The 55,607-nt window shown below is 68.4% G+C and carries 47 protein-coding genes, 1 pseudogene and 1 riboswitch; of the genes and pseudogenes, 20 read left to right on the forward strand and 28 right to left on the reverse strand.

The window, feature by feature from the left end; translation table 11 throughout:
- Positions 1-111: 111 nt before the first annotated feature.
- Positions 112-1,341, reverse strand: coding sequence for a septum formation family protein (locus ACJH6I_RS27780; RefSeq protein ID WP_406784920.1), 1,230 nt, complete (start codon positions 1,339-1,341; stop codon positions 112-114).
- 89 nt (positions 1,342-1,430) lie between these two features.
- The gene (locus tag ACJH6I_RS27785) at positions 1,431-3,590 is read right to left on the reverse strand and encodes an acyl-CoA dehydrogenase (RefSeq protein WP_406784921.1); all 2,160 of its coding nucleotides are present in this window, start codon (positions 3,588-3,590) and stop codon (positions 1,431-1,433) included.
- Positions 3,591-3,734: 144 nt separating this feature from the next.
- Here ACJH6I_RS27785 and ACJH6I_RS27790 point away from each other — a divergent pair, with 144 nt between their 5' ends.
- Positions 3,735-4,958 carry an alpha/beta hydrolase fold domain-containing protein gene (locus ACJH6I_RS27790; RefSeq protein ID WP_406784922.1) on the forward strand — a complete coding sequence of 408 codons (1,224 nt, stop codon included), beginning with the start codon at positions 3,735-3,737 and terminating at the stop codon, positions 4,956-4,958.
- 47 nt (positions 4,959-5,005) lie between these two features.
- Positions 5,006-6,424 carry a wax ester/triacylglycerol synthase family O-acyltransferase gene (locus ACJH6I_RS27795; RefSeq protein ID WP_212807955.1) on the forward strand — a complete coding sequence of 473 codons (1,419 nt, stop codon included), beginning with the start codon at positions 5,006-5,008 and terminating at the stop codon, positions 6,422-6,424.
- 19 nt (positions 6,425-6,443) lie between these two features.
- Here ACJH6I_RS27795 and ACJH6I_RS27800 read toward each other — a convergent pair whose 3' ends face one another.
- The 4 genes from ACJH6I_RS27800 to ACJH6I_RS27815 form a co-directional block, all read right to left on the reverse strand.
- Entirely contained in the window at positions 6,444-6,809 is a 366-nt protein-coding gene (locus tag ACJH6I_RS27800; RefSeq protein WP_212807956.1) for a hypothetical protein, read from the reverse strand.
- Between the two features lie 234 nt (positions 6,810-7,043).
- Positions 7,044-8,276 (reverse strand): alpha/beta hydrolase, encoded by a 1,233-nt coding sequence (locus ACJH6I_RS27805; protein WP_212807957.1) that lies wholly within the window; start codon positions 8,274-8,276, stop codon positions 7,044-7,046.
- Positions 8,266-9,837: an acyl-CoA ligase FadD12 gene (gene fadD12 / locus ACJH6I_RS27810; RefSeq protein ID WP_244872893.1), complete on the reverse strand. Its 1,572-nt coding sequence runs from the start codon at positions 9,835-9,837 to the stop codon at positions 8,266-8,268. The genes ACJH6I_RS27805 and fadD12 overlap by 11 nt, the downstream gene beginning before the upstream one ends.
- A 54-nt stretch (positions 9,838-9,891) precedes the next feature.
- On the reverse strand, positions 9,892-10,644 hold the full coding sequence (locus tag ACJH6I_RS27815; protein WP_244872892.1) for a lysophospholipid acyltransferase family protein: 753 nt from the start codon (positions 10,642-10,644) through the stop codon (positions 9,892-9,894).
- 147 nt (positions 10,645-10,791) lie between these two features.
- On the opposite strand from ACJH6I_RS27815, the gene ACJH6I_RS27820 reads away from it, so the two are divergent.
- Positions 10,792-11,577, forward strand: coding sequence for a crotonase/enoyl-CoA hydratase family protein (locus ACJH6I_RS27820; RefSeq protein ID WP_212814458.1), 786 nt, complete (start codon positions 10,792-10,794; stop codon positions 11,575-11,577).
- Between the two features lie 30 nt (positions 11,578-11,607).
- Here the strand turns inward: ACJH6I_RS27820 and ACJH6I_RS27825 are convergent, their stop codons facing one another.
- From ACJH6I_RS27825 to ACJH6I_RS27840, 4 genes and pseudogenes are all read right to left on the reverse strand, one after another.
- On the reverse strand, positions 11,608-12,075 hold the full coding sequence (locus ACJH6I_RS27825; protein WP_318984790.1) for a hypothetical protein: 468 nt from the start codon (positions 12,073-12,075) through the stop codon (positions 11,608-11,610).
- Between the two features lie 42 nt (positions 12,076-12,117).
- Positions 12,118-12,603: a hypothetical protein gene (locus ACJH6I_RS27830; protein WP_406784923.1), complete on the reverse strand. Its 486-nt coding sequence runs from the start codon at positions 12,601-12,603 to the stop codon at positions 12,118-12,120.
- 89 nt (positions 12,604-12,692) lie between these two features.
- Positions 12,693-13,502, reverse strand: a complete 810-nt coding sequence (locus tag ACJH6I_RS27835; RefSeq protein ID WP_406784933.1) for an acyl-CoA dehydrogenase family protein — start codon at positions 13,500-13,502, stop codon at positions 12,693-12,695.
- Between the two features lie 204 nt (positions 13,503-13,706).
- Positions 13,707-14,825 (reverse strand): annotated as a pseudogene (locus ACJH6I_RS27840) (acyl-CoA dehydrogenase family protein); the annotation flags it as partial.
- A 58-nt stretch (positions 14,826-14,883) separates the two neighbouring features.
- Here ACJH6I_RS27840 and ACJH6I_RS27845 point away from each other — a divergent pair.
- Complete coding sequence (locus tag ACJH6I_RS27845) at positions 14,884-15,411, forward strand: dihydrofolate reductase family protein (RefSeq protein WP_406784924.1); 528 nt, start codon at positions 14,884-14,886, stop codon at positions 15,409-15,411.
- On the opposite strand, the gene ACJH6I_RS27850 is transcribed toward ACJH6I_RS27845, so the two are convergent.
- The 5 genes from ACJH6I_RS27850 to ACJH6I_RS27870 form a co-directional block, all read right to left on the reverse strand.
- On the reverse strand, positions 15,408-15,983 hold the full coding sequence (locus ACJH6I_RS27850; RefSeq protein ID WP_406784934.1) for a TetR/AcrR family transcriptional regulator: 576 nt from the start codon (positions 15,981-15,983) through the stop codon (positions 15,408-15,410). The two genes, ACJH6I_RS27845 and ACJH6I_RS27850, sit on opposite strands and share 4 nt — an antisense overlap.
- Positions 15,984-16,039: 56 nt before the next feature.
- Positions 16,040-16,174, reverse strand: coding sequence for a hypothetical protein (locus tag ACJH6I_RS27855; protein ID WP_267320492.1), 135 nt, complete (start codon positions 16,172-16,174; stop codon positions 16,040-16,042).
- Between the two features lie 440 nt (positions 16,175-16,614).
- Entirely contained in the window at positions 16,615-16,836 is a 222-nt protein-coding gene (locus tag ACJH6I_RS27860) for a hypothetical protein (protein ID WP_073694599.1), read from the reverse strand.
- Between the two features lie 175 nt (positions 16,837-17,011).
- Positions 17,012-18,484, reverse strand: a complete 1,473-nt coding sequence (locus ACJH6I_RS27865) for an aldehyde dehydrogenase (RefSeq protein ID WP_406784925.1) — start codon at positions 18,482-18,484, stop codon at positions 17,012-17,014.
- Positions 18,485-18,539: 55 nt separating this feature from the next.
- On the reverse strand, positions 18,540-19,298 hold the full coding sequence (locus tag ACJH6I_RS27870; protein WP_406784935.1) for a class I SAM-dependent methyltransferase: 759 nt from the start codon (positions 19,296-19,298) through the stop codon (positions 18,540-18,542).
- A gap of 57 nt (positions 19,299-19,355) precedes the next feature.
- Here ACJH6I_RS27870 and ACJH6I_RS27875 point away from each other — a divergent pair, with 57 nt between their 5' ends.
- A complete protein-coding gene (locus tag ACJH6I_RS27875) occupies positions 19,356-20,543 on the forward strand; it encodes a glycosyltransferase family 4 protein (protein WP_318984787.1) in 1,188 nt (395 codons plus the stop codon).
- Between the two features lie 316 nt (positions 20,544-20,859).
- A complete protein-coding gene (locus ACJH6I_RS27880; protein ID WP_406784926.1) occupies positions 20,860-22,329 on the forward strand; it encodes a sugar transferase in 1,470 nt (489 codons plus the stop codon).
- Here the strand turns inward: ACJH6I_RS27880 and ACJH6I_RS27885 are convergent.
- The gene (locus ACJH6I_RS27885; protein WP_209841330.1) at positions 22,295-23,950 is read right to left on the reverse strand and encodes a hypothetical protein; all 1,656 of its coding nucleotides are present in this window, start codon (positions 23,948-23,950) and stop codon (positions 22,295-22,297) included. The two genes, ACJH6I_RS27880 and ACJH6I_RS27885, sit on opposite strands and share 35 nt — an antisense overlap.
- Before the next feature lie 17 nt (positions 23,951-23,967).
- Complete coding sequence (locus ACJH6I_RS27890; RefSeq protein WP_064861093.1) at positions 23,968-25,164, reverse strand: DUF3068 domain-containing protein; 1,197 nt, start codon at positions 25,162-25,164, stop codon at positions 23,968-23,970.
- 217 nt (positions 25,165-25,381) lie between these two features.
- Here ACJH6I_RS27890 and ACJH6I_RS27895 point away from each other — a divergent pair, with 217 nt between their 5' ends.
- A complete protein-coding gene (locus ACJH6I_RS27895) occupies positions 25,382-26,491 on the forward strand; it encodes an acyltransferase family protein (RefSeq protein WP_406784936.1) in 1,110 nt (369 codons plus the stop codon).
- Here ACJH6I_RS27895 and ACJH6I_RS27900 read toward each other — a convergent pair.
- Together ACJH6I_RS27900 and ACJH6I_RS27905 are read right to left on the reverse strand one after the other, a co-directional pair.
- Positions 26,457-30,701, reverse strand: a complete 4,245-nt coding sequence (locus tag ACJH6I_RS27900; RefSeq protein WP_406784937.1) for an alpha-(1->3)-arabinofuranosyltransferase — start codon at positions 30,699-30,701, stop codon at positions 26,457-26,459. The two genes, ACJH6I_RS27895 and ACJH6I_RS27900, sit on opposite strands and share 35 nt — an antisense overlap.
- Complete coding sequence (locus ACJH6I_RS27905; protein WP_020103457.1) at positions 30,652-30,825, reverse strand: DUF2613 domain-containing protein; 174 nt, start codon at positions 30,823-30,825, stop codon at positions 30,652-30,654. The genes ACJH6I_RS27900 and ACJH6I_RS27905 overlap by 50 nt, the downstream gene beginning before the upstream one ends.
- Positions 30,826-30,924: 99 nt before the next feature.
- Here ACJH6I_RS27905 and ACJH6I_RS27910 point away from each other — a divergent pair, with 99 nt between their 5' ends.
- The 5 genes from ACJH6I_RS27910 (at position 30,925) to ACJH6I_RS27930 (ending at position 35,909) form a co-directional block, all read left to right on the forward strand.
- Positions 30,925-32,112: a glycoside hydrolase family 3 N-terminal domain-containing protein gene (locus ACJH6I_RS27910; protein ID WP_406784927.1), complete on the forward strand. Its 1,188-nt coding sequence runs from the start codon at positions 30,925-30,927 to the stop codon at positions 32,110-32,112.
- 25 nt (positions 32,113-32,137) lie between these two features.
- Complete coding sequence (locus ACJH6I_RS27915; protein WP_020103459.1) at positions 32,138-32,737, forward strand: TetR/AcrR family transcriptional regulator; 600 nt, start codon at positions 32,138-32,140, stop codon at positions 32,735-32,737.
- Positions 32,738-32,873: 136 nt separating this feature from the next.
- Positions 32,874-33,060: riboswitch (cobalamin riboswitch) on the forward strand.
- A 67-nt stretch (positions 33,061-33,127) separates the two neighbouring features.
- Positions 33,128-34,135 carry an ABC transporter substrate-binding protein gene (locus ACJH6I_RS27920; RefSeq protein WP_212807975.1) on the forward strand — a complete coding sequence of 336 codons (1,008 nt, stop codon included), beginning with the start codon at positions 33,128-33,130 and terminating at the stop codon, positions 34,133-34,135.
- A 20-nt stretch (positions 34,136-34,155) separates the two neighbouring features.
- Positions 34,156-35,145 carry a FecCD family ABC transporter permease gene (locus tag ACJH6I_RS27925; protein WP_406784938.1) on the forward strand — a complete coding sequence of 330 codons (990 nt, stop codon included), beginning with the start codon at positions 34,156-34,158 and terminating at the stop codon, positions 35,143-35,145.
- Positions 35,142-35,909, forward strand: coding sequence for an ABC transporter ATP-binding protein (locus ACJH6I_RS27930; RefSeq protein ID WP_406784928.1), 768 nt, complete (start codon positions 35,142-35,144; stop codon positions 35,907-35,909). Before ACJH6I_RS27925 ends, ACJH6I_RS27930 begins: the two co-directional genes overlap by 4 nt.
- Before the next feature lie 91 nt (positions 35,910-36,000).
- On the opposite strand, the gene ACJH6I_RS27935 is transcribed toward ACJH6I_RS27930, so the two are convergent.
- Together ACJH6I_RS27935 and ACJH6I_RS27940 are read right to left on the reverse strand one after the other, a co-directional pair.
- On the reverse strand, positions 36,001-36,843 hold the full coding sequence (locus tag ACJH6I_RS27935; protein ID WP_135357725.1) for a MaoC/PaaZ C-terminal domain-containing protein: 843 nt from the start codon (positions 36,841-36,843) through the stop codon (positions 36,001-36,003).
- 1 nt (position 36,844) lies between these two features.
- Positions 36,845-38,194 (reverse strand): 3-oxoacyl-ACP reductase, encoded by a 1,350-nt coding sequence (locus tag ACJH6I_RS27940; protein ID WP_406784929.1) that lies wholly within the window; start codon positions 38,192-38,194, stop codon positions 36,845-36,847.
- A gap of 147 nt (positions 38,195-38,341) precedes the next feature.
- On the opposite strand from ACJH6I_RS27940, the gene ACJH6I_RS27945 reads away from it, so the two are divergent.
- From ACJH6I_RS27945 to ACJH6I_RS27955, 3 genes are all read left to right on the forward strand, one after another.
- Positions 38,342-39,643 (forward strand): acetyl-CoA C-acetyltransferase, encoded by a 1,302-nt coding sequence (locus ACJH6I_RS27945; RefSeq protein WP_212807980.1) that lies wholly within the window; start codon positions 38,342-38,344, stop codon positions 39,641-39,643.
- A gap of 269 nt (positions 39,644-39,912) precedes the next feature.
- Positions 39,913-40,785, forward strand: coding sequence for an SDR family oxidoreductase (locus tag ACJH6I_RS27950; protein WP_212807981.1), 873 nt, complete (start codon positions 39,913-39,915; stop codon positions 40,783-40,785).
- Positions 40,786-40,793: 8 nt separating this feature from the next.
- Entirely contained in the window at positions 40,794-41,270 is a 477-nt protein-coding gene (locus ACJH6I_RS27955) for a MerR family transcriptional regulator (RefSeq protein WP_212807982.1), read from the forward strand.
- A gap of 6 nt (positions 41,271-41,276) precedes the next feature.
- Here ACJH6I_RS27955 and ACJH6I_RS27960 read toward each other — a convergent pair whose 3' ends face one another.
- Together ACJH6I_RS27960 and ACJH6I_RS27965 are read right to left on the reverse strand one after the other, a co-directional pair.
- Positions 41,277-41,600: a DUF488 domain-containing protein gene (locus tag ACJH6I_RS27960; protein WP_212807983.1), complete on the reverse strand. Its 324-nt coding sequence runs from the start codon at positions 41,598-41,600 to the stop codon at positions 41,277-41,279.
- A complete protein-coding gene (locus ACJH6I_RS27965; protein ID WP_020103470.1) occupies positions 41,597-42,712 on the reverse strand; it encodes a TDT family transporter in 1,116 nt (371 codons plus the stop codon). The genes ACJH6I_RS27960 and ACJH6I_RS27965 overlap by 4 nt, the downstream gene beginning before the upstream one ends.
- Here ACJH6I_RS27965 and ACJH6I_RS27970 point away from each other — a divergent pair.
- Positions 42,711-43,676 carry a TIGR03564 family F420-dependent LLM class oxidoreductase gene (locus ACJH6I_RS27970; protein ID WP_212807984.1) on the forward strand — a complete coding sequence of 322 codons (966 nt, stop codon included), beginning with the start codon at positions 42,711-42,713 and terminating at the stop codon, positions 43,674-43,676. The genes ACJH6I_RS27965 and ACJH6I_RS27970 overlap by 2 nt on opposite strands.
- Before the next feature lie 61 nt (positions 43,677-43,737).
- Complete coding sequence (locus ACJH6I_RS27975; protein WP_212807985.1) at positions 43,738-44,451, forward strand: VIT family protein; 714 nt, start codon at positions 43,738-43,740, stop codon at positions 44,449-44,451.
- Between the two features lie 76 nt (positions 44,452-44,527).
- Here the strand turns inward: ACJH6I_RS27975 and phaZ are convergent, their stop codons facing one another.
- From phaZ to ACJH6I_RS27990, 3 genes are read right to left on the reverse strand one after another with little or no spacing between them, the layout of a single operon-like run.
- Positions 44,528-45,343 (reverse strand): poly(3-hydroxyalkanoate) depolymerase, encoded by an 816-nt coding sequence (gene phaZ / locus ACJH6I_RS27980; RefSeq protein WP_212807987.1) that lies wholly within the window; start codon positions 45,341-45,343, stop codon positions 44,528-44,530.
- Positions 45,340-47,025 (reverse strand): PHA/PHB synthase family protein, encoded by a 1,686-nt coding sequence (locus tag ACJH6I_RS27985; RefSeq protein ID WP_406784930.1) that lies wholly within the window; start codon positions 47,023-47,025, stop codon positions 45,340-45,342. Before ACJH6I_RS27985 ends, phaZ begins: the two co-directional genes overlap by 4 nt.
- Position 47,026: 1 nt before the next feature.
- Positions 47,027-48,529 (reverse strand): long-chain fatty acid--CoA ligase, encoded by a 1,503-nt coding sequence (locus ACJH6I_RS27990; RefSeq protein ID WP_212807989.1) that lies wholly within the window; start codon positions 48,527-48,529, stop codon positions 47,027-47,029.
- A gap of 108 nt (positions 48,530-48,637) precedes the next feature.
- On the opposite strand from ACJH6I_RS27990, the gene ACJH6I_RS27995 reads away from it, so the two are divergent.
- A complete protein-coding gene (locus ACJH6I_RS27995; RefSeq protein WP_212807990.1) occupies positions 48,638-49,816 on the forward strand; it encodes a CdaR family transcriptional regulator in 1,179 nt (392 codons plus the stop codon).
- Between the two features lie 232 nt (positions 49,817-50,048).
- On the opposite strand, the gene ACJH6I_RS28000 is transcribed toward ACJH6I_RS27995, so the two are convergent.
- Together ACJH6I_RS28000 and ACJH6I_RS28005 are read right to left on the reverse strand one after the other, a co-directional pair.
- Complete coding sequence (locus ACJH6I_RS28000; protein ID WP_406784931.1) at positions 50,049-51,884, reverse strand: acyl-CoA dehydrogenase; 1,836 nt, start codon at positions 51,882-51,884, stop codon at positions 50,049-50,051.
- Positions 51,885-52,390: 506 nt separating this feature from the next.
- Positions 52,391-52,609, reverse strand: a complete 219-nt coding sequence (locus ACJH6I_RS28005) for a hypothetical protein (protein WP_135357714.1) — start codon at positions 52,607-52,609, stop codon at positions 52,391-52,393.
- A 548-nt stretch (positions 52,610-53,157) separates the two neighbouring features.
- Here ACJH6I_RS28005 and gmd point away from each other — a divergent pair.
- Entirely contained in the window at positions 53,158-54,192 is a 1,035-nt protein-coding gene (gene gmd / locus ACJH6I_RS28010) for a GDP-mannose 4,6-dehydratase (RefSeq protein WP_406784932.1), read from the forward strand.
- Entirely contained in the window at positions 54,189-55,157 is a 969-nt protein-coding gene (locus ACJH6I_RS28015; RefSeq protein WP_135357712.1) for a GDP-L-fucose synthase, read from the forward strand. Before gmd ends, ACJH6I_RS28015 begins: the two co-directional genes overlap by 4 nt.
- Positions 55,158-55,607 lie beyond the last annotated feature (450 nt).

Consider the following 55,607-nt stretch of genomic DNA (forward strand, 5'->3'; position numbering starts at 1 on the left):
CGAATGCGGATACCCACTGGGCACGACAACCTCCCAAATCAATGGATGTTGTCTTGACCGTATGAATCTGCCGGGGATTTCTCGCCATCAAGTTCACGTTCGGCGCGCGCCTTACAGCGGCGGCGGCGCCCAGGGCAGGGTGATCGGGGCCAGACCCGGGATCTCGAGCACGTGCGACGGCGGTGCCGGCTCGGCGGGAGCTGCCGGCTCGGCCGGGGCCAGCGGCGGATGCGCCGGGTTGTCGACGGGCGAGGCCGGCGGCGCCGGCGGCACGGTCGTGTCGGTGACCGCCGGACTCGGTGCCTCGGCGGTATGGGTCACCGCCGACGAGGACGACGACGAGGACGACGACGAAGACGACGACGGCGCCACCGCTTCGGCACTCGGCGCGACCGCCGGAGCCGCGGCGGTGGTCGGGGTGTTGCTCGTCGGGGCGACGGTCGTGGCGGTGGTGACGGGCGCCTGTGCCACCGGGTGCGGGGCCACCGGAGCCGGTACCGCCGTCGCGCCGCCGGGGGCCTTGATGCTGCCGGTCATCGGCGCGGGTGTCCGCGGTGCCAGCGTGCAGAGCACCTGGTGGCTGCCGGCGGACCAGCTGGCCGGTCCGATGGGCCGGTGGTTGACGGTCAATGCGCTGGCGGACAAGGTCTTTGGTGCCAGATATGCGGCGGCCATCGTGAGGCAGGCGGGCCGCAGTACATCCTCCTGGTCGGCGTCCGAGGGCGGCGGGCCGTCGTGGAAGTGCGCGCCGAGATCGATGGGCCCGACGACCTCGACCGAGTGCGGCTCGGCGCAGTCCACGGGTACGAGGCCCGTCTGACCGCCCTTCATGTCGGCGCCCAGGCAGGTGCCCGGCGGCCACACCCGGGACTGGTCCTGCTCGGCGACCAGCCCGCGGAACGGCAGCTGCTCGCCATTCGGGCCGGGCAGCTGCAATCCGCACAAGGAGATGTGTGATCCGGAACCCTCGGCACCCACCGAGCGCAGCAGGCCGTACGCGAACCGGCCGTTGGGGTCGTAGCGCGGTCCGAGGTACCGGCGGCCCGACACGGCGCAGGATTCCTGGTCGCCGTCGCCCTGGACCGAGTTGACGACCTCGAACAGGTGCGGGCTGCTGCACTGGACGAAGGCGGGGCGCTGTGGCGGCTCCGGTTGCCAGGTCAGGCAGCTGCCGGCATGCGCGCTGCGGAAGACGGCGTCGGTATGGTCGGCTTCGGTCGCGCCGCCGGCGGACGGGCCGACAGCGGCCACGGTGACCACGCTGGCGATCAGCTGGGCGCACAGCAAAGCCGCTAGCAAAGCGCGGCGTGGCGCCCAGAACTTGACCGATAGCACACTCATCGGTGCCTAGCGTGACATATTCGGCCGATCTACGCAGCTTGGCGGATCGATCTCCACCGAGTCTCTACCGTCTCGTGACGGGCGGAGGACTACTTGAGCAAAGGGTCGCGGGGCAGTCCGAGAATGCGGTCGGCGATGGTGTTCCGGGTGATCTCCGAGGTACCGCCGGCGATGGTCATGGCGCGGTAGCCCAGGTAGGCCTGGGTGAGTGTGGGAGTTTGCCCGGTCACGGCCGCGGGACCGGCCAGCTTCATGCCCAGCTCCGTCTGCCGCTGGCCCTGTTCCGCGACCACCAGTTTGGTGACATTGCCCTCGGGTCCCGGACCGGTGCCGGCGATCGCTCGGCTGATCCGTCGCAGATTCAGCAGCCGCAGGGTGTGTCCCTCGGCGATCACCGCGCCGGCGCGGTCGCGGAGCCCGGCCGCCTGCTCCGGCGGTGCCGCGTCCAACAGGGCGATCAGGTCGTCCGCACTGAAGCCGGATTGCGCGCCGGAGCCGCCGCCGATCGACAGGCGCTCGTTCCCCAGCGTGGCTCGCGCCACCAGCCAGCCCTTGTTGACGTCACCGATGACGTCGGCGTCCGGGACGAACACCTCGTCGAAGAACACCTCGTTGAAGTGGGCGTTGCCGGTCAGGCCCTTGAGGGGGTTGACGGTCACGCCGGGCGCCTTCATGTCGATCGCCATCATCGTGACGCCGGCGTGCTTGGGGGCATCGGGATCGGTGCGCACCGTGGCCAGACCCCACTGGCAGTACTGGGCCAGGCTGGTCCATACCTTCTGGCCGGTCACCAGCCAGCCGCCGTCGACCTTCTTGGCGCTGGTGCGCACGGCGGCCGCGTCCGAGCCGGCCTCGGGCTCGGAGAACAGCTGGCACCACATGATCTCGCCGCGCAGTACCGGGTACACCCAGCGCTCACGCTGGTCGTCGGTGCCGGCCTGGGCGATGGTCAGCGTCACCCAGCCGGTGATGCCGAGGTCGGGCCGCTCGACGTCGCGGAACTCCTCCTCGATGGCCAGCTGCTCCAGCACGCCCGCGTCCCGGCCCCACGGCTTGGGCCAGTGCGGCACCAGATAGCCGGAATCGACAAGGAAGTCCCGCTGCTCGTCCTCGGGCAGCGACCGCAGCGTGGCGACGGCATCGCGGGCGGCGGTGCGGTATTCGGCCGCTTCCTCGGGGAGGGCGAACGACGCGCCGTGGGCCCGGCCGGTGCGTTGTCCGTCGACCACATCGGCCAGCGGGTCGGCGCCGTCCGCGGTCAGCGCGGACAGCGTGAGGGCACGGCGCAGATACAGGTGTGCGTCGTGTTCCCAGGTGAAGCCGATGCCGCCGTGCAGCTGAATGTTGTTCTCGGCGTTGAAGACCTGGCTGTGGATCGCCTGGGTGGCGGCCACCGCGGCGCCGAACCAGGCGTCGTCCAGATCGTCGGCGCGGGCCGCATCCCACGCTGCGGCGGTGGTGAGTTCGGCCGCCACCAGCATGTTGGCGGCGTGGTGCTTGACGGCCTGGAAGGTGCCGATGGTGCGGCCGAACTGCTCCCGCACCTTGGCGTATTCGACGGCCATTTCCAGTGCCGCCCAACTGATCCCGACGGCCTCGGCAGCGGCCAGGATGCGAAAAGCGGTGTGCGCCTTGGTCGCCGCATCGCGGATGACGGCGATCGCCTCGGCCTGGTCCAGCGTCACCGAGCCGATGCTGCGCGTGGTGTCCGTGCTGTCGAGAGGGCTGACGGTGACGCCGGTGGCCTGCGCGTCGACGACCACCACGTCGTCACCGGCGACCAGGACCAGCAGCGCGGCATCAGGGGCGCCGAGCACCGTCGGGCTCTCGCCGAACACGGTGTGGGCAGTGCTGTGAACGTGGCCCGACAATCCCAGCGCGGCCACGGTGCTGCCATCGGCCATCCCGGGCAGCAGCGCGGCGCGCAGTTCGTCGGTTCCGCACCGGTCGATGACGACGGCGGCGGCGACGGTCGGCAGGAACGGCCCAGGACAGAGGTCGCGGCCTTGCGCCTCGAGTACGACCGCCAGCTCGGGCAGCCCGAACCCGGACCCGCCGAACTCCTCGGGGATGGCCAGGCCCTGCCAGCCCAGATCGGCGGCGGCTGTCCAGAAACCGGCCGGATGCGACGGTCCGCCCTCGAGCGTGGCGCGGGCGGCGGCCCGGCTGCCGAGCCGCCGCAGCAGTCCCGTCGCCGAGTCCGCGAGGTCGTTGTGGTCGTCGGTGATCGCCAGCGCAGAGGCACCCATGGCTCGACTGTAAGCACGACGGTACGGCTTCGAATAGGTCCTGACCAGCTGTGATGCACTTCACAAACGAACAGTCGCCGAACTGTGACCGCGAATGTGCTGTGGCCCCGAAACCCCGTGGTCAGGCCGGTGTACGCTCGCGAAATGACGGCTCGACCGAACAATGATGTTCACAGCCCTTCCTTGGCCACCCGGCTGCGCTGGTTCATGGCTGCCAAGCCCTCCGATCACCTGTTGGCGATGGCCACGGCCGCCGCGTCGCTGCCCGTGATCGGCAAGAGCCTCGAGCCGCTCGGCGGCGCCACTGCGATGACCCTCTGGGGCATGCGGCACGTGCCCAGCTTCTGGGCGTCCACGTCGAAGGCTCTGTTCACTCCCAGCGTTGCCGAGATCCGCCGCGCCGAGCGGGACTGCACCAACGAGGTCGTCCGGGCCGCGCTGACGGGCGTCCTGCCCCCGGCCGAACTCGACATCGAGTGGCCGGCGCCGGAGCGCACGCCGCCGTTCTGGCGGGCACGCGAACACCGGCGCCAGGTGCACCGCACCTCGGTGCGCTACGGCGACAGCCCGTCGCAGCTGCTGGATGTCTGGCGCGCCGACGACCTGCCCGCCGAGCCGGCCCCGGTTCTGATCTACCTGCCCGGCGGGGCCTGGGTGCACGGCAGCCGGCTGCTGCAGGGCTACGCCCTGATGAGCCATCTGGCCCAGCAGGGCTGGGTCTGTCTGTCCATCGACTACCGCGTGGCCCCGAATCACCGTTGGCCGCAACACATCACCGACGTCAAGACCGCGATCGCCTGGGCCCGGGCCAACGTCGACAAGTTCGGCGGCGACCGCAATTTCATCGCGATCTCCGGCGGCTCGGCCGGTGGGCACCTCGCCGCGCTGGCCGGCCTGACCGCCAACGACCCCGAACTGCAGACCGAGCTGCCCGAGGGCGCCGACACCTCGGTCGACGCCGTCGTCGGTATCTACGGCCGATACGACTGGGAGGACCGGTCGACCAAGGAACGCGAGGAATTCGTCGACTTCCTGGAGCGCGTCGTGGTCCGGCGCCGCATCGACAAGCATCCCGAGATCTACCGGCAGGCTTCGCCGATCGCGCGCGTGCACCGCGACGCACCGCCGTTCCTGGTCATTCACGGCAGCGGCGACAGCGTCATTCCGGTGGCGCAGGCGCGGGACTTCGTACACGAGCTGCGCGCGGTGTCCGCTTCGACGGTCAGCTATATCGAATTGCCCGGTGCCGGACACGGTTTCGACATGACGGACGGTGCCCGCACGGGATCGATGGCCACTGCCATAGGGTTGTTCCTCGATGAGGTTCGCCGGAACCAGAACCAGCACTGCGTCGAAGAGGTCGTCTAGACCGATCGACCGGCCGAGGTTCTGACCCGAAGCGCAGGAGAGGTCGAGTGAAACGACTGAGTGGGTGGGACGCGTTCCTGCTGTATTCGGAAACGCCCAACGTGCACATGCACACCCTCAAGATTGCCGTCATCGACCTCGCCGGCCTGGGCGACCGCACGTTCGGCATCGACGAGTTCCGCCGCGTGCTCCGCGAACGCCTGCACAAGCTGGAGCCTTTCGGCTATCAACTCGTCGACATCCCGTTCAAGTTCCACCACCCCATGTGGCGGGAGCATGCCGAGGTCGACCTCGAGTATCACGTCCGGCCGTGGCGGGTGGCCGCCCCCGGTGGCCGCCGTGAACTCGACGAGGCGATCGGCGAAATCGCCAGTACCCCACTGGATCGCAGCCGTCCGCTGTGGGAGATGTACCTCGTCGAAGGCCTGGCCAACGGGCGGGTCGCCGTGGTCGGCAAGATCCATCACGCATTGGCCGACGGGGTGGCCTCGGCCAACCTGCTGGCGCTCGGCATGGACATCACCGAGGGTCCGCAGCGGGACAACGATCTGTACGTGACGGATCCGGCACCGTCGCGCGGCCAGCTCGTCCGGTCCGCGTTCGCGGATCACCTCCGGCAGATCGCGCGGTTCCCCGGCGTCGTGAAGTACACCGCCGACGGCATGGCGCGGGTACGCAAGAGCAGCCGCAAGCTGTCGCCCGAACTGACCCGGCCGTTCACGCCGCCCCCGAGCTTCATGAACCACGTCATCACACCCCAACGGCGTTTCGCCACAGCGACTTTGGCGCTCGCGGACGTCAAGGAGACCAGCAAGAAGCTCGGTGTCACCATCAACGACCTGGTGCTGGCGATGTCGTCGGGGGCGCTGCGCGAGCTGCTGCTGAAATACGACGGCAAGGCCGACCACGCGCTGCTGGCGTCGGTGCCGATGAGCTACGATTTTTCACCGGATCGTATCTCCGGCAACCGATTCAGTGGTGTGCTGATCGCGTTGCCCGTCGACGTCGACGATGCCGCGCAGCGCGTCCAGCAGGCCCGCGAGGCCGCCTTGCTGGCCAAGGAGAGTCATCAGCTGGTCGGCCCGGAGCTGGTCGCCCGGTGGGCGGCCTACATGCCGCCGGCGCCGATGGAATCGATGTTCCGCCGCCTGTCCAACAAGGACGGGCAGAACAAGGTGCTGAACCTCAACATCTCCAACGTGCCGGGGCCCCGCGAACGCGGCAAGGTCGGCGGCGCGACCGTCACCGAGATCTACTCTGTCGGACCGCTCACCGCGGGCAGCGGGCTGAACATCACGGTGTGGAGCTACGTCGACCAGCTCAACATCTCGGTGCTCGCCGACGGTGCCACCACCGACGATCCGCATGAGGTGACGGCCGGCATGGTCGCCGACTTCAAGCAGATCCGCAGGGCCGCAGGGCTTTCCGAGGAGCTGACGGTCGTCGAGACCGCCATGGCGCAGTAGATTTGCGCCCGGTGGTGCGTCAGTCCGCCGGGCGGTTGCGGAATCGTTTGTGGAGCACCTGGCGTGACACGCCCATGATCCGACCGATCTCGGCCCAGGTCCATCCGTTGGCGCGGGCCTGGCGGACGGCCTGCTCGTATTGCGTTTTGGCGCTGACGAGGTCGTCGCGAGCCTGAGCCAGCGCTCGTCGGCTGATGCCGCCGAATACATCCGCGGCTATTGGATCGGGTTCTGCGGGTTCGTCATCAAATGACCAATCGTCGTCGTCATCATCGACGTCAAGGCCATGTGCTTTTCGGAAGGCATCGCCGGCGGCATCGATCTCTTCGCGCGTCGGACGGCGTTGTTGTGGTTCCCACCAGGGCCGCTCGGTTGGGTAGGTCATGGCTGTACCTTCCGGGGTCGATCACTGGGGAAAGTATGTGCCGACGGACCGACACGTTTCGTGTGACCGAGACCGGTGCGACCCGTCTCCAAGTGTGTTCGGGCTGGGAGCCGTCACCTTGGGCTGACAGTGTCAACCCAAGGTGACGATGTCAGCCGTTGGTGACGGATCCAGATCGGACATGTCCATGACAGCGGCGCGGTCACGTACCGCGCCGGCCGGCCGGACCGCCCGCTAGCCGACACTCTCGGAGTCGGCGACCTTCGCCTTCTCCGCCCGCACCCACTCCAGGAACCGCGTGATCGCCTCGGCGGTGTAGCGGCCGTGCGCCGAGCCGAAGACGTCGAATGCGTGCTGCGCGTTGGGGATCTCGGCGTACGCCACCGGCGCCGGTGACTGCTCGCGCAGCGCTGCGACGAAGTCCCGTCCCTCCTGGACGTCGATCAACGTGTCGTTGGTGCCGTGCAGCACGAAGAACGGTGGCGCGTCGGGTCCGATCCGCTTGATGGGCGAAGCGTCGAGGAACACCTGCGAGTCGTTGGCGTACCGCTTCTTGATGATCAGCTGCTCGAGGGCACGCATCATCTCGGCGCGGCCGGGGCCTTCGAAGCCGAACCAGTCGTACCGGCCGTACACCGGGACTGCGGCCACCACCGAGGTGTCGGCATCTTCGAAACCGGGCTGCCACTGGGGATCTCCGGGAGTCAGGGCTGCGAGCGAGGACAGGTGACCGCCCGCCGAGCCGCCACTGATCGCGACGAAATCCGGATCGCCGCCGTACTCGGCGATGTGCTCCTTGACCCAGGCCAGGGCCTGCTTCACGTCGATGATGTGCGCCGGCCACTGATGTTTCGGGCTGACGCGGTAGCCGATGGACACGCAGATCCAGCCGCGGTCGGCCAGGGCGCCCATCAGTGGGTACGCCTGCGGCCGGCGATCGCCGAGCATCCAGCCACCACCCGGAACCTGAAGCAGCACAGGGGCTTTACCGTCACGCGGCAGGTCCGGGCGGCGCCAGATGTCGGCCAGGTTGGCGCGGTGCGGGCCGTACTTGACGGTGTCCTTGTTGTACTTGCGGCGCGACAGCATGGTGCGCCCGATGCCGGGCAGGCGCGGGACGCCGGGATCGGCCGGGTTGCGCGGACCGATCACGTCATCCAGCGGCTCCTCGAACGCGGGCCGCGAGCTCCGGCTGCGGGTGAGGATGTAACCCAGGATGGCCCAGGTGATCGCGTTGATGGCCAACGCGATTCGGCCGCTGGTGCCCGAGAAGGCGCCATGCCGGCCCCGGCGGATCGCGGACAGTATTGAGGAACTGAGCACGAAGCCGGCTGCTTCACTGGACGGCCAGCCGTACGCGAACGCGACGATGCCGGGGTTCCCGGACCGGGCCAGCGGGCTGGCCGCGTTGGTGGCGTTGACGAGACCGAGGACAGCCCGTAGCAGGGTCACCGTTTTACGCGCCATCGGCCAGCGCCTTCAGCTCGCGGCGGTCGATCTTGCCGGTACTGTTGCGCGGCAGCTCCGTGAGCACCGTGATCGACCGTGGCACTTTGTAATTGGCGAGGTTGTCGCGCACGTGCTGCTTGAGGACGTCCTCGGTGGCCGTTGCCCCGTCGGCCAGCACGACGAACGCGGCCAGGCGCTGGCCGTACTGCTCGTCGTCGACGCCCAGTACCGTGGCCTCGGCGACGTCCGGGTGGGTGGACAGCGTCTTCTCCACCTCGATGGGGTAGACGTTCTCGCCGCCCGACACGATCATCTCGTCGTCGCGGCCCACCACGAACAGGCGGCCCGCGGCATCGAGATAGCCGACGTCACCCGAGGACATGTAGTCCTGGTGGAAATCCTTTGTGGCGCCGGAGGTATAGCCGTCGAACTGGGTCGAGTTGCGCACGTAGATGGTGCCCACCTCGCCTGTCGGCAACTCGTTGAAGTCGGCGTCCAGGATCTTGATCTCGGTGCCCTCGGCCGGGCGGCCGGCGGTGTCGGGGGCGGCGCGCAGGTCGGCCGGCGTCGCGGTGGCGATCATGCCGGCCTCGGTGGCGTTGTAGTTGTTGTAGATGACGTCACCGAACTGGTCCATGAACGAGGTGACGACGTCGGGGCGCATCCGTGAGCCGGAGGCCGCGGCGAACCGCAGCGAGCGGCCGCTGTAGCGGTTGCGGATGTGGTCGGGCAGTTCCATGATGCGGTCGAACATCACTGGGACGACGCACAATCCGGTTGCCTGGTACTTGTCGACCAACGCCAGCGTGGCCTGTGGGTCGAACTTGCGGCGCGTGACGACGGTGCAGGCCATCGATGCCGCGAAAACCAGTTGCGAGAAGCCCCAGGCGTGGAACATCGGTGCGACGACGACGGTCGTCTCCTCCGTGCGCCACGGCGTCCGATCCAGGATGGCCTTCAGTGCGTCCAGCCCACCGCCGGAATGCTTGGCGCCCTTGGGAGTTCCGGTGGTTCCGGAGGTCAGCAGGATCACCCGGCTCTTCTCGCCGGTGCGTCGCGGCTGCAGCCCCAGGTGGTCGATGATGAGCGACTCGACGGTCAGCGGGTGGTCGTCGGTATCGGTCCACGCCACGATTCGCGTGGTGCCGGTCCGGCCCTCGAGCGCACGATCGACCGTCGCCGTGAACTCTTCGTCGTAGATGATGACGTCGACGTTCTCGCGGGCCACGACCTCGGCCATCGCCGGGCCGGCGAAGGAAGTGTTGAGCAGCAACACATCTGCGCCGATGCGGTTGGCCGCGATCAGGGAGTCGACGAAGCCGCGGTGGTTGCGTGCCATGATGCCCACGACCTTGGCCGAGGGCAGCGTCTGCAGGGCGGCGGCGAAGGCGTCGCCGCGCTTGTCGAGCTCACTGAAGGTCAGCGTGCCCAGCTCGTCGATGAGGCCGGGGCGGTTCCCGCAGCGTTGCGCGGAACTCGCGAAACCCGAAGTGACGCTCATGTTTTCGCGCGCCATGGCACCGGCGATCCGCACGTACTTGTCCGGGCGGAGCGGGGCGATGACACCGGCCCGCACCATGGTGTTGACCAGGCCCGCTGTCGCGGTCAGCTTGTCGGTGATTCCCACGGCCGGTCAGCCTATTACCGGGAAGCGGCGCTCTTCGGCGAGTTCGTCGAGAGCGTCCTGCATGACCTTGCGGACGTGCGCGTCGACGGCATCGACGTCGGGCTCATCGCCGGAGGCGAAGGCGATCGCCGTGGGATCGACGGGCGGCAGCACCTGCATGACGATCTTCGACGGAAGCGGCAGGTTCAGCGGCAGCACGGCGGACAGCCCGAACGGCAGCCCGATGGACAGCGGCACCACCTTGGCGCGCGCGGCGCGGGCGATGGGACCGAGCGCCTTGGCGATCTTCTCGCCGCGGGTCAGGAACAGCTGGGTCTCCTGGCCGCCGATGCCGACCATCGGCACGATCGGGACGCCGGCGTTGATCGCGGCCTTCACGTAACCCTTGCGGCCGTCGAAGTCGATCTTGTTGGCGTCGGTCGACGGCCGGTAGACGTCGTAGTCCCCGCCGGGGAACACGACGACGAGGCCGCCGGAGCGCAGTGCCTCGTCGGCGTTCTCGTGGCTCGCCAGGATGTAGCCGGTCTTCTTGAAGAAGTCCGCGGTCGGGCCGACCATCAGCATGGCGTGGCTGAGAGTGTAGACGGGGCGGTCGTAGCCGTATTTCTCGTAGAAGTGCGACGAGAAGATCGGCACGTCCATGGGCAGCATGCCGCCCGAGTGGTTGCTCACCACCAGTGCGCCGCCGAGGGGAATGTTCTCCAATCCGCGGACCTCGGATCGGTGATAGACCTTCAGCAGCGGTCGGAGAATCCCCATGACCTTCTCGGTCAGCTCCGGGTCGAATTTGGTGATTTCGGGCAGCTTGGCCACGGTTTCTCCTCTGACTGCGGCAAAAACTAGAACATGTTCTAATTTTCGATTATTCACTGGTTGACCGCCGGACGCCAATCCCCTGTGGCTAGCATCACCGTCGTGACCGAAGAAGCCACCAGCGAAGATGCTGTCCTCGTCGAACAGCGCGACCGCATACTGATCATCACCATCAATCGGCCCCAGGCCAAGAACGCTGTCAACTCAGCGGTCAGCAAGGGCCTGGCCGCCGCCGCGGACCGCCTCGACGAAGACCCGGGACTGTCCGTCGCGGTGCTGACGGGAGCCGGCGGCTCGTTCTGTGCGGGCATGGATCTGAAGGCCTTCGCCAAAGGCGAGAACATCCTCTCGGATCGCGGCCTCGGCTTCACCCAGCGTCCGCCGGCCAAGCCGCTGATCGCTGCTGTCGAGGGCTACGCCCTGGCGGGTGGCACCGAGCTGGCGCTGTCGGCCGACCTGATCGTCGCGTCCAACGCGGCGGCCTTCGGCATCCCCGAGGTCAAGCGCGGCCTGGTCGCCGGCGCCGGCGGGTTGCTGCGGCTGCCGCAGCGCATCCCGTACGCCATCGCGATGGAACTCGCCCTCACCGGTGACAACCTGACCGCGACGCGGGCGCACGAACTGGGCCTGGTCAACGAGCTGACCGAGCCCGGTGGCGCACTCGATGCCGCGCTCGCGCTGGCTGAGCGGATCACCGCGAACGGGCCGCTCGCGGTCGCCGCGACCAAGCGCATCATCGTCGAGTCGTCCGACTGGTCCGACGCCGAGAAGTGGGAGAAGCAGGGCGCCATTCTGGGGCCGGTCTTCATGTCGAAGGATGCGCGCGAGGGCGCGGTGGCCTTCGCCGAAAAGCGCGCGCCGCAGTGGACCGGTAGCTGAGGCTGCCGACCATCGGCTCAGCCGATGCTGCTACCTCGGTTTCTTTTCCGGCTGCTGCACGGGGCACTGCTGCTCAACCCAGTTGTTGAGCGTGCGGCTGAACTGGCTGCGGTCGGGATCGCTGCTGTGCAGGCCGTTGGTCTTGACGAAATGCGTCACGGCGGCCTGCACATCGGCCGGCGGGTGGAAACCGTTGATGGTGTCCCCGGCTGCCTTCGAGTCCTCGGGGGACGCGCCGGACATCAGGTTCACCACCGCGCCGGTGAGTTGCAGGCACGTCCCGCCGTCGAGCTGACGGCTGGTGGGTGACGGCGGCGCTTCCGCCGCGGGCGTGCTCGGGGCGGCCGAGGAACTCTGCGCCGGAGCGCTCGACGTCGAGGAGGTCGGCTGCGCCGGCTGCTTGTCACCCGAACATCCGGCCAGCAGCAGGGCGGCTGCCAGCACGGCGGTCTGACCGCCGATGAGTCGCCGCGACGTCATGTTCTCCCGGTAGCGCATGTGTTTGTTCTACCGGGAGACGGCTGTCGTCGGCCAGTGGGGTCAGACCGAGGCGACGAAGTCGCTGCTGTAGAACTCGGCCGGGCTCTGCGAATGCGGCTGGGGCAGATCGACCGCGACCCAGACGCCGGTGGTGCCGGGGGCGACGGGCAGCTGGACGGTGGCGCTGCCGTTGCCCCAGCCGTCGGTGCTCAGCGGGGCGGTGCCGATGCTCGGGTCGCCCGGCAGGCAGCCGAGGGTGGCATGCGGTGCCGGGATCACGCGGACCGTGTACTGCGCGTTGCGCGCGCCGTCGAGCATCTCGATGTGGGCGGTGGCGGTGCGCCCATCGGAGGTGATCTCCGCCGTCGGGACTGCCGGGAAGCGGAACTTCATGTAGTTGATCGGCTGCCGATCGCAGGTGTAGGCCCGCGACATCAGGGTCTGACGGGCCGTGCCGGCGGCCTGGGCGGGCGCCGCGACGACGGTCGCGGCGGGCAGGGCGGCACAGACGGCCAACGCGGCGAAAGCGCCACTCTTCTTGGACATGTGTCGAGTTTTTACCGAGACCGCCGGTAGCGCAGTGGTGGCCGTCACAAGCGGACGGAACGCACTTTCCGCGCGGATATTGACTTAGGTCACAACGGGTTTCCGGTGCGGCCCACCGTCACATCCCAGGCGTCCGTCGTCGCCGTGCGGTCGGCCAGTCTCCGGGCGTGCCGACCGGTGCTACCGAACTCATCGGCCCAACTGCGAGCGCGCAGGGTGGCGCGCCACAGCGGATGTTCCGCCGTGGTGCCGATGGCGCCGTGCAGCTGATGGGCGATGGTCGTCACCGGGGCGACGGCCCGGCCGACGGCGACCTTGGCCACCGTGGTGGCGTAGGCGGTGCGGTCGTCGCCGAAGCCGTACCGAGCGGCGGCGGTGATCGCCAGAACGGTTGCCGCTCTGGCGCGCTCGATCTCCCCGAGCATCGTGGCCAGCGAGTGTTGCACGGCCTGGAACGCCGCGAGCGGGCGGCCGAACTGTATGCGCGTCTCGGTATGCGCGACGGTCAGTTGTGCGGCCGCATCGAAGGCGCCGACGATCTGCACGCAGCGACACCAGGCGCCGCGGATGGTCAGCTCGTCGGCGACCGCGAGTGGAAGCTGGACGACATCGGCTGCCGCGGTGTCGAATTCGACGATGGCGCGGAGCTCGCCGGCGAGATTGTGTCCGTCGTCGACGAGTGTCGGTGCGTCGCGCAGCGCGACGTACAGGGCGTCGGCACCTCGGGTGGCCACCACGACGGGCCCGCATTGTGGCCAGGTGGCGACGCCGTCCACCGCCAGTGTGAGCGGCCCCGATTCCGGTATCGGCAGTCCGGCTTCGGCGGCCAACCATGTTGCCAGCACGTCGGTTTCGGCGATCGGTACCGCGGCCCCGTGGCGGGCCAGAGCGCCCAGCACTACGGCCGTGGCGGCGGGCCCGGCGTCGGCGTCACTGCTCAGCCGGGTCAGCCCTGAACCCTCGGCGGTGCGCCACAACGCGTCGTCGAACGTCAGCGGCAATGCCCGCGCGGGCGCGGCCGTCCGGCCGATCTGCTCGGCCAGTTCGCGCAATTCCGCATACTCGTCCGAATGCTGTTCGGCAGCAACCTGTTTGGTCCAGTTCTTGGCGACGATGCCGCGCAGGACCTCATTCGTGCCGCCGCGCAGCGTGAACAGCGGTGCGTGCACGCGGGCGGTGTCCAGCATCGTCTGCAGCCGCCGGCGGTCGGGGCCCTCGTACTGGTCCAGCAGCTCCGCGGCGATCTCGACGGAATCCTGTTCGAAGCGGGTGCCGAGGTCCTTCACCAGTGCGGCGGACACCGCGGCGTCCTGGCCGGCCGTCAGCGCCCTGGCGACCGATATCGAGAGTTGGCGCACCGAGATCATCCGTGCCATCAGGTCGCCGACGTCGGCGCGGGGTTCGTCCCGTAGTGCCTCGACGAGGGCGAAAAGCAGTGTGGCCGTGGACAGGAAGCGCTCCGGCCCGCTGCGCTCGAAACCCAGTTCGGAGGTCACCTGATGCCAGCCGGCACCGACCGTGCCCAGCAGGTCGGCGTCGGTCAGCGCGACGTCGTCGAACAGCACCTCGTTGAAATGGTGCTCACCGTTCATCTGGACGATGGGCTCGATGGTGACGCCCGGAGCGTCGGTGGGGACGATGAACTGACTGAACCCCGCGTGCCGATGTTTCGGGTCCAGGGGGCTGGTGCGGGCGAGCACCACGATCTGGTGGGCCAGATGCGCACCGCTGGTCCAGACCTTGCTGCCGCTCAGCAGCCAGCCGCCGTCGGTGCGGGTGGCCCTGGTGGTGACGGCGGCCAGGTCGGAACCCGCCTCGTGCTCACTCATGCCGATGGCCGAATACAAAGTGCCGGAAGCTATTCGGGGTAGGAGCCGGCGCCGTTGCTCCTCGCTGCCGTAGCTCAGGAGGGCGGGCGCCACCTGTCGGTCGGCGATCCAGTGCGCGGCCACCGGGGCGCCGTGGGCCAGGAGTTCCTCGGTGACGACGTACCGGTGCATGTGGCTGCGCCCGCGGCCGCCGTACTCGACGGGGATCGTCAGCCCGACGAAGCCGGCCGCCGCCAGCCGCTTGCTGAAGTCGGCGTCCCACTTCGACAGCCAGCAGTCGACACCGGGCTGCCAGCCGAACTGCGCCGCGTCCTCGGCCAGGAACCGGCGCACGTCGTTGCGCAGTTCCGCCAGGTCACCGTCGTCGGCGCGGAGCGCGTCGAAATCGTCCATCGGGCAACAGTAATCATGGCGCCGCAGATTGTCGGTGGGTCACGGCATACTCGGCGAGATGGCGACCATCTACTACACCGCATCCAGCTTGGACGGCTTCATCGTCGATTCCGCGGGCAGCCTGGACTGGCTGCTCTCGCGTGACATCGACGTCGAAGGGCCGTTCGGCTACAAGGCGTTCGAGAAGTCCGTCGGTGCCCTCGTCCTGGGGTCGACGACGTACCAGTGGGTCGTCGAGCACGAGCCGGGCGACTGGCCGTACCCCCAGCCGACGTGGGTGCTCACGTCCCGGCCCGGCATCGTCGTCGACGGCCATCCGGTGCAGGCGGTGAGCGGTGATGTGGCGCAACTGCATCCGACGCTGGTCGAGGCGGCGGGCGACCGCGACGTGTGGATCCTCGGAGGCGGGGACGTTGCGGCGCAGTTCGTGACGGCCGGCCTGGTCGATGAACTGGTGGTGTCGTACGCGCCGTGCTCGCTGGGCGAGGGCGCGCCGGTGCTGCCGGTGCGCTCGGAGTGGCGGCTGGTGGAATCCGCCGTCAACAGGGACTTCGTGTGTGCGCGCTGGGCTCGCGCGGAAGGCTAACTGCCGGCGGTCGGCAGGCCGTTGTTCTTGACGAAAGCCTTTGCCTTGATCAGGAATTCGAGCTGAGTGGCAACATCGTGCAACGGCTCGACGCTGCGTGACGAGCGGCTCAGGATCACGGCGCCCTCGAGCGCGGCCAGGCAGGTGACGGCCAGGGTTGACGCGTCGGTGTCGCTGAAGCCTTCGGCGGCGAAGGCGTGTCCGAGCGCGGTGCGCCACCGGTCGAAGATCTCGGCGGCGATGGGGGTCAGGGTCGGCGCTTCGTCGCCCGACCCGACCGCCGCGGCGACCACCGGACACCCGGCGGTGAAGTCACTGTCGGCGAGGATGCGATCCCAGAACGTGACGAATCCGCGGACGAGGGCGATGCCGCCGTAGGCGGCGGAACCGTCGATATGGGCGGCAATCGCATCGCCGGCGAACTGCAGGGCCTCGATCAGCAGCTGGCTGCGGCCCTCGGGAAAGTGATGGTAGACCGAGCCGCGCGGGGCACCGCTACGGACCAGCACCTCGTCGATGGTCAGGCCCGCGGCGCCGCGTTCACGTAGCACGGCGGCGGCACTGCGCACCATCCGTTCCCGCGTGGCGCCCCGCTTGTTGACCGTCTTGGTGACGGGCTCAGCTGACGTCAATGCGTGACCCGGTTCCGCAGCTGCGTCATCCGATCCTGCACGCCCCGCGCCGCTTCACGCAGCCGCGCGTTGGCACCCAGGACGGTGTGCGTGAAGCGATGGCCCTTCACGTTGACCTCGACGACCCACATGGCGCCCTCCTTGATATGGGTCTCAGCATAAAACGTCGGACACATCGGGCCAAAGAATGTATTCCAGGTCACTAATGGGCGGCCACGGCGGCCAAATGTCGGCAAAATTATGGCTGGCTACATAATTCTGTGATCAGGAGTTCACTCCTGGGAATGACGCCCGAACTCGATGTGCAGACCGTCACCAGGGGTCTTCCGCGGGGGCGTTGTGGCTCCACCTCCGAGCGTGCGCTCAGATCGGGGATCTGGCCTGCAGGACGATCTGTCCGCACATTGGCGAAGATGTACGGCCGCGTTGATCACGAGCGTGCAGCCAGATCGAAGATCGGGCGAGAGGTGCGATCTGAGTGCACCCTCGTGGCGGGCAACGAGACGAGCAGACACAAAACTGCCCCCACTCCGAGGAGTAGGGGCAGTTTTGTTTCTGCTCGCGGAGAAAATTAGCCGGCGTTCTCCAGCGCGACGAGCGCGGCAGCGACGGCGAAGTACTTGTTGGAGCCGAGCTGGCGCACGGTCTTGATGTTGAATGCCGCGGCGAGGTGCTCGGCGTCGGAGTCACTGACCCCGGCCAGCGCGGCGGGCGATGCGTCGAGGATGTCCTTGAGGGACTTGTCCTCATATGCCTTGTCGAGCGACTTCTCGAGATCCACAGAGACAGCCATACGTTTCCTCCCAGATTGTTTGCCAGACCTTCGGACGGGCGTGACGCTATCAGCGTTCGCTGGGTGCCGCCTGGGATAAAACACCGGTGCTGAAAAGCCGAATGGCCACCCGGCCGGGTCCCCCGAGGGGCGAAGGACAAGGCGCGGATGGCCATCCGGACGAAGGCAGTACTGCTTACTCCGGGGTGTAGCCGAACGGCATGAGCACGCTCTTGGCCTGGCAGTAGGCCTCGATGCCCTCGGGGCCGTTCTCGCGGCCGATGCCCGAGTTCTTGTAGCCGCCGAACGGCGCGCCCGGATCGAAGGCGTACATGTTGACGGCGTAGGTGCCGGTGCGAATCTGCGAGGCGATCTTCATGGCCCGCGGGATGTCGGTGGTGTAGACGCTGCCGGCCAGGCCGTAGTCCGAGTCGTTGGCGATCCGGATGGCGTCCTCTTCGGTGTCGAAGGGGATGATCGCCAGCACCGGGCCGAAGATCTCCTCCTGGGCGATGGTCATCGAGTTGTCGACATCGGCGAACACCGTCGGCTGCACGAACCAGCCGGAGTCCAGGCCCTCGGGACGGCCGCCGCCGGTGGCGATGCGGGCGCCTTCCTCGACACCCTTCTTGATGTAGCTCTCGACGCGCTCGCGCTGCTTCTCGCTGATCAGCGGACCGATCATGGCGGCCGGGTTGTCCGGCAGACCGACCTGCATGGCGGCCGCGCCGGCGGCCACCTTCTCGACGACCTCGTCGTACCGCGACCGCGGGGCCAGGATGCGGGTCTGTCCGACGCAGGCCTGGCCGGTGTTCATCAGGCCCGAGAACAGCAGCATCGGGAGGGTGGAGTCCAGGTCGGCGTCTTCGAGGATGATCGCCGCGGACTTGCCGCCGAGTTCCAGGGTGCAGGGCTTGAGCCGCTCGGCGGCGACCTTGCCGATCTCCTTGCCGACGGCCGAGCTGCCGGTGAAGGTGAACTTGTCGATCTCGGGGTTGGCGGTCAGCGCGCGGCCGGTCTCGGGGCCGCCGGGCACGATCGACAGCACGCCCTCGGGCAGGCCGGCGTCGGCGAAGGCCTGCGCCATGGCGAAGACCGACAGCGGCGTCTCGGCGGCGGGCTTGAGGACGACGGTGCAGCCGGCCAGCAGGGCCGGGCCCAGCTTGTTGGCGGCCAGGAAGAACGGCACGTTCCACGCGGCGACGGCGGCGACGACGCCGATGGGCTCACGGGTCACCAGGGTCTGGCCGTAGATGCCATCGCGGATGTCGCTCCACTGGAACTTGTCCGCGGCACCTGCGTAGTAGTTGAACGACGACATGGCCGCGCCGTACTGCATCATGTCGACGATGCTCGGCGGCTGGCCGGTCTCGGCGGAGAGCAGGAACTTCAGCTCGTCGGCGCGCTCGGTCATGATGCGCGACGCCTCGGCGATCACCGCGGCGCGCTCGGCCGGGGACATCTTGGGCCACGGGCCCTCGTCGAACGCCTTGCGTGCGGCGGCGCAGGCGGCATCCACGTCGGCCTTCGAGGCCAGTGGCACCTTGCCGACGAGCTCGCCGGTGGCCGGGGAGTGCACCTCGATGACGTCCGACGTCGCGGGTGCGGTCCACTGACCGCCGATGAACAGCTGATCCCACTCGGTTTTGAATGCCGTGCTCTGTGTCATGGCCGTCACACTACCCAGTTTTCGGCCAAACGAGAACATGTTCCAATTAGGTCATTCAGCTGGGCCGGAGCACCAACACCAGGTTGCTCGTCAAGAACTCCTGTAACACCGGTACAGAAGTCGCACGCCAGGCCCATCGCGGGTGGTAGCGAGGGAATGCGGCGACCAGCGCCCCCGTGCTGCGCGCCCACTCCAGGCCAGCCGCGGCCGATACCGCGAACAACGACGATCCGTAGTCGTTCTTCGGCCGGTGGCCGTGTTTGCGGGTGTACATCTCGGCGGCCCGCCGGCCGCCGAGGTAGTGCGTCAGCCCCATCTCGTGGCCGCCGAAGGGACCCAGCCACACCGTGTACGACAGGATCACCAGCCCGCCCGGCCGGGTCACCCGCAACATCTCCCGGCCCATCAGCCACGGTTCGCGGACATGCTCGGCGACGTTCGACGACAGGCAGACGTCGACGCTGCCGTCGGCGAACGGCAGGGCCATGCCCGAGGCCCGCACGAAGGTGCCGGCGCCGTCGGGTTGGGCGGCCGGGCCGGCATGCATCTCCCGGGGGTCGGGTTCGACACCGATGTATGTCATTCCGGCGCTGGAGAATTCGGTGGCGAAGTAGCCGGGGCCGCCGCCGACGTCGAGCACCGTGGCGCCGTCGGGTGCGGCTCCGTTGAGGTCGCGCCAAAGGCCGTCCACCAGGGCGACGGTGTCCCGGGCGAGGCCGCCGTAGAAGCGGGCCGGGTCACTCTGCTCGAAACGGAACTCGCTGAGCAGGCGGATCGAGCGGGCGAGGGTGGCCCGCTCACGCGTGATGACCAGTCGTTTGGCTGCCCAGCGATTCACTCCGCAACCCTACTGACCGGTACCCTTCATTCGATGCCAGACCACCCCCAGCAACCCGCTGGATCTCCTGACGAGATCCGGTCGGTGCTGCTGCTCTGCTGGCGGGACACCGGCCATCCCCAGGGCGGTGGCAGCGAGACGTATCTGCAGCGCATCGGCGCGCAGCTGGCCGAGTCCGGGGTGCGGGTGACGCTGCGGACGGCGCGCTATCGCGGGGCGTCGCGCACCGAGGTCGTCGACGGCATTCGGATCAGTCGCGGCGGCGGCCGGCTGTCGGTCTACATCTGGGCCGGGCTGGCCATGGTGCTGGCCCGTGTCGGGCTGGGTCCGCTGCGCGGCGTCCGGCCGGATGTGGTGATCGATTCGCAGAACGGCATCCCCTTCCTGGCTCGCTTGGCCTACGGCCGGCGCGCGATGGTGCTGGTGCATCACTGCCACCGCGACCAGTGGCCGGTAGCTGGGCGGTTCATGAGCAAGTTCGGCTGGTTCGTGGAGTCGCGGCTCTCGCCCCGGCTGCACCGCAACAACCAGTACGTGACGGTGTCACTGCCGTCGGCCCGGGACCTGGTGGACCTGGGTGTCGACGCTTCGCGGATCGCCGTCGTCCGCAACGGGGTCGACCTCGCTCCGGCGGCGTCCCTCGCGCTGCCCCGCGCGGCCGAGCCGCGCATCGTGGTGCTGTCGAGACTGGTGCCGCACAAGCAGATCGAGGACGTGCTCGACGCCGTCGCGCTGCTGGCGCCGGTGGTGCCGGGACTGCGCCTGGACGTCGTCGGCGGCGGCTGGTGGGACGAGCGGCTGGTCGCCCACGCTCGCCGGCTCGGTATCAGCTCGGCGGTCACGTTCCACGGCCACGTCGACGAGGCCACCAAACACGAAGTGCTGCAACAGGCTTGGGTCCACGCGCTGCCGTCGCGCAAGGAAGGCTGGGCGCTGGCCGTCATCGAGGCCGCCCAGCACGGTGTGCCGACGGTCGGCTACCGGTCCTCGGGCGGCCTGACCGACTCGATCGTCGATGGGGTGACGGGCCTGCTGGTCGATGACCATCGCGGTCTGGTCACGGCGCTCGAGACTCTGCTGACCGACGCCGTCCTGCGCGACGAGCTGGGTGCCAAGGCGCAGGTGCGGGCGGCTGAATTCTCGTGGCCGCAAAGCGCTTCCGCGATGCGGACCGTTGCCGAAGCGGTCCGGGACGGCAAGTTCGTCAACGGGATCGTCTGACGTCGCATCCGGGCCGCGCAGTACTGCCGCCGGGCGTCCACGCCCACCCCGGAAATTCTGCGTGACGGCCAGCCAAATCTGCCGTTTTGCTGTTGGACACCGCCGGGCCGCATAAACTGACGGCCAAGTCAAATTTAATAGCAATGAGGGCCGCCTGCGGGTTCCGGCTTTCGTGGTGTCCCTCGAATTTTGCGGATCCAGGCAACTGGGCCCGGTGATGCAGTGCGTTCGAACTCCGTTCTCATTCAATGTAATTGGATATACCGCTCCATCGAAGTACCACCGGGTCTGAGGAGTTGAGCATGTGGAGTTGCCGATGACGCTTTCGACGTTCGGGCTCACGCGGCTGGCGAGTTCACGCACGGTCTGGCAGCCGCATTACGCGCGTCGTGTGCTGCTCACCGACGCCGCGACCATCGTCCTCGCGATGCTGTTCGCACAATGGGTCCGATTCGGCGGAGTGGGCTACGGCCCGTCGGCCTCCATGCTCTATACCGGGTACTCGCTGGTGCTGGCCTGCCTGTGGCTGGGCGTGCTGACGCTTCATCACGCCCGATCGGCGTCGATCCTCGGCTGCGGCATCGAGGAATATCGCCGCGTCGTCGCCGCCTCCTTCTGGACGTTCGGGGTCATCGCGATCGTGGCTCTGCTGGCCCGCCTCGAGATCGCGCGTGGCTACCTGGCCCTCGCGTTCCCGTTGGGCACCATCGGACTGCTCATCGGACGCAAGCTGTGGCGGCGGCGGGTGCGGGCGCGCCGACAGGCGGGCGAATGCCTGACATCCGTTCTCGCCATTGGTGATCGGGACGCCATCGCCGTCCTGGCAACCGAACTCATGAACGATCCCGGCGACGGTTATGTAGTGGTAGGGGCCGGCATCCCGGGAGACCCTGGCGCGCGCGGCGACGTCATCAGGGTCGGTGACCGGATGATCCCGATCTTCGGCGACGAGAACGACGCCCTCGGCGCGCTCGGCGACCGCTGCGCCGCCGACACCGTGGCGCTGACCGACGCCGAGCACTTCGGGGTCGCCGGAATCCAGCGGCTCACCTGGCGCCTCGAGGCCTCCGACGTCGACCTGGTGGTGTCGCCCGGCCTGCTCGACGTGGCCGGCGCGCGACTCGCGATGCGGCCGGTGGCCGGCATGCCGCTGCTGCACGTGGAGAAGCCGCAGTACCACGGTGCCAAGAGCTTCCTGAAGAAGGCGTTCGACTTCGGCTTCGCGCTGGCGGCGCTGATCGGGACGGCGCCGCTGCTGGTGCTCGCGGCCATCGCCATCAAGATGACGAGTCGCGGCCCGGTGTTCTACCGGTCGGAGCGCATCGGGCTGGACGGTGAGCCGTTCACGATGATCAAGTTCCGCAGCATGGTGGTCGACGCGGAGGAGCGCCTCGAAGACCTGCTGCCGTCGAACGAGATGGCCGGCGGCGTCATGTTCAAGATGCGCGACGACCCGCGGGTGACGATGGTCGGAAAGGTGTTGCGCCGCTACAGCATCGACGAGCTGCCGCAGTTCATCAACGTGCTCAAGCAGGACATGAGCGTCGTGGGCCCCCGGCCACCGCTGCGCCGGGAGGTCGAGACCTACAACGGCGATATCAGGCGCAAGCTGCTCGTCAAACCGGGTGTGACGGGGTTGTGGCAGATCAGCGGACGGTCCGACCTCACGTGGGACAAGGCTGTGCGCCTTGATCTTTCGTACGTCGACAACTGGTCGATGCTCACCGATGTGGGGATCATCCTGAAGACCATCAGCGTGGTGGCACGCGGCGACGGGGCGTACTGAGGCCCCGCCACCGCTGAACGGCCATCGCGGCGGGGGCGCCGATCAGCATGCCCAGCCACACCACGTGTGCGGCGATGAGCAGCGCGCGTCCCGATGCCGCGGGCGTCGTCCCACCGACGCGGTACAACGCAATGTCGTTGTCCCGATAGGCAATCGGCAGGGACAGCGGGGGAGCCGCGCCCTCCACCACCACCCAGCCGACCCCGGCCGCGGCCAACTGATGCACGTCGGCGCCCCGCAGCAGCAGGTCCTGCACCCGCCGGGCCCGCACGCCTTCACCGGGCACGGTCCGGCCGCCGATCACCAGGTCTCCGGTTGCCAGCACGTCGGCGGAAACCCACCGGGGCAGCGGGTCCAGTACTGCTGAGGGGCCGACCCAGGGGAACTGCCGGATGACGTCGGGCGGCAGCACCGCGACGGGCTTCGGGTCGGAATTGATCTGGGCTGCAACCGAATACCAGCCGGCCGGGTATTGCACCGCCCGCAGCTGGCCGCCGACGCCCCAGGCAAGGTCGGGCAGCGCCGCCAGCACCACCACACAGCAGCCCGCCGCCGCGAAAGCCGTTGGCAGCCAGCGCCGCAGCACCGCCACCGCGGCGGCCCCGGCCAGGGCATAGCCCGGCATCGCCAGCGCCACCCACTTCTGCCCGTCGCGCAGTACACCGGTGCTGGGCACGGTCCGGATCAGCCAGTCGAGGAACGCGGACCCGGCATCGGTCGCCAGCAGCGCGGGCACCACCACGGCGACGACCGCGAGCACCAGCAGCGGCCGCGCCGCGGCGACGGACCATGCCTTCCGGGCACCGCAGGCCACCACGGCCAGCAGCACCACCGTCCCGACCAGCGCCCACAGCGTCGTGCGGGACGCCGGTACCGCAGATGCGTTCCAGATGCCGCCGAGCCCGGCCAGGCTGCCCAGCGTCCCGAGTCCCGGCTCCGCCCGCGCCGCGAACGCCGGCACACCCGCGCTCGCCACCGGCAGTACCGCGCGCGCCACCACCGTCGCCACCAGCCACGGCAGCGCGGCTCCGACGGCGGCAGCCAGCGTCACCCAGACGCCGCGCCAGGTCCGCGAACACACCAGCGCCACCACCAGCGCGAGCAGCAGACCCGTCGGCGTCAGCCCGGCCAGAGCGATCCAGAACACCAGGCTCCAGCGATTTGTGCACGATTGTTCGCGCTCACCGCGGAAAATCGTGCACAAATCACTCGAGAGGGCGACCCAGGGCAGGCAGCCGTACCCGACGAGCAGGCTCCAGTGCCCCTGCAGCAGCCGCTCGGCGACGTAGGGATTCCACACCGCGACGGTGACGGCCACCAGCTGCCCGCCGAGACCGGCGTCCAGAATGGCAGCGGCCAGCTTCGCCGCGCCCCAGCCGGCGAACCATAGCCCCAGGATCAGCAGTGCCTTGACCAGCAACCCGCCGTCGACGACGGGCGAGAGCACGGCCAGGAAGAAGTCCTGCGGCAGAGCCCGGGGCGCGGCCTCGGACAGGCCCAGGGCCGCGTCGGACAGGTAGGACCGCGGCGTCGAGACCGCGTCACGCAGCAGCAGATAACCGGGCGCCAGCAGCGGCGCGGTGACAGCGAGCGTCAGCCCCAGCGCGTACAGCGCCGGCAGGGCACGACGAAAAGCGATCAGATCCGGTCCGGTGGCAGATCGGTCGGCCGCTGGGTGGGCAGCTTCTCGGTCATGGCCTCAGCGGCGGGCATCGGTCCGGAATCGGTGTCGCGCCGGCCGAAGAAGCCATGCCCGGCGGCGTCGAGGCCCGGATCGATCAGCGCGGCCTGCGACCGCAGGCTGTAGCCGGCGAGCAGCACGCCACCGACGAGGAACACCAGGCCCAGGCCACCGAACGTGATGGGCAGGATGCGGTCCCACAGGGCCAGCTTGTCGCGCTCGTCGTGGGCCGCGGCGACCTGCGACTCGACCGTCTGCTCGTTGGAGGTGACGGTGAAGTCGGCGAACGTCACCTCAGGCTTGAGGGCGTCACGCGAGTAGTAGTGGAAGCCGCGGTCCTTCTCTTTGACTATGGTGCCGGAGACCGGGTCCACCCAGAAGGTGCGCGCAGCGGCGTAGTAGCGCTGCATGGTGATCGGGTCGGTCGGCTCGGCCGACGGCACGCCCCACAGTTCGGCGCGCGCGGTCACCGAACCGTCTTCGTCCTTGTCATACAGCGACGAGAACTTGATCGGCTCGACCAGCTTGCCGTCGGCGTCGAAGCCGACGTTCTGGGTGAACTTGTAGACCGAGAGGCCGTTGACGTCTTCTTCGCCCTCGTAGTTGGCGTCGTACGCCTTCTGCGCGATCGGGTCGAACACCTGGTAGGTCTTCTTCTCCGTGCTGAACGGGAAGCGGTAGCTCAGCCCGGTGTGGGGCAGCGCGATGTTGGTCGGCGGGTTCTGGTCCTCGATGGTGCGCGGCTTCTGCACGGAACCGGCCGCACCCGTCACCGCGGCAGCGGTGGTGCGGTTGAGCGTCACGGTGTCGACGAGCGCCAGCAGCAGGCCGTTGTCCTGCTGCTTGTCGGTGCGGCGCACGGTGCTGCCAACCTGCAGCGTCACCACGTCGGCGTTCGCCGGGTTCTCGACGCTGACCTGGCGCTGCAGCACCAGCGGCACGTTCTTGTTGACGACGAACTTCTCGCCCAGCAGCGACGCGGGGTCCAGCGCGGTCCCGGTGCCGTTGCTGACCAGCGTGGTGTCGATGTCGAGCGGAATCTTGGCGATTTTGCCCGACGTATAAGTAGTCAACAGCAGAGCAGCAATCAGCAGGGCGGCGCCGAGCCCCATCAACACGCATGCCGCGATTCGCAACCCCACAGCGCGGTTCAACCCGTGCTCCTTACTTTGTCTGCCAGCCACACAGCAACCCGACTGACCCTAACAGCCCTTACTAAGGCACACCCTCAGAGTGGTCCGCGGGCGTCGGTGAGATTCGCCGCCGAGCCCGGGCACCCGGCACACTGGGGTCGTGGGCGACCAGGGACACGACACCGCGGACAGTGCTGAGGTGAGCGGCACCCGCAGTTTCCTGCCCGCTGTCGAGGGCATGCGTGCCTGTGCCGCCATGGGAGTCGTCCTCACGCACGTGGCGTTCCAGACCGCCAACAGCAGCGGCTGGTACGGCCGGTTGTTCACCCGTTTCGATCTGGCGGTGGCGGTGTTCTTCGCGCTGTCGGGCTTCCTGCTGTGGCGCGGCCACGCCGCGGCCGCGCGTGGTCTGCGGCATCGGCCGCCGACGGGTCACTACCTGCGCTCGCGCATCGTCCGCATCATGCCGGGCTACCTGGTCGCGGTCGTGGTGATCCTGGCGCTGCTGCCCGACGCCCACGCAGACCTCACGGTGTGGCTCGCCAATCTCACACTCACCCAGGTCTATGTACCTCTGACGCTGACGGCCGGGCTCACCCAGATGTGGAGCCTGGCCGTCGAGGTCAGCTTCTATCTGGTCCTGCCGCTGCTGGCACTGCTGGCGCGCCGGCTGCCGGTGGACTGGCGCGTGCCCGCGATCGCGGCGCTGGCGGTGGCCAGCTTCGCGTGGCCCGCGCTGCCGTGGCACCTGCCCTTCGGCGTCAACCAGATGAACTGGCTGCCGGCGTTGTTCTCGTGGTTCGCCGCCGGCATGCTGCTGGCCGAGCTGACGGTCATGCCCGTCGGGCGCATGCATCAGCTGGCCCGCCGCCGCTGGGTGATGGCGGCCATCGCCGGGGTGGCGTTCGTCATCGCCGCGACGCCGCTGGCCGGCAACATCGGACTCGCACCGGGCGCCGTCAGCCAGGTCGTGGTCAAGACGGCGATGGGCGCCGTGGTCGCCGGGGCACTGCTGGCGCCGCTGGTGCTGGACGCACCGGGAACGCCGCACCGCATCCTCGGCAGCACCACGATGGTGACGCTCGGCCGCTGGTCCTACGGTCTGTTCATCTGGCACCTGGCGGCGCTGGCCATGGTGTTCCCGGTGATCGGTGAGTTCCCGTTCAACGGCCACATGCCGATCGTGCTGATCCTGACCTGGGTTTTCGGTTTCGCGATCGCCGCCGTGAGCTACGGGTTGATCGAGTCGCCCTGCCGCGAGCTGCTGCGCCGCTGGGAATCCCGGCACGCCCCGTCGCCGCGCGACAGCGCGATCACCGACGTTCCGGAGCCCGCCGCGGTCGGATAGGCGCATCCCACAACGACGCCGCCAGCGCGGCCACCGAGACCAGCGCCAGGAACTGCACCCACGGCGAATGCCCGACGTAGCCGTCCACCGACCGCCACGGGTACGCGCTGAGCACCGCGCCCGCGCCGATGAGGCCACTCGCCGAGGCGATGACGGTCCAGCCGTCCAGCCACCGCTCCCGCGACCGCAACAGGAACCGGATGCCGATGGCCGCCGCGACGGTCGCCAGACCCGCGAATCCGGCCACCAGGACACCGAACCCGGCGAGGGCCACACCAACGAGCGCGGGACCCGGCTGCCAGGTCGGCGTCGGCTCGTCGTCGACGCGGCGCCGCATCGGTAGCAGCGCCAAGAGCGCCAGCAGCGGAAGCAGCGCCAGCCCGCCGAACAGCCCGATCCGGTACGGGGTGTTCAGCGCGAACGTCAGCGTGACGACGCCCGCGGTACCTGCCGGCAGCACCCAGCCCTGCTGCCAGCCGTTGATCGTCACCGGCGTCAGGATGGCGCCGTTGGCGGTATGGGCCGTCCAGCCGGGATTGACGCTCTCGGGCACGACGAGCACCCGCTGCACCGGAGACGGCGTCACGTCCACCTCGCGGTGATCGGAGGTCCATTTCTTCAGCTGCGCGGGAGTCGCCCCGGCACTGTGGATGTGGGCGGCGAGCGGGCCGGTCAGACGGGCGCCGACGACGGTGAAGAACGGGCCGGGGCTGATCAGCAGCTCCTGTTTCCCGGCCGGCAGTTGCAGCGGCGCGGATTGGCACGGCTGGGCCGCGATGGGCTTGCCGTCGAGCAGCGCGCCGACCGTGGTGTGCACCGAGGTCTGCAGGAACTGGCCGGCGATCGCGACGATCGGCCCGCGGCCGCACGGCAGCGTGATGGCACGGCGGCGGTTGGCGGCGGCGTCGGCGGCGGCGATCGGTGCGCCGTGGTCGTCGAGGGCGGTGACCTCGGCCAGGCCGGGCGGCTTCACCTGGTCGAATCCCAGGGACGTGCGGTCGATCAGGTCGTGCCAGTCGAGGATCGACAGCTTGATGGTGTCGGTTTTCGCGGGGTTGAGCTTGATGGTCTGCGGCCCGTCGCCGATCCGTCGGACCTGCGGTCCGTTGCCCAGGTCGACGGCGACGACGGTCGGATGCGCCGGCAGCTCGGAGGCGCTGGGGACCAGTCGCAGGGCGCTGACGGTCGTCGGCGCCGGCAGGTGCACGGTCAGGTTGGCGCCGTTACGGAACTGGACGATGCCTTGCGGGGCCACCCACGCGGTGCGCGGGTCGCCGTCGGTGGCGGCGTAGGCCGATCCGGCGACGTCGATGACGTCCGAGTCGCCCGACGCGCGGGTGGTGCCCGGCTGGCCGACCAGGTCGGCCAGGTGCGGCCCCTGCCGGGCCTGCACCCAGATCGTGGGGACGACGGCCATCGGCGCCGGCACGGTGAGCGTGCGGCTCATGTTGACGGGCTCTTCGGGCGACTGCGCCATGGTGGCGGCGCACCGGACCCCGTTCGGGCCCTCGGCGCAACCGGGCCGGCCCAGCTGATCGTTGCCCAAATCCCATTGTGCGACAGCCGATCCCGCAGGCGGGCCGGGCACGTCGACGGTGTGCCGCAGGCTCACGGCGTGGGCGAAGCCGGAGGCGTCGTACTGCGTCACGGAGAAATCGGTGATGCCGAACTGCACGCCGGGGGAGCCGTCGTCGGTGCCGGTCGCGGTGAACCGCACCCACGACGTCTCGCCGTAGGGCAGCGCCGCGGTCAATGGCTTGCCGGGCTGGTCGAAGCGAATTGTGCTGGTGCCGTTGGCCGTTGCCACTTCGATGCGGCGTACCTGGGCGCCGACCGCGGTGGCGCTCGGCGTCAGGGTGATGGTCGCGTTGGTGACCGGGTGGTCGAAGTCGACCTGAAGCCATTGCCCCACAGCGGTTTGCAGCGAGCTCGACACCCAGCTGGTCGAGGTGTCGCCGTCGATCGCGGCAGCCGGCCCGGCCGCCGTCGCCACGTTGGGCAGCGCGGTGGAATCGGACGACGAGCTCGACGTGGTGATCCGTCCGCCCGGCCACTGGCCGTATGCGGTCGTGGCGCCCGGACTCGGGTAGTCCATGACGCGGTTGAAGGTGCGGCGCGGATCGTCGGGCGCCCGGACCGCCGACGAGTGGTCGTCGACGCGGCCGTAGTCGGTTTCGCGGGCCAGCGGGGTGTCGGTGACGGTGACCTCGGGCACCGGGAGTCCGGCGCGCTGCGCGTCCTGCGTCAAGATCATGGGGCCCAAGGGGTTTCGGCCCATCAGGCGACGGCGCTCGTCGATGCGCAGCAGTGATTCGGGGCCGCCGTCGATGCGGGGCATGGTGTCGGTGTCGGCGAGGTAGGGCTGTGTGGTGGCGGCACCCGTCACCTTGTAGATCTCGACGGCGGGGTAGCGCGGCCGCAGGCCACTGTCCGAGACGAAGCCGTCCAGCGTGCCGGGGCCGACCGGATCACCGAACTGGGCCACCCGCGTCAGGCCGGGGGAACCCTCGATGGCCCGGTGCACCAGCAGCGGCCGCGCCGAGCGCGAGTTGTCGGGGTCCAGGTCGTTGCGGACCACGACGAACGAAATGCCTTGGCGGGCCAGGGTGTCGGCCAATCCGGCGGACGGCCGCCCGGTCGCGAACAGGCGTTGGACGGAGTCCAGGGCGCGGATCGTTTCGGGCGGTGTCAGCGGAATCGAGTCGCGCACGCCCCACGCGCCGCGCTCCAGGACCTGCAGCGGTTCGTCGTGCGTGTTTCCCCAGACCTGGTTGGCGAACGGCGCGCCCGGCGCGACGAGCACGCGGCCCGGCGTCTCGGCGTTGTGCGCGTCGAGCCAGTCCGCGGTCTGGTGCCAGTACTGCGGAATGGCGCGGTAGGCACCCGGTGCGGCGAGCCGACCCGTCCATGCCAGTGACGTGCCGGCGGCCAGCGCCGTCAGCAGCACTACGGCGACGGCCATCCGCTTGTCCCGCTCGAGGTGCGCGAACGCCTGGATCCATTCGCGACGCGGCGCGCTGCCGGGCAGTGGAATGCGGCCGAGCACGTGGGCCAAGCCCAGGGTCAACGGCAGCCGCAGCACGGGCTCGAGCTTGTGGACGTTGCGCAGCGGGGTGCCGGCAGCGTCCAGGAACATCTGCACCTGGTGCGCGATCGGCGAGCCCAGGCCACCGGAGTAGGCGACCGCGAGCAGCAGCAGACCGAACAGCAGCATCGAGATGAGGCGGCCCCGGGCCGGCATGCTGCGCATGGCCAGGCCCGCCATGCCGCCGGCGGCGACCAGCGTCGTGGCGAGCACCGCCACCGAACCGGTCACCAGCGACGAACCGGCCGTCGCGTTGGTCGCGACGAATGCCGTCCAGCCGTAGGTGCCGCGCAGCACCTCGGTGAGTGACAGCCACTGCGTCGTGACGCCCGACGATTCGATGAAGTCCAGGAACGGCGGGCTGATCCGGCCGAGCAGCAGCAGCGCCACGGCCCACCACAGGATCGCGAGCAGCGTGCAGCCGAACCACCACGCCGTGAAGCGCCACCAGCGGCGGTTGGGCCGGTGCGCGGCCCACCAGATGAGCGCGGCCAGGCAGCCGGTCAGCGTGGCGACGGCGTTGACGGCGCCCATCAGCGCGACGGCGACGGCCGAGCGCGCGGCCAGCTGCCGAACCCTCGGGTCCCCACGCAGCGCCAGGACCACCGGCAGCAGCACCCATGGCGCCAGCATCATGGGCAGCGTCTCGGAGGAGATGGCGCCCAGCGTCGTCAGCGCACGCGGGGACAGGGCGAACGCCACGGCGGCGAGCACGCGGGAGGACCGGCTGCCGATACCCAGGGCCTCGGCGACCCGGATGACTCCCCAGAACCCGACGACCAGCAGCAACGCCCACCACAGCCGCTGCGTCACCCAGCCGGGCAGGCCGATGAGGTCACCGGCGAGGAAGAACGTCCCGTGCGGGAACAGATAGCCGTAGGCCTGGTTCTGCGACTGGCCGAAGGGCAGGTCGCTGCTCCACAGATTCGCCGCCCGCGCCAGGAAACGCGCGGGGTTGGCGGTGAGATCGAGTTTGGTGTCGGGCGAGACCCGGCCCGGTGACTGGGCGAACGTCAGGACCAGTGCGACCGCGCTGACGACCCATAGGCAGCGCCGCGAGAGCGGCGCTACGGGATCAGCTGCGGTTGCCGTATTCGACCCGGTTGAGCACCGATGACGCTGGATCGCCCGATTGCAGCGTCGGCTTGGTGTCCTGCTCCAGCATCAGCGTGGTGCCGAAGACCGCTGCAGCGCCGAGCAACAGACCGACCACGATGCTGGCTCCGGCGGGCACGAGGAAGCGGTCCATGGCGCCCAAACTAGCATGACGACCTGCCTGGGCCCCGTTTCGGCGGCCGTCTCACGGGGTCCCGGGGGACCGCGACCGGAACCGTTAGGCTCGAAACCCATGTCCCTGACCCGAACCCTCGGCGCGCTGGCACTGGTGTCCGGATTGGTCGCCGGTTGCTCGTCGTCGTCCGACCGTCCGGCCGCGTCCAGTACGTCCAGCCAGGCCTCCAGCACCGCGTCGTCGAGCAAGCCGATGGACGCGCCCGCACCGACCGCGCCGCCGTGCGATCCGCACGCGCTGCTCAGCACGCTCACCTTGCGCCAGAAGCTGGCCCAGCTGCTCATGGTGGGCGTCAAGGGCGCCGCCGATGCGCGCGCCGCGGTGACGCAGCAACAGGTCGGCGGCATCTTCATCGGCAGCTGGACGGATCTGTCGATGCTGTCGGACGGTTCGATCCCGGCGCTGCAGGCCGCATCCGGCGCGCTGCCGCTGGCGGTCAGCATCGACGAGGAGGGCGGCCGGGTGTCCCGGCTGAAGAAGCTGATCGGCCCGCAGGAGTCGGCGCGCGTGCTGGCGGCGACCAAGACCCCGGCCGAGGTGCAGGCCATCGCCAAGGACCGCGGGCAGCAGATGAAGGACAAGTTCGGCATCACCGTCGACTTCGCGCCCGACGCCGACGTCACCGAAGAGGCCGACGACGAGGTCATCGGCGACCGCTCGTTCGGCGCGGACCCGCAGAAGGTGACCGAGTACGCCGGTGCGTACGCCGCGGGGCTGCGTGAGGCGGGGCTCGTCCCGGTGCTCAAGCACTTCCCGGGGCACGGGCACGGCTCGGGCGACTCGCACACGGGCGGGGTGAAGACGCCGCCGCTGGAGGCGCTCAAGGACAACGACCTGGTGCCGTACCGGACGCTGACGACGCAGCAGCCCGTCGCCGTGATGGTCGGCCACCTGCAGGTGCCGGGCCTGACGCAGGGCGACGACCCGGCCAGCCTGAGCAAGCCGGCCTACGACCTGCTGCGCAGCGGCGAGTACGGCGGCCCGCCGTTCGACGGCGTGGTGTTCACCGACGACCTGACCGGCATGGCCGCCATCACCCAGCACTTCGGCGTGGCCGACGCGGCGCTCAAGGCGCTGCAGGCCGGCGCGGACGTCGCGCTGTGGATCACCACCGACGGCATCCCGGACGTGCTCGACAAGCTGGAGGCGGCGGTGAAGGCCGGGCAGCTGGACCAGGCGCAGGTCGACAAGTCGGTGCTGCGCGTCGCGGGCATGAAGGGGCCGGGCGCGAAATGCGTGAAGTAGGCCGCTCGTTGCATACCCTGATCTGATGGCAGGTGGAACCAAGCGGCTGCCGCGGGCCGTCCGCGAACAGCAGATGCTCGACGCCGCCGTGCAGATGTTCTCGGTGAACGGCTATCACGAGACCTCGATGGACGCGATCGCCGCGCAGGCCGAGATCTCCAAGCCGATGCTGTACCTCTACTACGGCTCCAAGGAAGAGCTGTTCGCAGCCTGCCTGGACCGGGAGCTGACGCGCTTCGTCGACACCGTCCGTGCGGACATCAACTTCGCGCAGAGCCCGCGCGACCTGCTGCGCAACGCCGTGCTGTCGTTCATGACGTACATCGACCGCAACCGGGCGTCGTGGATCGTGCTCTACACGCAGGCCACCAGCTCGCAGGCGTTCGCCCACACCGTGCGTGAGGGTCGCGAGAAGATCATCGACCTGGTGGCGCGGCTGCTCAGCGCGGGTACCCGAAACCCGGAGCCGGACAGTGACTTCGAGATGATGGCCGTGGCCCTGGTGGGTGCGGGTGAGGCCATCGCGTCCCGTGTCAGCGCGGGCGACACGGACGTCAACGACGCCACCGAGCTGATGATCAACCTCTTCTGGCGTGGCCTGAAGGGCAAGCGCGCCGAGTCGTAGGTTTCTCGCGCTCCCGCGGCGCCGCGACGGTGCACACAGATCGCCCTCCCAGCGATTCTGGCGGTCTGGTCGCACATTCGCGGACCGTCGGCGCGTCCGGGGCTCTCACGCCGGCGCGGCCCCGCCGCGGCGCTGGTATGGTCCGATTCGAGCCAGTCGAACCCAACGCGGTTGGGTCAGGGAATCCGGTGCGAAACCGGAACTGACGCGCAGCGGTAAGGAGGACAGGCGGAGCAACGGCCACTGGCCCCACGCGGGCTGGGAAGGCGCTCCGGCCTGGATGATCCCGAGTCCGAAGACCTGCTGGCTCGGGCTCTCGCGGCCTGGCGGCGCGAGGACCCGCCCACGCATGGACTCCGCGACCCGAGTCCCGGATCGGAAGGCGCCGCCGTGTCTCTACGTACCATTGTGCTTGTCGCACTGGTCGTTTCGCTCGTCTGCTCATGTGGCGGACCGCGGGCGACCGGAACTGTCAACGCCGCAGCCGCCGGCTATCCCGTCACGCTGGAGAACTGCGGACGTACGGTGACGGTGAAATCGCCGCCGCAGCGCGCGGTTTCGATCAATCAGCCGGCCAGCGAGCTGCTCCTGGCCCTCGGGCTCGCCGACCGGATGGCCGGTACCTCGTCCTGGAGCGACGACGTCCGGCCGGACCTTGCCGCCGACAACGCCAAAGTGCCTGTGCTGAGCCGCGATTTCCCGTCATTCGAGCGGGTGCTGAAAGAGAAACCCGACTTCGTGTACGCGACGTTCGACTGGTCGTTCACCGATCAGGGTGTCGCCCCGCGCGATCGGTTCGAGCGGCTGGGAGTGCCGACCTACCAGTCCTCCAGCGAGTGCGGCGGTCAGGACGCGGCGCAACAACGCGCGCTGACGCTCGACGACATGTACGCCGAAATCGGTGATGTTGCCAAGGTTTTCGGTGTTGCCGAGCGTGGTGACAAGCTGGTGTCGACGCTGCGGGCGCGCATGGCGACCGCGACGAGCGGCCTCGAGGCCGGCGATACCTCCCTGATGTGGTGGTACGCCGGTACCAGAACGCCGTACATCGCGGGTTGCTGCGGAGCGCCGGGCATCATCACCACGGCGGTGGGGGCGCGCAACGTGTTCGCCGACAACCGGCAGCTGTGGCCGGAGATCTCGTGGGAAGCGATCCTGCAGCGCGATCCGGACGTGCTGGTGCTCGCTGATCTCACCCGCGGCAAGGATGGCGACAGCGTCGCCGACAAGATCAAGTTCCTCGAAACCGACCCGGCAGCAAGCAAGTTGAAGGCCGTGCGGCAGAAGCGGTGGATTGTCTTGCCGGCCAGCGCGATGGATCCGTCGCTGCGCAACGTCGACGCTGTCGAGACCGTCGCGTCCGGGCTGCGTTCATTCGGGCTGGGCGGGAAGTCCTGACGGCCGTGCGTACGGCTGCTATGACGACGTTCGGCCTGGTGGTCCTGGCGCTGTCGATCGCGGCGGCCATGATCATCGGGCCGGCCGACCTCGGCTTCGTCGACGTGTATGCCGTCGTCGCGCAACATGTTTGGGGCCGCCCGGCGGATGTCGCGCCGATCGACGACGGCATCGTCTGGGAGCTGCGGCTGCCACGCGCGCTGTTGGCCGCGATCTGTGGTGCGGGCCTGGGCATCTGCGGCGCGATCCTGCAGTCGCTGATGCGCAATCCGCTGGCCGACCCGTTCATGCTGGGCATCTCGTCCGGCGCGTCGACGGGAGCGGTGCTTGTCGTGGTGACGGGTATCGGCGGTGCGCTGACGCTGTCGGGTGGTGCGTTCGTCGGCGCGGTGATCGCATTCGTTCTGGTCCTGGCTCTCGCCGCGGTGTCCGGCGGCGGGCAGGACCGCGTGCTGCTGGCCGGGGTCGCTGGTACCCAGCTCTTTTCGGCGGCCACGGCAATGGTGGTGTTCTCGTCGGCCGACGCGCAACAGACGCGCGGGTTGCTGTTCTGGTTGCTCGGCTCGCTGGCGGGGGCCGGCTGGTCTCAGGTGGCGCTGTGCGGTGCCGTGTGCGCGGCCTGCCTGGCGATCTGCTGGCTGCAGTCAGATGCCTTGGACGCGTTCGCCTTCGGTCGTGATGCGGCTGCCGCGTTGGGTGTCTCGGTGCGGCGCGTCCGCGCCGTCTTGTTGGCGACGACGGCGCTCCTGACCGCCGTGCTGGTGAGTGCCGCCGGCGCAATCGGATTCGTCGGGCTGGTGTTGCCGCACGCGGCGCGCATGATCGTCGGGCCGTCGCACCGACGGCTGCTACCGGTCACGGCGGTCGCCGGCGCGATCTTCCTGGTGTGGGTAGACGCGGCGGCCCGCACGGTGTTCGCGCCGCAGGAATTGCCGGTCGGCGTGGTGACCGCGCTCGTCGGTGTGCCGATCTTCATGTGGATTCTCGCTCGGCGCAGGAGGATTCGATGACGGGCGCGCTCACCGCGGAGTCCGTCAGCTGGACGGCCGGCGGGCGGCTCGTCATCGACGGGGTGTCGCTGGCCGTGGCGGACGGCGAGACGCTGGGGCTGCTCGGGCCCAACGGCGCCGGCAAGTCGTCGCTGTTGCGCCTGCTCGCCGGATTGCGGCAGCCCGACGCCGGCGCCGTGCTGCTCGACGGCCGACGGCTCGCCGATCTTCGTCGTCGTGCGGTGGCGCAACGCGTCGCGGTGGTCGAACAGCAGGTCAGCACCGAGCTGGACCTGACCGTCGAACAGATCGTGCGCCTGAGCCGAATTCCGCACCGTGGCATCTGGTCTGGCGACACCGCGGCCGACGACCACGCCGTCGAGCGTGCCCTGGCGCAGACCGAGACGACGGCCATGCGCGACCGGGATTGGCGCACGCTGTCCGGTGGTGAGCAGCAGCGGGTACAGATCGCCCGGGCGCTCGCCCAGGAGCCCCGCGAACTGCTGCTCGACGAACCCACCAATCACCTCGACATCCGGCACCAGTTCGAGCTGTTGGCACTCATCCGCGCGCTGCCCGTGACAGCGGTGGTGACGCTGCACGACCTGACGCTGGCGGCACTGTTCTGCGACCGGCTCGTCGTGCTCGACAATGGGCGGGTCGTCGCGGCCGGGACCCCCGCCGAAGTTCTCACTGCGGAACTGATTTCGTCGGTCTACGGCGTCGCGGCGCGGGTCACGGTCGATGACACCGGCCGCCCGTCGATCCAGCTGCTCCCGCCCTAATCCGCGAGCAGACGCAAAACTGTCGCTTTCCCGAGGAAAACGACAGTTTTGCGTCTGCTCGCGAGGGAGAGGTGACCCCAGCGGGGATCAGTTACAGCTCGGTGACCGTCGCCGTCAGGTGCGGGTAGCCCTTCGAGAGATTGCGCAGTGCCAGCTCCCAGCCGCCGTCGATGGGTTCGACGTACAGTCCCACCTTGGCCGGCAGCAGCACGGGCTTGCCGAACTTCACGGAGTACTTCACCGCATCCGGCAGCTGACCCTCGATGTTGGCCAGTACCGCTGCGGCGCTGAACATTCCGTGCGCAATCGCGGTCGGGAAGCCGAACAGCTTGGCGCCGATCGAGCTCGTGTGGATCGGGTTGTGGTCGCCGCCGACATCGGCGTAGTGCCGAATCTGACCCGGCGTGATGCTGATGACCGCGTTGGGCGGCGGCAGCTTCGGCTGCTTGACCGGCTCCGGCTTCGGCTCACCCGACAGGCTGGTCCGCTGCTGGTGCAGGAACGTGGTGATCTGGTTCCACACCAGGTCATTGCCGACCTTGACGTCCGTGATGATGTCGACGAGCAGGCCCTTGCGGTGCTCGCGCAGGTTCTCCGCGCGGACCGCCACGTCGAGTTCGTCGGTCACCTTGATCGGCCGGTACTGCGTGATGTGGTTCTCGATGTGCACCGAACCCATTGCGGCGAAAGGGAAATCGAAGCCGGTGACCAACGACATCATGGTCGGGAAGGTCAGCGCGAACGGGTAGGTCAACGGCACGGTGTCGCCGAACCGCAGCCCGGTCACCGCGGCGTACTCGGCGACGTTCTTCGGGTCGATCGTCAGGCCCGACACCGTGACGGTGCGGGCAGGCAGGGTGGAGCCCCGCGACACGAACGGCAGCGCACCCGCCACCGCCCGCGCCATGTTCACAAGACCGTTGGGCTGCGACATCTCAGGCTCCCAACAGGGCCTGGCCGCAAACCCGAATCGTGTTGCCGGTGACGGCATTCGAGGCGGGGCTGGCGAAGTAGGCGATCAGCTCGGCGACGTCGACCGGCAGGCCGCCCTGGAACAGCGAGTTGAGGCGACGACCCACCTCGCGGGTGGCCAGCGGAATGGCGTCGGTCATCTTGGTCTCGATGAATCCCGGCGCGACGGCGTTGATGGTGACGCCCTTCTCGCCGAACACCTCTGCGTACGCGTCGGTCATGCCGATCATGCCGGCCTTGGTGGCGGCGTAGTTGGTCTGGCCGCGGTTACCGGCGATACCGGCCATCGACGACAGGCCCACGATGCGACCACCCTCACCGATGGTGCCGTTCTCGACCAGCCCCTGCGCAAGACGTTGCGGCGCAAGCAGGTTCACGGCGATCACCGAGTCCCAGCGGGCGTCGTCCATGTTGGCGAGCAGCTTGTCGCGCGTGATGCCGGCGTTGTTGACCAGTACGTCGGCCTTGCCGCCGTGGTGCTCGGTCAGGTGCGCGACGATCTGTGCGACGGCGTCGTCGGCCGTCACGTCCAGGGCCAGCGCGGTGCCACCGACGGCGGGGGCGGTCTCGGCGAGTGCGTCGGCGGCCTGCGGGACGTCGATGGCGACGACGGACGCACCGTCGCGCGCGAACACGCGGGCGATCTCGGCGCCGATGCCGCGGGCGGCACCGGTCACGAGCGCGACCTTGCCGGCCAGCGGCTTGTCCCAGTCGGCGGGGGCGACGGAGTCGGCGGCACCGACGTAGAACACCTGGCCGTCGACGTACGCCGACTTACCCGAGAGCAGGAAGCGGACGGTCGACTCGATGCCCGACGCGGCGGGCGACGCCGCGGAAGACAGGTAGACCAGGCCGATGGTGGCGCCGCGCTGCAGCTCCTTGCCGAGCGAGCGGGTGAAGCCTTCGAGGGCACGCTGGGCGATGCGCTCATCGATGCTGTCGGTCTCGTCGGGCGTGGTGCCGACGACGACGACGCGGCTGTTGGCGGCGAGGTTGCGCAGCACGGGGGTGAAGAACTGGTGGAGCTGCTTGAGCTGCTCGGGCTTGGTGATGCCGGTGGCGTCGAACAGCAGGCCACCGAACGAGTCGGCCCAGCGGCCGCCGACGTTGTTGCCCACGAGGTCGTAGTCGTCGGCGAGGGCCGCGCGCAGCGGCTCGGCCACGCGGCCTTCGCCACCGATCAGGAGGGGGCCGGCCAGCGGGGGCTCGCCGGCCTTGTAGCGGCGCAGCGGCTGGGGCTGGGGTACGCCGAGCTGCTTGGCCAGGAACGAACCGGGACCGGAGGTGAGGACTTGGGAGAGGACGTCAGCCATTGCGGACCTTTCTGCGGACGTATGTCGTATAGACGGAACCGTCTTGTCAGAGACGAACTTACTCCAGAGTAAGAACGGTGGGTAATATAGGCGTCAAGCAACATCTTGCCTCAGTCATCCAACGTCAAACCGAACTGGAGAAAAACCGTGGCCGAGACCAACAGCCGCCGCCGCGTGGCAGTCCTGGGTGGTAACCGCATTCCCTTCGCGCGATCCGATGGCGCGTACGCAAACGCCTCCAACCAGGACATGTTCACCGCGGCTCTGGACGGTCTGATCGACCGCTTCAACCTCAAGGGCGAGAAGCTCGACATGGTGATCGGCGGCGCCGTCCTCAAGCACAGCCGTGATTTCAATCTCATGCGTGAATGTGTGCTGGGCACCTCGCTGTCGCCGTACACGCCGGCCTTCGACCTGCAGCAGGCCTGTGGCACCGGTCTGCAGTCGGCCATCGCGGCCGCTGACGGCATTGCTGCCGGCCGCTACCAGGTGGCCGCGGCCGGTGGCGTCGACACCGCGTCGGACGCGCCCATCGCCCTCGGCAACGACCTGCGCCGCGTGCTGCTGAGCCTGCGCCGTGCCAAGTCGAACGTCGACCGGCTGAAGCTCGTCGGCAAGCTGCCCGCCGCCCTCGGCGTGGACATCCCGGTCAACAGCGAGGCCCGCACCGGCCTGTCGATGGGCGAGCACGCCGCCCAGACCGCCAAGGAGATGGGCGTCAAGCGCACCGACCAGGACGCCCTGGCCGCCGCCAGCCACCAGAACATGGCCGCCGCCTACGACCGCGGCTTCTTCGACGACCTGGTCAGCCCGTTCCTGGGCCTGTACCGCGACAACAACCTGCGGGCCGACTCGTCGACCGAGAAGCTCGCCAAGCTCAAGCCGGTCTTCGGCGTGAAGCTGGGCGACGCCACCATGACCGCCGGCAACTCGACCCCGCTGACCGACGGCGCATCGGTGGCGCTGCTGTCGACCGACGAGTGGGCCGCCGAGCACGACATCCCGGTGCTGGCGTACTTCGTCGACTCCGAGACCGCCGCCGTCGACTACGTCAACGGACCCGACGGCCTGCTCATGGCCCCGACCTACGCCGTGCCGCGCCTGCTGGCCCGCAACGGCCTGACGCTGCAGGACTTCGACTTCTACGAGATCCACGAGGCCTTCGCCTCGGTCGTGCTGGCGACGCTGGCGGCCTGGGAGTCGCCCGAGTACTGCAAGGGCCGCCTGGGCCTGGACGCGCCCTTGGGCTCGATCGACCGGTCGAAGCTCAACGTCAACGGCTCGTCGCTGGCGGCCGGGCACCCGTTCGCCGCGACCGGCGGCCGCATCGTGGCCCAGCTGGCCAAGCAGCTCGCCGAGAAGAAGAAGGAGACCGGCAAGCCGGTGCGCGGCCTGATCTCCATCTGCGCCGCGGGTGGCCAGGGCGTCACGGCCATCCTGGAGGCCTGAGCCTCGAACGTGCGGGAAATGGCCGCTGGACCAGCGGTTTTGCGGCCATTTCCACCAATTTCTCCGGGCCTGTAACGCCCCGCGAAGCCGCAGCGATACCCATAGTGCCTCGTGTTTCCGTCTGACCCCCGACCTGACGGAGGCACGGGGCACTCTCGTTTTTCGTGGGATTTGTGCACGATTTTCCGCGCCGCCCGCGGATTTTCGTGCACAAATCCCTGGCGCACGGGCTTGCGTTCGAGCGCGCTCGAACTCCTAGCGTCAGCGCCATGACAACAGCTACGCCAGCACAGACCTGGGTCATCACCGGAGCCTCGAAGGGTCTCGGACGCGCACTGGCCGAGGCCGCGCTTGCCGGGGGCGATCAGGTCGTCGCCGCAGTCCGCAATCCCGACAGCGTGGCCGACCTGGGCACCGCCTACGGTGACCGCTTCACCGCCGTCGCCTTCGATGCCTGCGATACCAGCGAAGCCGCCACGCTCGTCCAGGCGGCAGTCGACCGTTACGGTGGCCTCGACGTCCTGGTGAACAACGCCGGGCGGGCCATCGTCGGCGCCGCCGAGGAAGTCACCGACGCGCAGCTGCGCGACCTGATGGACCTGCATCTGTTCGGTCCCGCCGCCCTGGTGCGCGCGGCATTACCGGTCATGCGGGCGCAGGGCAGCGGGACGATCGTCCAGATGAGCAGTCAGGGCGGCCGGATGTCGTTCCCCGGCGTCTCGACGTACTCGGCGTCGAAGTTCGCTCTGGAGGGCTGGTCGGAGGCCTTGGCCGGCGAGGTCGCGCCGTTCGGGATCCGGGTGATGCTGGTCGAGCCGAGCCGGTTCCGCACCGCCTTCAACGCGGCCGACGTGCTCGACTTCACCGACGCCTCGTCGACCTACCGGGACGTCCTGGCTGCGGTCCGCGCCGACATGGCCGGCGCGGACGGGAAGCAGGAAGGCGACCCCGCCGCGGCCGCGCAGATCATCGTCTCCCTGGTCCGCTCCGAGGACGTGCCGCTGCGGCTGCCGCTCGGTGCCGAGGCCGTCGAGCGGCTCTCGGCCACCTACCAACGCGGCCTGGACGAAGTCGGCCAGTGGGCCACGCTGGCCCGCAGCGCCGACTTCGCGGACAGCGCCGCCTCAGCGCGGCCGATCTAGGATCGAGTATGTCCTCCACCGACGAACTGATGAGCAGGGCACTTGCCGCACTCGGCGAGATGGACGGACCGATGTCCATCGAGGTCATCCACCGGCTCGCCGACACCGAGGGCCTCAGCGAGCCCATGACCATTGCCGAGGTCGCCGACCTGCTCGACGTCTCCGCACACACCCTGCGCTATTACGAACGTGCCGGCCTGGTCGAGGTCGACCGCGACAGCAGCGGCCACCGCATATACCCGCCCGAGGCGGTGCGCCGACTCGTCTTCCTGACCCGGATGCGCTTGTCGGGCATGGCCATTCGCGATCTGCAGCACTACATCGCGCTCGTGGACGGCGGAGAGCAGACGGTGCCCGAACGACTCGACATGCTGCTGGAACATCGCGACACCATCCGCCGTCAGATCCGCGAACTCACGCTTTCGCTGGCGGCCACCGAGTACAAGATCGCCACCTACGGTGGCACCACCGGCGACACCTGCTGACGGGGTCTAGAGCAGCGCCGCGAGCACGGCGACGTGGCTGATCGAGACGTCCTTGGCCGAGGTGGTCAGGGTCACCGAACCCATCGATCGCAGCTTGGCCAGCTCCTCCGAGTCGGCCAACTCCGCCTGGTAGTCGGCGGCGAACTTGTCGAACTCGCCGGGATGCGCGTGGTACCACTTGCGCAGTTCGTTCGACGGTGCGACGTGCGGCATCCAAGTGCCGACCCGCGGGTCCTCCTTGGGAATTCCCCTGGGCCACAACCGGTCGACGGTCACCCGGGGCGGCTGGGCGGGATCAACCGGGTCGTACACCCGAGCAGTGTCGATCATTTCGGGTCCTTGTGGATGGCTGCCGGAGCAGGCGGTGGGGTGAACAGGCTGCCTCCGACACTGCCACGCAGCGTCCGTACCGCGACCAGCGCCCAGGTGCACAGCAGAAAGACGTACGCCACGACGGCGGCGACGCGGAACGCCGGCAGCCCGGTGTGTGCGGCGAGTTGCGACGTGCCGGTGACGAACGTGCCGACGGGGAAGGTCAGGCTCCACCACGTCAGTGCAAAGGGCATGCCGCGGCGCATGGTCCGCACCGTCAACGCGCTGGCCAGGCTGATCCACAGCACGGCGAAGCCCCACACCGGGACGCCGAACAGAACCGCGAAGATGTTCATGCCCGACGCCAGCTCCGGGCTGATGGCCGAGGCCGCCGCCGTGCCCAGCAGACCCGCGGCGGTGATGCCCTGCCCCAGCGGACCCAGCACGATCCAGAGTGTCGGCACGCGCGCCGATCCCGAGGTGCCGTAGTGCGCCAGCCGGCTCCAGATCATCGTGATGATGATCAGCGCTGCGATCAGCGACAGCCCGAACATCGCGAAGCAGCCGTAGAACATCGTGGTGCGGGCCGTGCCCGGTGGCAGGTGCGGCAGCAGCAGCGCGCCCGACGCCGCCGACACCATCGGCGGCACGACGGGCATCAGCCAACCACCGAACGCGGCGTCCGGCCCGACCTCCAGCTGCGTGAACATGAGGAACGGGATCGTCATCGCGGTGAACAGGCCGCCGATGGTGCCCGCGGTCCACAGAATCCAGTCGAGGTCGACGGCGAAACGCGTGCCGATCAGGTCCTTACCGATCAGCAGGGCCCCGAGGCCGACGGTCATCAGCGCCATCGGTGCGGCACCGTAGAAGTGCGTCATCTGCGGGTTGCGCACCTGGCTGCGCGCCACCGTGGGGTGACGCACCCACTGCACCGACACCGCGACGATCAGCAGCACGAGCAGGGCGGTGGCGATCACCCAGACGCCTTCGGCAAAGCCCCGGAGCCCCGGCAGATGCACCGGCAGCGACGCGGCCGCGGTGGCGACGATGCCCGTGCCCATCACCGAGGCGAACCAGTTGGGTCCGAAATATTGCAGCCGGGCAGTCTCTGGTCCGTCGGTCGTCATGGTTCGATACTCACAGGTGACCCAAACCGGCCTCAAGGAGCATCCCGTGCAGATCAGCATTTTCGGTTCGTTGAGTGGTCTCAAATCGCCCGTCGACGACACCGTCGCGTACCTCGCCCAGTTGCGTGACGAGGGATTTCGCCGGGCCTGGTTCGCCCAGATGCCTTACGAGCCGGACCTTCTCACGGTGCTCACGGTCGGCCTGCGTGAGGTCGACGGCATCGAGGTCGGCACCGGCGTGCTGCCCATCCAGAATCAGCTCCCGATGCTGTTGGCACAGCGGGCGCTGACCATCAGCCAGATGACGGGCGGCCGCCTGCTGCTCGGGCTCGGCATGACGCACCAGGCCGTCACCGAGGGCATGTGGGGTATCCCGTGGGACAAGCCGGTCCGCCGGCTCAACGAATACCTGGACGGCCTGTTGCCGCTGTTGAACGGCGAGAAGGCCGACGCCACCGGCGAGACGGTGACCACGCGCGGCGCGCTGATCATCCCCGGTGCCCCGACGCCGCCGGTGTACATCGCCGCGCTCGGACCGAAGCTGTTGCAGATCGCCGGACGCCGGTCGTCGGGCACCGTCACCTGGATGACCGGGCCGAAAACCCTTGCGGGCCACGTCGGTCCGACGTTGCGCCAAGCCGCTGCCGACGCCGGCCGCGCCGATGCGGTCCGCGTCGTCGCGGCCATTCCGGTTGCCGTGACCGACGACGTCGACAGCGCCCGCAAGCAGGCCGCCGAGCAGTTCGCCATCTACGGTCACCTGCCGTCGTACCGCGCCATGCTCGACCGTGAGGGCTACGCCGGCCCGGAGGACATCGCGATCATCGGCGACGAGCAGACGGTGCGCGACCGCCTGGCCGAATTGGAAGCCGCCGGGGTCGACGAATACGTCGGCGTGACATTCGACCCGTCGGCCGAAGGCCGGGCCCGCACCCGTGCGGTGCTCAAAAAACTGGAATCCTGAGCAGGTTTGGCAAGGCTTCATTGGCTGGCGGATCGCCGCGCGCCCGCATAGCGTTGCAGGAATGGCGATCTCGTCCCATGACGCCGAGCCCCACGCGGGTTCGGTTGCGTCGAAGCTGAACTGGTTGCGCGCCGGCGTACTCGGTGCCAATGACGGCATCGTGTCGACTGCCGGCATCGTCGTCGGTGTCGCGGCCGCGACGGCCGAGCGCGGGCCGATCTTCACCGCCGGTATGGCTGGTCTGGTGGCCGGCGCGATATCGATGGCGCTGGGCGAGTACGTGTCGGTGAGCTCGCAGCGCGACACCGAACAGGCCTTGCTGGCCAAGGAGAAGCGCGAGCTCAAGGAAGACCCGGCCGCCGAGCTCGATGAATTGGCCGGACTGTTGGAAGGGCGTGGTCTGTCGGTGTCGACGGCGCGGACCGCGGCCGAGGAACTGACCGACCACAACGCGTTCGCCGCGCACGCGGTCGTCGAGTTGGGCATCACGCCAGGCGATTTGGCCAACCCGTGGGCGGCCGCGTTCTCGTCGGCGGTGTCGTTCACCATCGGCGCGTTGTTGCCGTTGGTGGCGATCCTGCTGCCCCCGACGACGCTCCGTGTCCCGGTCACGATGTTCGCGGTGCTGCTGGCATTGGCGATCACCGGCGTGGTGTCGGCGCGACTCGGTGGGGCGCCGGTCGGAAAGGCCGTGGCCCGCAACGTCATCGGTGGTGCCCTCGCGCTGGGTGCCACCTACCTCGTCGGCCATCTGGTCGGCGGCGTCGTCGCCTGAGTTCGGCTCACCCTGCCGAGCAGACGCAAAACTGTCGCAAATCACGGGATTTTGACAGTTTTACGTCTGCTCGCGGTTAGGCGCGTTCCCCGGGCTCGTTGAGGAACTGTGCGATCACGGGCGCCAACTCGCCGGCATTGGTGATGAGGTCGACGTGCCCGCCGGAATGCAGATGCAGATGCGAGTGCGGCAGTAGAAAGTTCATGATGCGTGCGTTGGCCACCGGGATGATGGGGTCGTCGGTGCCCGCCACGATCAGGGTGTCCTGCCGGACCGCCGGCAGCGCGTGGATGCTCGTCCACACCGCGCCGGCCATCAGCTGGTGTACGTAGCCGATCTTCGAACCGGCGTGCAGCTGCTGCAGGAACAGCTTGGCGATGTCGTCGCCATGCTGCCGGACCGTGCCGCCGTACAGTTCCCCGGCGATCGAGGCGGCGTACGAAGCGTTCGAGAACCGTTTCGGCGTCACCATTTTCGCGAGCACCCGCGGGTGTCCGGGCACCATCACGGCGCCGGTTCCGGTGGCCACCAGCACCAGCCGTCGGCAGCGCCGGGGATTCTGGAAGGCGAACTGCTGCGCCAGCGCCCCACCCCACGACAGACCGAGGATGTCGACGACCGTGAACCCCAGTTTGTTCAGCAGCCGGCCCAGCACCCAGGCCAGGTAGGGAAAGCCATAGGGCGCGAACGACGTTGGTGACCCGCCGGTGCCGGGGACGTCGAACCGGATGACGGTACCCGGCATCTGCTCGACGAAGGGGTCGAGCACCTCCAGGCTGGCGCCGATGCCGTTGCAGAGCACCAGCGGAACCGCGCTCGGATCGGTGCCATGGTCGATGCGAACCCGCAGCCGCTGGCCGCCGACCGACACATACCGCTCGGTGACGGTCATTTCTGCAGCACGTACGTGCCGGGTGCGGGGCCGACGGCGATGAAGCCCTCGGCGCCCAGCGTCGTCGGGGCGTCGATGTCGTCGCCGCTGCGTTCGGCCAGCCACGCGACGTAGTCGGGCCACCAGGAGTCACTGGACTTTTCGGCCTCGGTCAGCCATTCCTCCGGTGTTCCATCGGTCACCTGGGCGATCCGGTACGACGCCTTCGGGTTCCCGGGCGGGTTGACCAGTGCCGCGATGTGGCCGCTGGTGGACAGCACGTAGCGATTGTCCTTGCTGCCCAACAACTTCGCGCTGCGGTAGGTGGCCTGCCACGGCGAGATGTGGTCGGCGATGCCGCCGATGACGTAGGCGTCGCACGTGATCTTGGAGAGGTCCACGGGCGTGCCGAGCATGCTCATCGCACCGGGCGTGACCAGTGAGTTGTGCAGGCCCATCAGCACCATGTCGCGGTGCAGCGCCGCCGCCATGCGGGTGGTGTCGGCGTTCCAGAACAAGACGTCGAACGCCGCCGGGCTACGGCCCTGCACGTAGTTGTTCACCCAGTAGCGCCACACCAGATCGGTCGGCCGCAGCCAGGCGAACATCTCGGCCATGGCCTTGCCGTCCAGATAGCCCTTCTTCGCCGAGGTCGCGATCGCCGCTTGGGCGGCCCGATCACTCATTGCGGCGGAAGCGAATCCGGCCCGGTCCTGATCCAGGACCGTCACCGCGAGGGTGAGGCTCGCAACTTTGTCGCCGTCGCCGGTCTCGGCCAGGTGCGCGGCCGTCATGGCGGTGATGATGCCGCCCGAGCAGCTCGCCATGACGTGGGCGCCGGCCGCGCCGGTGATGGCCCGCACCGCGTCGATGGCCTCGATGATCGCCGCCCCGTAGGCATTGATGTCCCAATCCTTGTGCCGGGCTTGCGGATTGCGCCACGAGATGGCGAACACCTGCTGGCCCTGCTGCACGAAGTACTCGATCATGCTGCGGCCGGGGGCGATGTCCATGATGTAGTACTTGTTGATCACCGGCGGCACCATCAGCAGCGGTACCGCGTGCACCGTCGGGGTCTGCGGCGCGTACTGGATCAGCTCGAACATCCGGGTCTGCAGCACCACAGCGCCCTTGGTGACGGCAACCGTCTCGCCCACGGTGTAAGCGTCGGGATCGACCATGGCCGGCACTCGCGGCGACGACATGATGTCGCGGGCAAAGGCTTTCAGGCCGCGGACGGCGCTGAGGCCGCCGGTGTCGATCATGGCTTTCCAGCCCAGCGGGCTGATCAATGGGTTGTTGGTGGGGGCCAGGCCTTCGATGGCGTTGTCGAACACGAACCGCATCTGGGCTTCGTCGCGCCAGTCCAGGTCGGCGTCGGCGAAGAGCTTCTCGGCGGTGTCCGACGCGGCCAGGTAGCCCTGCATGATGCGATGCAGTAGTGGGTTCTGTTGCCAGGCAACTTCACTGAAGCGTTTGTCGGCGCGTTGCGGGGCCCTGTCCGAGTCGCCGGTGGCGATGTCGCCGAGCTCGCGGGCCAGTTCCTTGCCGCGGTCGAGGACGGTGCCCGGCTGCTTGGCCAGGCTGACGGCCATCCGCGCCCAGGCCTGGTCGGGCATCATGCGGCGGGCAAACGGCTTGGTGGCGCTGGTGAGCAGCAGGTCCAGGGGTGCTGCCAGCTCATCGGGGTGCAGGGTTGCCATGTCAGTTGTCGCTTTCCGTTGTGGGGATGGTGATTTCGCGACGGAGCAGCTTCCCGGTCGGGCCCTTGGGCAGGTCGTCGAGGAACCAGATGCGTCGCGGATACTTGTAAGCGGCCACCTGGCTCTTGACGAACTCGCGGAGTTCGTCGGCGGCGACCTCGAGGCCCGGCTTGAGGCTGACGGCAGCGCCGACCTCCTCGCCGAGCGAGTCATGCGGGATGCCCACGACAGCCGCCTCGGCGACGGCCGGGTGGGTGTAGAGCACCTCTTCGATCTCGCGGGGGTAGACGTTGAAGCCGCCGCGGATGATGAGCGCCTTCTTGCGGTCGACGATGTAGTAGTAGCCGTCCTCGTCGGTGCGGGCGATGTCGCCGGTGGCGAACCAGCCGTCGGCGTTGATCGCTTTGGCGGTGGCCTCGGGCAGGTTCCAGTAGCCCTTCATGACGTTGTGCCCGCGGATCTCGATTTCGCCGGGCTCACCCTGCGGCACCTCGGCGCCGTCGTTGTCGACGATGCGCATCTCGACGCCCTCGACCGGGGTACCGATCGAACCGGGCTTGCGCGGGCGGTCCGGGTGGTTGAACGCCGCGACAGGCGACGTCTCGGACAGGCCGTAGCCCTCCAGCACCGGGCAGTCGAAGGTCTTCTCGAAGTCCTGCAGCACCTGTACCGGAATCGCGGCGCCGCCCGACACGGCGATCCGCAGCGTGTCCGTCGACGCCCCACCGGCCGCGGACAGGAGCGCCGAGTACATCGTCGGCACGCCCTCGAAGATGGTGACGCCGTCGCGCTCGATCAGCTCCAGCGTGCGGGCCGGATCGAAGCGGGGCAGCAGGCTGAGCGCCGCGCCTGCCAGCACCGCGGAGTTCAGGCCGCAGGTCAGGCCGAACACGTGGAACAGTGGCAGGCAGCCCATCACCACGTCGTCGGGTCCGATGTTCAGCAGCGTCCGCACGCACACGTCGGCGTTGCGGCCCAGGCCGCCGTGGGTCAGCTCGGCACCCTTGGGCTTGCCCGTCGTACCCGAGGTGTGGAGGACGACGGCGGTGTCGTCGTCCGCGCGCTCGACCGGCACCGGTTGGGCCGGGAGCCCGTCGATCAGCGCCACCAACCCGGCGTCGTCGACGACCCAGCAGCCCGCGCCGGCGGCCTCGGCGCCGGCCTGCGCCTCGCCGGCGAAGGCCGGTGGCGCGAACAGCGCCTTGGCCGTCGTGTTGGCGAGGTAGAACTCGATCTCCGGGGCCTTGAGCAGTGGGTTCATCGGCACTGCGACGGCGCCGGCGTACAGGATTCCGTAGAAGGCGGCAACGAAAGCCGGACCGTTCGGCAGCATGACGCCCACCCGGTCACCCGGCTCGATGCCGGCCTGCCGCAGCAGCGTCGCGACGCGGGCGGCGGCGTCGTCGAACTGGGCGTAGGTGTAGGTCTGGTCGTCGCAGCGGAGGGCGACGCTGTCGGGGCGACGGGTGCGGCTGGCGACGAGGTTCTGGGCGAGGTTGGTCATGCCTTCAAGCGTGATTCGGCGCGGCCCCAGAGGCGATGGTGGCGGGAACAACAGTGGCCACCGTCAAATGTGACCGGCCACAATCGGCGCCTCACCTAAGGTTGGCTGATGGCCGGGGTCGACGAGCACATGCGGGAACTCAGCCGGATCATGCTGACGCGTGTGGAGGCGCTCGGCGAGCAACTGGCCGACCGCATCTACAGCCGCATCGACGGCTACCGCGCCACCCCCGAGGCGCGCGACAATGTGCGCGAAAGTTGCGTCGCCAACATGACTTTCGTGTTCCACACGCTCTGCGGCGACGGCGAGGCGGACCTGTCGCCGGCGGAGGCGACCGGCCGGCAGCGGGCTGTCGAGGGGATTCCGCTGGCCGCGGTGATGACCGCCTATCGCATCGGTTTCCGGTTCATGTGGGAGAGCAGTGTCGCCGCGGCGCGGGAGGCCGGTATCCCGACCGAGTCCATCCTGGAGGCCAGCGCGCGCATCTTCCTGAGCCAGGACGAGTTCACGCAGGCGATGACCGGCGCGTACCGGGAGCAGCTCACCAGCCAGATCATGGACCGCGAAGAGGAGCGGTCGGCTCTGGTCGAGGCGGTGCTGCTCGGCCGCATCACCGACCACCAGAGCCTGTGGGAGGCGGCCGATCTGCTGGGCCTGCCGACGACGGGCCCGTATGTGGTTGCGGCGGCCGAGATTCCGGCCATCGGCAAGCTGGGGCTACCCGAGATCGCGAGCAAGCTCGCGGCCCGCGATATCCGGTCGGCCTGGCGTCTGCTGCCCGATCTGCAGGTCGGTGTCGTGCACCTGCGGCAGGACGCGACGTACGACGTGCTGGTCGAGGTGCTGCGCAAGATCGCGACGGCGCGCGTCGGCCTCAGCCCGGCGTTCACGAGCCTGGCGGAGACCGGTGAGGGCCTGCGCCTGGCCCGGCTGGCGGTGGCCGGCCGGCCGAGCCGAGACGGCTTCGTCTGCGCCTTCGACGACGCGCCACTGGCGTTCGCCGCCGTCAGTGCGCCGGAGGTGATGAACCGTATCGAGGAATCGGTGCTCGGCGGGCTGCGTGGGCTGCCCTCCGAGGAGCGGGCCGTGTTGTCCCAGACCTTCCAGGCGTGGCTCGACGCCGGCGGCTCCGCCAATGAAGCCGCCGCCGCAATCTTCTGTCATCCCAACACCATTCGGCACCGGCTGCATCGCATCGAGGAGCGGACGGGACGGTCCCTGTCCCGTCCCCGCGACGTCGCCGAGCTGTGCCTGGCCTTCGAGATCAGTCAGCGCCTGCCTGACTAGTTGCGTTGTCCGCCGCGAGTGTGCAGCCAGAGCGTCTGACGGCCCGGATCTGGGCGCTGTGCGCACGCTCGTGACGCCGGCTCCAGTTGGTTTTCGCGACTGTGCAGTGAGAGCCTCCGAGCGGCCGGATCTGCGCTCTACGCGCACACTCGAGGCATCAGCTCCCCGCCGCTGCGTCACACTCAAAAGAAAACGGCCCCCGACGAAGCGGGGGCCGTTCACTTTGCCTGGATCAGAAGGACGCTTCGTCCAGCTCCATGGCCTCGTTGTCGACGGACTCGATGACCGAGCGGACGCTGGTCAGCAGCGGCAGCATGTTCTTGGCGAAGAACGAAGCCGACGCGATCTTGCCCTCGTAGAACGCCCGGTCGTCGCCGGTGGCGCCCTCGTCGAGTGCCTTGATGGCAACCGCGGCCTGCTTCAGCAGCAGCCAGCCGATGACCAGGTCACCGACGGCCAGCAGGAAGCGCACCGAACCCAGACCCACCTTGTAGATGGACTTCGGGTCTTCCTGAGCGGCCATCAGGTAGCCGGTCAGCGTGGCGGCCATGCTCTGGACATCGCCCAGGGCGGTGGCGAGCAGCTCGCGCTCCGCCTTCAGGCGGCCGTTGCCGTCCTGGTTCTTGATCAGCTGCTCGATCTCGCCGGCGACGAACGCCAGGGCCTGGCCCTTGTCGCGGATGATCTTGCGGAAGAAGAAGTCCTGCGCCTGGATGGCGGTGGTGCCTTCGTACAGCGAGTCGATCTTGGCGTCACGGATGTACTGCTCGACCGGGTAGTCCTGCAGGAAGCCGGAACCACCGAAGGTCTGCAGCGACTCGGTCAGCTTCTCGTAGGCCCGCTCGGAGCCGACACCCTTGACGATCGGGAGCATGAGGTCGTTGACCTTGAAGGCCAGCTCGGCTTCCACACCGTGGACCAGCTTGGCAACCTCGGGGTCCTGGAACGTCGCGGTGTACAGGTACACGGCGCGCAGGCCCTCGGCGTAGGACTTCTGGGTCAGCAGTGCCCGGCGAACGTCGGGGTGGTGCATGATCGTGACGCGCGGAGCGGTCTTGTCCATCATCTGGGTCAGGTCGGCACCCTGGATGCGGCTCTTGGCGTACTCGAGAGCGTTCAGGTAGCCGGTCGACAGGGTCGCGATGGCCTTGGTGCCCACCATCATGCGGGCCTGCTCGATGACGTCGAACATCTGCGCAATGCCGTTGTGGACCTCGCCGACGAGCCAACCGACGGCGGGAACGCCGTGCTGGCCGAGCGACAGCTCACAGGTGGCCGAAACCTTCAGGCCCATCTTGTGCTCGACGTTGGTGACGAAGGCGCCGTTGCGCTCGCCGGGCTCACCGGTCTCGGGGTCGAAGTGGAACTTCGGCACGAAGAACAGCGACAGACCCTTGGTGCCCGGGCCGGCGCCCTCGGGGCGGGCCAGGACCAGGTGCATGATGTTTTCGAACAGGTCGTCCGAGTCGGCCGAGGTGATGAATCGCTTCACACCGTCGATGTGCCAGGTGCCGTCGGGCTGCTGGGTGGCCTTGGTGCGGCCGGCGCCCACGTCAGAACCGGCGTCCGGCTCGGTCAGCACCATGGTGGCGCCCCAGCCGCGCTCGGCAGCGAGGACGGCCCACTTCTTCTGCTCGTCGGTGCCGTTGTTGTAGAAGATTTCGCACATACCCGAGCCCATGGCGTACATGTAGGCGGCCGGGTTGGCGCCGAGGACGTGCTCGATGAGCGCCCACTGCAGCGCGCGGGGCATCGGCATGCCGCCGAGCTCTTCCTTCAGGCCGACCTTGTCCCAGCCGCCGTCGAGCAGAGCGCGCATCGACTTCTTGAAGGGCTCGGGCAGCTTGACGGTGTGGGTCGCGGGGTCGAAGACCGGCGGGTTGCGGTCGCCGTCGGCGAACGAATCGGCGATCGGGCCCTCAGCCAGGCGCGCGATCTCGTTGAGCATTTCACCGGCGGTGTCGGCGTCCAGGTCGGCGAACTTGCCTTCACCCATCGCCTTGTCTACGCCGAAGACCTCGAACAGGTTGAACACCTGGTCACGGACGTTGCTCTTGTAGTGGCCCACGATTTCTCCTCGATGAGATGGACTGTAGGGGTTGGGTACTCAGGGCTAAGTTACCCACCAGTAACTGGGGCTAACTATACCGCCGGGTAACTTCATCGCAAAGCAGTCAAGAGCAAATTTTTCGCAGCTAACCAACCCAGTGGTTGAACGGGGTGGTTCCGGCGCCGGTTTATGGCCGTTGACCTGCGGATTAGTGCGAATGTGATGTCCGCCACCGGAAACTCTTCACCATGGTGATGACGTGTCTGCTGAGTCCTGTGGGGTAGGTGTCGCGGGCCAACAGAAGCCGACTCGGGGCGTTTCGGTGGCCGCCAGAATGCTAATCGGCGGCGGCTGGACGGGTGGCTCTCGGACTGGAGCCCGACGTAGGGCGGGCTTGGTGGAGCTGGGGTATGCGCCGCTATCTGCGACGAAGTGCCGGAGGGCAGTGGAAAGCTGGTGCCAGGGCTGAACCAGTCAACAATGTCGACTGGCGCGCGTGCGGCCCGATGGGCGCTCGATCCAGCTCAGCGCGGTCCGGCGACGAGGACGAGGGTCGGGGTCGACTGCGCCGCGTGGCGCGTGGAGATCGAGTCGGGCCACCAGTCGGGCGTATCGAACCGCCTGCGCTCCATGGCGTCGGATCGAGCCTCGTAGTCAGCGATGGTGGCCGAAATGGTGCGAGCCGTGGAAAACCCTTTACCGGCGGCCAAGAGCAAGGACACCAGGACGACGATCCTCTTCACTGATGGCGCTCCTATAACCGTGTTCAGTAATTCAAAGCGGCTCGTGCAGTCCAGGTGGTGCGCCTGCGAACCAGCCGTCCGTCGAATCGCTCTCAGCTTAGCTGAAACTCGCGCCAGCAACCACCCGTTGACGCGTGGGCTTGGGAGTGCACTGCAAGGAGTCCTGTTCAAGCGCACCTTGCGGAGGTTCCGGTGGGGCGCTGACGGACCTGAAGTATGCGGGCGCAATGGCGTTTGGTACCGCTTGGTGTTTGCTGCGGGCAGCCGCAGCTAGTGGACCGCATGTGATTTCATCGAAGCCGACTTCGACTGCGCCTCCGCGCGCCGGGTCGGGCAACCAAGCCGATGAGGACCAGCGCCGCAGCCCCGGCAACACCCGCGCTCGCGGGCGGATTTCCGACCTGACGACAGTACCTACGGCAAGTATTTCCAATTTACGACTACGTCATTGACCAGTAGCTACGCTGCCAGTCCAGAGACCCGCAACCACCATCGATGCCGAGCCCGCGCACCGGCACGCGGTCGGAGACCGAGAGGGAAAGTCCAACGTGACGAAGAAGGCACTGATTACCGGTGTCACCGGGCAGGACGGTTCCTACCTGGCGGAACTGTTACTTCACAAAGGATATGAAGTCCACGGGCTGATCCGGCGGGCATCCACCTTCAATACCGGCCGTGTGGATCACCTGTACCGCGACCCACACGATCCCGACGCGCGCCTCTTCCTGCACTACGGAGACCTTACTGAAGGCAGCCGTCTGGCAACGTTGCTCCGCGACATTCGGCCGGACGAGGTCTACAACCTGGGGGCGCAGTCCCACGTGCGGGTGAGCTTCGACGACCCCGAATACACGGGCAACACGACCGGTCTCGGGTCGATGCGCCTCTTGGAAGCCGTTCGCAAAGTAGGCCTGGACTGCCGCTACTACCAGGCCTCCAGCTCGGAGATGTTCGGCGCTACACCGCCACCCCAGTGCGAGGAAACCCCTTTCTACCCGCGGTCACCGTACGGCGCTGCGAAGCTCTATTCCTATTGGGTGACCCGCAATTACCGCGAGGCGTACGGCATGTTCGCCGTCAACGGCATATTGTTCAACCACGAATCACCTCGCCGCGGTGAAACATTCGTCACCCGCAAGATCACCCGCGCGGTCGCGAACATCAAGGCTGGCAGGCAGCAGCACCTCTACCTCGGAAACATGGATGCGGTGCGCGACTGGGGTTACGCGCCAGAATTCGTCGAGGGCATGTGGCGAATGCTGCAGGCCGACGAGCCCGCGGATTTCGTCCTTGCCACCGGTACCGACTACACCGTGCGGGATTTCGTCGAGTTCGCATTCGCGCATGTCGGATTGGACTGGCAGGAGCATGTTCGGTTCGACGAGCGCTACCTGCGGCCCACCGAGGTGGATTCGCTGATCGGCTGCGCGGACAAAGCGCAGTTCGTGCTCGGCTGGAAGCCGAAGATCCTGACGCCGGAGCTCGCGCGGATCATGGTGGATGCCGACATCGAGTCTGTGGCGCACAGCGGCACTCCGTGGATCGACAAGGTTGAACTCGACGGCTGGGGGGCGCTTGAATGACGGGCGTGTTCACGCCGACCGCCCTAGATCTTGATGCGCCAGTATTTGTCGCGGGGCACCGCGGGCTCGTGGGCTCGGCGGTCTGGCGTGCACTCGACAGTCGTGGGTTCACGAACTTGATCGGGAAGCGTTCCGACGAACTCGACCTTCGCGATCGCGATTCGGTATTCGATTTCTTCACCGACACCGGCCCTCACCTCGTCATCCTCGCAGCGGCCAAGGTGGGTGGCATCCTCGCCAACAACACCTATCCGGTCGACTTCCTGTCCGACAACGTCCGCATCCAGGTCAACGTCTTGGACGCGGCCGCGGCGCGTCGCACGCCGAGGTTGTTGTTCCTGGGCTCTTCGTGCATCTATCCGCGGCTGGCGCCGCAACCCATCCGCGAGGACTCTCTGCTCACCGGGCCGCTCGAGGCAACGAACGACGCGTACGCGATCGCGAAGATCGCCGGCATCATCCAAGTGCAATCGGTGCGTCGGCAGTACGGGCTCCCATGGATATCGGCAATGCCGACGAATCTCTATGGGCCGCAAGACAATTTCTCGCCTCAGGGCTCGCACGTGCTGCCCGCGTTGATCCGTCGCTATGACGAGGCCGTGCGGAACGGCCTTACTGCGGTGACGAACTGGGGCAGTGGCTCACCGCGCCGGGAGTTCCTTCATGTCGACGACATGGCGTCGGCATGCCTGCATCTGCTGGAGAACTACGACGGCGCCCAGCAGGTGAATATCGGGACGGGGCAGGATTGCACGATCGCCGAAATTGCTGCGGTGGTCGCCGAGACTGTCGGCTACACCGGTGAAACCCATTGGGACACGACGAAGCCCGACGGTACGCCGCAGAAGCTGCTGGATGTCGGCTTGCTGCGCGATACCGGATGGACATCGAAGATCGGCCTTCGCTCGGGCATCGCATCCACCGTCGAGTGGTACCGCAGCCACCTGCAGGAGTTACGGACCTGACTACAGGCCGGCCCTACCGTCCGGCCTGTGCAAGTAGTGGTCCGGCCGCCGAGGCATGAGGCCGGACGGCGGCTTCTGTGCAGACCGCGGCTGCAAGCGGTCCGTCGGTGAAACGCCCGGCTTCCTCGGGTGCGCCGATCTTATGACCTTGTCATTCCAAGCCTGCGCATTGAGCGGCAAACCGCAGGTCAACGGAATTTCCCTAAAGGTCGGGACCTTGCTCTCGCCGGCGTCGGCCCGACGCTGAATTTATGTGTAACTGCTTCGGTCAAAATGGGTCGGCAAGCTGAAAAAGACGTTAAGGTCAGTAGCGTCGGTCGAGGAGGGTGCCCCTCCGAGCACGGGGGCTGTCAGTTCCGTAGGAAGGAGACAAGGGTCTGCTGCACGAATAGGTGACATCTGAGTTGGCTTGCCCAGCATGGGCGGGCTGGAAGGATGTCCCCATGGCAA

It is taken from the genome of Mycobacterium sp. SMC-13 (assembly GCF_045311035.1).
In the GTDB taxonomy this organism is placed as follows: domain Bacteria; phylum Actinomycetota; class Actinomycetes; order Mycobacteriales; family Mycobacteriaceae; genus Mycobacterium.

Bases quoted from the DNA above. Each gene is read 5' to 3' on its own strand.
- ACJH6I_RS27895 (WP_406784936.1), top strand. From the start codon at position 25,382: ATGCGTGCCTGTGCCGCCATGGGAGTCGTCCTCACGCACGTGGCGTTC.
- ACJH6I_RS27955 (WP_212807982.1), top strand. From the start codon at position 40,794: ATGTCCTCCACCGACGAACTGATGAGCAGGGCACTTGCCGCACTCGGC.
- ACJH6I_RS27860 (WP_073694599.1), bottom strand. From the start codon at position 16,836: ATGGCTGTCTCTGTGGATCTCGAGAAGTCGCTCGACAAGGCATATGAG.
- ACJH6I_RS27975 (WP_212807985.1), top strand. From the start codon at position 43,738: ATGGCGATCTCGTCCCATGACGCCGAGCCCCACGCGGGTTCGGTTGCG.
- ACJH6I_RS28015 (WP_135357712.1), top strand. From the start codon at position 54,189: ATGACGGGCGTGTTCACGCCGACCGCCCTAGATCTTGATGCGCCAGTA.
- ACJH6I_RS27850 (WP_406784934.1), bottom strand. From the start codon at position 15,983: ATGGTGCGCAGTGCCGCCGCCGTGCTACGTGAACGCGGCGCCGCGGGC.
- ACJH6I_RS27785 (WP_406784921.1), bottom strand. From the start codon at position 3,590: ATGGGTGCCTCTGCGCTGGCGATCACCGACGACCACAACGACCTCGCG.
- fadD12 (WP_244872893.1), bottom strand. From the start codon at position 9,837: ATGGTGCGGGCCGGTGTCATCGCCCCGCTCCGCCCGGACAAGTACGTG.
- ACJH6I_RS27815 (WP_244872892.1), bottom strand. From the start codon at position 10,644: ATGGGGATTCTCCGACCGCTGCTGAAGGTCTATCACCGATCCGAGGTC.
- ACJH6I_RS27960 (WP_212807983.1), bottom strand. From the start codon at position 41,600: ATGATCGACACTGCTCGGGTGTACGACCCGGTTGATCCCGCCCAGCCG.
- ACJH6I_RS27825 (WP_318984790.1), bottom strand. From the start codon at position 12,075: ATGCGCTACCGGGAGAACATGACGTCGCGGCGACTCATCGGCGGTCAG.
- ACJH6I_RS27965 (WP_020103470.1), bottom strand. From the start codon at position 42,712: ATGACGACCGACGGACCAGAGACTGCCCGGCTGCAATATTTCGGACCC.
- ACJH6I_RS27805 (WP_212807957.1), bottom strand. From the start codon at position 8,276: ATGGCGCGTAAAACGGTGACCCTGCTACGGGCTGTCCTCGGTCTCGTC.
- ACJH6I_RS27905 (WP_020103457.1), bottom strand. From the start codon at position 30,825: ATGGACCGCTTCCTCGTGCCCGCCGGAGCCAGCATCGTGGTCGGTCTG.
- ACJH6I_RS27915 (WP_020103459.1), top strand. From the start codon at position 32,138: ATGGCAGGTGGAACCAAGCGGCTGCCGCGGGCCGTCCGCGAACAGCAG.
- ACJH6I_RS27940 (WP_406784929.1), bottom strand. From the start codon at position 38,194: ATGGCTGACGTCCTCTCCCAAGTCCTCACCTCCGGTCCCGGTTCGTTC.
- ACJH6I_RS27950 (WP_212807981.1), top strand. From the start codon at position 39,913: ATGACAACAGCTACGCCAGCACAGACCTGGGTCATCACCGGAGCCTCG.
- ACJH6I_RS27970 (WP_212807984.1), top strand. From the start codon at position 42,711: ATGGTTCGATACTCACAGGTGACCCAAACCGGCCTCAAGGAGCATCCC.
- ACJH6I_RS27845 (WP_406784924.1), top strand. From the start codon at position 14,884: ATGGCGACCATCTACTACACCGCATCCAGCTTGGACGGCTTCATCGTC.
- phaZ (WP_212807987.1), bottom strand. From the start codon at position 45,343: ATGACCGTCACCGAGCGGTATGTGTCGGTCGGCGGCCAGCGGCTGCGG.
- ACJH6I_RS27985 (WP_406784930.1), bottom strand. From the start codon at position 47,025: ATGGCAACCCTGCACCCCGATGAGCTGGCAGCACCCCTGGACCTGCTG.
- ACJH6I_RS27790 (WP_406784922.1), top strand. From the start codon at position 3,735: ATGACGGCTCGACCGAACAATGATGTTCACAGCCCTTCCTTGGCCACC.
- ACJH6I_RS27930 (WP_406784928.1), top strand. From the start codon at position 35,142: ATGACGGGCGCGCTCACCGCGGAGTCCGTCAGCTGGACGGCCGGCGGG.
- ACJH6I_RS27880 (WP_406784926.1), top strand. From the start codon at position 20,860: ATGACGCTTTCGACGTTCGGGCTCACGCGGCTGGCGAGTTCACGCACG.
- ACJH6I_RS27780 (WP_406784920.1), bottom strand. From the start codon at position 1,341: ATGAGTGTGCTATCGGTCAAGTTCTGGGCGCCACGCCGCGCTTTGCTA.
- ACJH6I_RS27935 (WP_135357725.1), bottom strand. From the start codon at position 36,843: ATGTCGCAGCCCAACGGTCTTGTGAACATGGCGCGGGCGGTGGCGGGT.
- ACJH6I_RS27830 (WP_406784923.1), bottom strand. From the start codon at position 12,603: ATGTCCAAGAAGAGTGGCGCTTTCGCCGCGTTGGCCGTCTGTGCCGCC.
- ACJH6I_RS27875 (WP_318984787.1), top strand. From the start codon at position 19,356: ATGCCAGACCACCCCCAGCAACCCGCTGGATCTCCTGACGAGATCCGG.
- ACJH6I_RS27990 (WP_212807989.1), bottom strand. From the start codon at position 48,529: ATGACCAACCTCGCCCAGAACCTCGTCGCCAGCCGCACCCGTCGCCCC.
- ACJH6I_RS27995 (WP_212807990.1), top strand. From the start codon at position 48,638: ATGGCCGGGGTCGACGAGCACATGCGGGAACTCAGCCGGATCATGCTG.
- ACJH6I_RS27855 (WP_267320492.1), bottom strand. From the start codon at position 16,174: ATGTGGGTCGTCGAGGTCAACGTGAAGGGCCATCGCTTCACGCACACC.
- ACJH6I_RS27800 (WP_212807956.1), bottom strand. From the start codon at position 6,809: ATGACCTACCCAACCGAGCGGCCCTGGTGGGAACCACAACAACGCCGT.
- ACJH6I_RS27910 (WP_406784927.1), top strand. From the start codon at position 30,925: ATGTCCCTGACCCGAACCCTCGGCGCGCTGGCACTGGTGTCCGGATTG.
- ACJH6I_RS27865 (WP_406784925.1), bottom strand. From the start codon at position 18,484: ATGACACAGAGCACGGCATTCAAAACCGAGTGGGATCAGCTGTTCATC.
- ACJH6I_RS27925 (WP_406784938.1), top strand. From the start codon at position 34,156: ATGACGACGTTCGGCCTGGTGGTCCTGGCGCTGTCGATCGCGGCGGCC.